The following is a 57,671-nucleotide window of genomic DNA, read 5'->3' as shown; positions in this document are numbered from 1 at the left end:
CGACGCCTTCGAAAGGCTTCTTCACATCATAGGCGCGTGCCCCATCGTCATAGGAGAAGCGGATCTCCTCCTTGCCGGAGCCATGCAGCAGCACGTCGCGCACGGATTGGTCGAGCTTCTCGAACGGCGTGTCCATGCGGAATTTATAGTGACGGCCGAGCGACTCCAACGCTTGCCCATAATAGGGCGAGGAGGATTTCGCCCAAGGCGCGATGGCGCCTTTGCGCAGCGAGAGCTTGGGATCGGGAACCACGAGATCGGGATCGATCACCTGCTCCTGGCCGAGGCCGCTGCAGACGGGGCAGGCGCCGAAGGGATTGTTGAAGGAGAAGAGCCGCGGCTCGATCTCGGAAATGGTGAAGCCGGAGACAGGGCAGGCGAATTTCGACGAGAAGACGATGTGATCCGCCGCATAATGGGTGGAGGCGTAGGCGGCCGGCGTCGCAGCGGCGGGCGCATCGGCGCTCGCAGGCTTGCTGTCCGCGAATTCCACCACCGCGAGGCCATTGGCGAGTTCCAGCGCCGTCTCGAAACTATCGGCGAGGCGCGCCGCAATGTCGGAGCGCACGACGATGCGATCGACGACAATGTCGATATCGTGCTTCAGTTTTTTGTCGAGCGGCGGCGTGTCGGCGATTTCGTAATAGACGCCGTCGATCTTCAAGCGCTGAAAGCCGCGCTTGGTATAATCGGCGATCTCTTTTTTATATTCGCCCTTACGGCCGCGCACGACTGGAGCCAGCAGATAGAGGCGCGTTCCCTGCGGCAGCGCCAGCACGCGATCGACCATTTGCGAGACGGTCTGGCTCTCGATCGGCAGGCCCGTCGCCGGCGAATAGGGAATGCCCGCGCGCGCCCAAAGCAGGCGCATGTAATCGTGAATCTCCGTTACCGTGCCGACGGTGGAGCGCGGGTTTTTCGACGTCGTCTTCTGCTCGATGGAGATGGCGGGCGAGAGGCCGTCGATCTGATCGACGTCCGGCTTCTGCATCATCTCGAGGAATTGCCGCGCATAGGCGGAGAGCGACTCGACATAGCGGCGCTGGCCCTCCGCATAAATCGTGTCGAAGGCGAGCGAGGATTTGCCCGAGCCCGAGAGGCCGGTGAAGACGACGAACTTGTCGCGCGGAATGACGAGATCGACATTCTTGAGATTATGCTCGCGCGCGCCGCGAATGGAGATCACCTTGCCGTCGAACAGCTCGTCGAGAGAGGCTTGGACGGCGGATTTTTTCGAGCTTCGCATGGGCACGACCAGAACTGGAGCGGCGGGTTGGCCCCCTCCCCAACCCTCGCCCGCTGCGCGGGAGAGGGGGCAGATTCGGCGCTTCGTCGAGGTTTCGCGTAGCGTTTGCCGCCTCCCTCTCCCGCAGAGCGGGGGAGGGTGAGGGAGGGGGCAGACGGGCGCGCGATCTTACGCCCTCGCGCCCTTCTTGCCATGCTGCGGCGCAGTAATCCACAGCCTCGAGCAGGGCGCGGCACAAATCATGCCTCCGTTCCCGAAACAACCGGGAAAGGCTCGCGCTTCGATGGCGTTATTCGGACAATTCTGCGCGGCGGAGGCGGCGCGATGAGCGAGCCCATCCGCGCCGTCCTGATCGATCTCGAAGGCGTGGTCCTGCCCATGACCTTCATGAACGACACGCTGCTGCCGCTCGCGGCCACGCGGCTCGGCGGCTATATCGACGAGCACGCCTCCGATGAGGAGGTTGAGGAGGCGCTGGAGGAGACCGGGCGCCTCATGGGCGGTTATGAGCTCGATCCCACCCAGGCTGAATCTCTGCTGCTGCGCTGGATGAAGCAGGGCCGCAAGGCGACGCCGCTGAAGGTCATTCAGGGCCTCATCTGGCAGGAGGCCTATGCGGCCGGCTCCCTCGCGGCGGAACTCTACCCGGATGTCGCCGGCTGTCTCTCGGCCTGGGCCGCCGCCGGGATTCGCCTCTTCGTCTACTCCTCCAATTCGGAATTGGCGCAGAAGCTGCTGCTAAGCCATTCCTCCTCCGAGCAGGTGACGGCCCTGTTCGAGGGCTTTTTCGACACCACGCTCGGCCAGAAGATCGAGCCCGGCTCCTATCGCGATCTCTGCGAAAATCTGGGCCTGTCGCCCGGCTCGGCGCTCGTGCTGTCGGAGAATGAGGAGGAGCTGGACGCCGCCCAGACGGCAGGCCTCGCCACGACCCGCATGGCGCGCGATGGAAATGTGGCGAGCCGCCATCCCGTGAGCGCGGATTTGCTCTCCTTGAAGCTCGGACAGTGACGATGACGAAATTCACGCTCGAAACGCGCGACGGGACACGGTCGGAGATCGCCGGCAAGGATCGCGCGACGATGATGAAGCTGATCCGCAAATCCGGCGTCGAGGAGCTGGTCGCCGAATGCGGCGGCAGCTGCACCTGCGCCACCTGCCAAATCTATGTCGATCTGCCCGAAGGCGTCGCCATGCCTCCCATGGAGCCGGCCGAAGCCATCATGCTGTCCAAGGCCGCCAATCGTCAGATCAATTCGCGTCTCGCCTGCCAGATGAAGTTCGACTCGAGCCTCGACGGCATGCACGTCCGCATCGCCCCGGAAGATTACAGCAACTGCTAATTCGAGCCGGAAGCGGAGCGTTTCGATGGAGCATCGTCGGCTAGGTCGCTCGGGCCTCGCCTGCGCGCCGCTCGTGCTCGGCTGCCACGTCTTCGGCTGGACGGCCGATGCGGCGGCCTCCTGCGCCATTCTGGACGCTTTCGTCGATCGCGGCTTCTCGCTGCTCGACACGGCCGACACTTATTCCACCTGGGTTCCCGGCCATAGCGGCGGCGAGTCCGAGACGATCATCGGCGATTGGCTGAAGGCGACGAGCAAGCGGGAGCGCGTGCTGATCGCCACCAAGCTCGGCGGCGCCATGCCCAATGTGGGCAAGGGCCTCTCCCGCGCGCATATCATCCGCTCGGCCGAGGACTCGCTGCGCCGTCTGCGGACCGATCGCATCGATCTCTATCAGGCGCATTTCGACGATACGGCGACGCCCTTCGAGGAGACGCTGGAAGCCTTCGCGAGGCTCATCCAGAGTGGCAAGGTGCGCGCAATCGGCGCCTCCAATTATTCGGCGCCGCGCCTCGCCGAGGCGCTGGCGGCCGCGCGCGCCCATGGATTGCCGCTCTTCTCCTGCCTGCAGCCGCATTACAATCTCGTCACCCGCGCCTATTACGAGGGCGATCTGCGCCGCCTGTGCCTCGCGGAGGACATTGGCGTCATCCCCTTTCGGGCGCTGGAGGCGGGCTTTCTCACCGGCAAATATCGCTCCATGGAGGACACGGTCGGCGCGGCGCGCGGCGCCGTCGTCGCGGGCGTTCTCGATGAGCGCAGCCTTGACATTTTGCGCGAGCTGGACCGCGCCGCCGCGCAATTTCGCGCCACGCCGGCGCAGATCGCCATCGCCTGGCTGCTGGCCCAGCCCGGCGTCACAGCGCCGATCGTCAGCGTGACGAGCGTCGCTCAGCTCGAGGAGATTTTCGGCGCGCTGACGCTGACGCTCGATGCGCGAACGCTGATGCGGCTCGATATGGTGAGCGCGTGAGCGGCCGGTCTCGGCTTGCCATTGCCGGCTCTCTTCTCCAGGTCTAGGAACAGTCGACCGAAAAGCTGGAGAGAGGGACCAAAATTGACCGCAGCCGCCATTGCCGAGGCGCCGCCGCGCAAAAACGCGCATAGCCTCTACCTCCAGGTGCTCGCGGCGATCGTGCTCGGCGCGCTGCTCGGCGTCTATTTTCCCGACATCGCTCAGAGCCCCTGGATGGAGGCGATGGGCAAGGGCTTCGTCAATCTCATCAAAATGGTGATCGCGCCGATCATCTTCTGCACCATCGTCTCCGGCATCGCTCATCTCGAGAGCGCCGCCAAGGTCGGCCGCGTCGGCATTAAGGCGTTGGTCTATTTCGAGGTGGTCTCGACCGTCGCTCTGGCGCTCGGGCTCCTCGTCGGCAATGTGCTGCGGCCGGGCGAAGGTTTTTCCGGCAAGGCGGACCCTGCCGCCGTCGCCAAATATCTCGAGCCCGCCGCGCAGCGCACGCCGGTCGAATTCGTGCTCGGCGTCATTCCCGACAGCGTCATCGGCGCCTTTGCCAAAGGCGATATTCTGCAGGTGCTGCTGTTCTCCATCCTGTTCGGCTTCGCGCTGATGGCGCTGGGCGAGCGGGGCAGGGCGCTGCGCGGCTTCATCGACGAGGCGGGCCACGCCATGTTCGGCGTCATCGCCATTGTGATGAAGGCTGCGCCGATCGGCGCTTTCGGCGCCATGGGCTACACAGTCGGCAAATATGGCTCCGACGCGCTGTGGAGCCTCGCCTGGCTGGTCGGCTCCTTCTATCTCACCTCCATATTGTTCGTCGTCGTCGCGCTCGGCCTCGTCGCCCGCATCGTCGGCTTCGATATATTGCGCTTCCTCGCCTATATTCGCGACGAATTGCTGATCGTGCTCGGCACGTCATCGTCGGAGAGCGCGCTGCCGCAGCTGATGGAGAAGCTCGAGCGCCTCGGCTGCTCGAAATCGGTCGTCGGCCTCGTGGTGCCGACCGGCTATTCCTTCAATCTCGACGGCACCAACATCTATATGACGCTGACCAGCCTGTTCATCGCTCAGGCGCTGGGCGTGGAGCTGACGGCGGGCCAGCAATTCGTCATTCTCACTGTGGCCATGCTGACATCCAAGGGCGCATCCGGCGTGACAGGGGCGGGCTTCATCACGCTCGGCGCGACGCTCTCCTCCATCGATCCGCGCCTCGCGCCGGGCATAGGCATCGTCATCGGCGTCGATAAATTCATGAGCGAGTGTCGCGCGCTCACCAATATTTGCGGCAATGGCGTCGCCGCCATCGTCGTCGCCTGGTGGGAGAAGGAGCTCGATCACGACAAGCTCGCCGCCGGCCTCTCGCGCCGCGTCGATCCGAGCAATGTGGAAACCGCCATCGCGACGGAATAGCAGTCGCGCGGATTGGCGCGGAAAGCGGCGATCTGCCCGAACTGTGGCCTTGCGACAATGTGTTTCGTCATATAGTTCGGATACTTGATGATTTGAGCTCCGGCCGATCGGCGCGCGCATCATGCTCTGCTGCGCGCAGGGGAGCATGATTTGCCGTGAATTCCGCTGCAAATCACAGGATCGCTCGCACGAGCTATCGGCGCGCGTCCGAGCCATTTTGCGCGAACCAGCGAGGCGCAGCATGTCGCGAATTGGCGTTTCTTCCCGCCGCGGCTTTTTACAGGGATGCGCCGCCGGCGCCTTGTCCGCGCTTCCGGGCGCGGCTTTCGCGGATGAGCGGCGGCCCGTCGTCGTGATGACCAATCACAATGACGACACTCTGTCGCTGTTCGAGAAAGGCTTCGAGAAGGCCTATCCGCAATATCGCGTGCAGATCGTCTGGCTGATGCCGCCGGACGCCATGCGCCATCTTCGCGACGCCTCGGCGCAGAGCCCCGATGTCTGGTGGCAGGCGGCGCCGCATAATCATCTCGCCGATATGGCGAAGGACGGCTTCATGCAGCCGCTCGGCCTCTCCAAGGAGGGGCTGCCCGCGGCGATCGGCGCGCTGCCGCTGGAGGGGGAGGGCGATCTCTTCCACGCCTCGCAGCTCACCGCCTTCGGCTTTTTCGTCAACAGCAAGGCGATCAAAGCGCAAAATCTCCCCTGGCCCGAGGATTGGGCCGTGCTGGCCGGCCCGGCCTATGCCGGCAAGGTCGCTATGTCCGACCCCTGGACCGTGCGCTTCGGCAGCCAATTGCTGAGCGTCGCGACGCAATCCTTCGGCTGGCAGAAGGGCTGGGCGCTGCTCTCCGCCATCGCCGGCAACGCCGTGCTGATGCAAAAGGGCCTGCGCGACGAGGTCATCTCGGGCCGCCAGCCGGTGGCGCTGCATATCGACACCGTGCCCAACGCCGAGCAGCGTTTCCGCCAGCCGATGGAGCGCGTCTATCCGAAGCATGGCGGGATCGTGAACGCCGGATATGTCGGGCTTTTGAACAAGGCGGCCAATGTCGAGGGCGCGCGCGCCTTCGCCGCCTATGTTCTCTCGGCCGAGGGGCAGGCGCTGCTGCCGAGGACCGATTTGCCGCGCCTGCCGGTGCGGCCCGACGTCTACGCTGCGCTGGGCAAGGAGCAGTTCGATCCTTTCGCCGCGCAGGCCGCGGGACAATTCGTCTATCAGCCGACCGACGAAAGCGGCGGCCGCTCCACTGCGATGGCGGCGCTGTTCAACGGCCTCGTGCAGGACAAGGAGCTGCTGTCCGGCCTCTGGCGGCGCGTGCATGCGGCGGAGGCGGCGGGACGCGGCGGCTCCCATGTCGCCGAGGCGCGGCGCGCGCTGGAGGAGATTCCGGTTGCGGCGGATTTCTGGAAGGACGAGACGATCGCCGCCGCCTTTCGCCCGCGGCGCCGGCCGGAGAACGCCGTCGCCCCCGAAGCGAGCCCCGCGCCGCAGGCGAGCGCCAGCCCGCCGGAGCAAGCGCAGGTCATTCCCGGTCAGCCGAACGGCCTCACAATACCCGAGCCCGCCAAGCCGATCATCGAGAAATGGCGCGCCGCCTTTCGCGAGAATCAAGCGCGGGCGAGCCGCCTGCTGGACGAGGCCAAGGCGTGAGGCTCTCTCTTTTTCGCTCTTCGACGCTCGTCGCATCGTTTCTGGCGGTGATTATCGCCGGATCATTCGGCGCGGCGCGGGCCGAGGAGTTTCCGCGCGAAGCCTATAGCTATCCGGTCGCCGGACTCGACGCCGCCGCGGAGGAGGCTTTCTATCGCGGCCGCGTCGAGTTCATGCGCTCCTGGTCCTTTCCGCCGGGCGGCGGCGAGGGGGCCGGGCTCGGGCCGCTGTTCAACCGCATATCTTGCGCCGCCTGCCACCAGAAGAATGGCCGCGGCCAGCCGCCGAGCGGGCCGGACGAGCGCATGCTGTCCATGCTGGTGCGGCTCTCTGTGCCGGGCGACGGCCCGCATGGCGCGCCCAAGCCGCATCCCGCCTATGGCGGACAGCTGAATGAGGAGGGCGCGCCCGGCGTGCCGGGGGAGGGCCGCGCCGCCATCTCTTGGGAGGCGGCGTCGGCGACGCTCGCCGACGGCTCCATCGTGGCGCTCCGCCGTCCGCGCATAGACTTCGTCGGTCTCGCCTATGGGCCGCTCGACGGCGCTCTTTTTTCGCCGCGAGTCGCGCCGGCGGTGTTCGGCGACGGATTGCTCGAATCCGTTCCGATCGAGACCATGAGGCGCATCGCCGCCGAGCAGCCGGCGCAGGGCGTCCATGGCGTCGTCAACGAGGTCTATGACGTCATTTCCGGCCAAATGGTCCCGGGGCGCTTCGGCTGGAAGGCGAACAGCCCCAATCTGAAGCAGCAGATCGCCGAGGCTTTCATCGGCGACCTCGGCGTCACCACGCCGCTGTTTCCCGAGGATCAATGCGCCGAGCGGCAGGAGGCCTGCCGGGCCGCGACAAAGTCGAAAAACCGGCCCGAGCTGGACGCGCTGCGGCTCGACGACATCGACTTCTTCAACGCGCATCTCGCCCCGCCGCCGCGCCGCGACGCGGATAATCCGCAAGTCGCGCGCGGCGAGACGCTCTTCCTCGCTTCGGGGTGCGGCGTATGCCATGTCCCGAGCCTGAAGACGGAGGCGCATCCGAAATTTTCGCAGACGCTGCCGGCGCAGACGATCGCGCCCTATACCGATCTTTTGCTGCATGACATGGGCGAGGCGCTCGCCGATGGCCGGCCCGATTTTTCCGCCAGCGGGCGGCAGTGGCGCACCGCGCCCTTGTGGGGCGTCGGTCTCGTGCCGATCGTCAATGAGCACAGCCTGCTGCTGCACGACGGCCGCGCGCGCACGCTGGAGGAGGCGATCCTCTGGCACGGCGGCGAGGGCGAAGCGGCGAAAGGCGCCTATGCCGCGCTGAAGAAAGACGAACGCGAGGCGCTGATCGCTTTTCTGCGTTCGCTGTGACGACGCGCCGAATGAGATCGTTCATTTCCATCGCGCTCACGCTCGCGGCGCTCGTCCCGGCGCGCGCGGACGAAATTCGCGTGCTGGCGGCGGGAAGCCTCCGCGGCGCCCTGACGGCCGTCGCGACGGAATTCGAGAAGAGCCGCGGCGATCATGTGACGCTGGTTTTCGGCCCCGCCGGCGCGCTGCATGATCGGATCATCGGCGGCGAGGCCTTCGACGTCTACGCCACCGCCGCTTTTCCGCAGGCGCGATCCTTGACCGAGAAGGGGCTGGCGCGGCCGAGCGTCCTGCTGGCGCGCAACAAGCTCTGCGCCGTCGCGCCCGCCAAATCGCCGATAACGCGGGAGACGCTGGTCGATTCCCTGCTCGATCCCGCCGTGCGGCCGGGGACCTCGACGCCGAAGTCCGATCCCGCCGGCGATTACGCCGCGGCCTTCTTCCGTCGCATCGACGAGAAGCGCCCGGGCGCTTTCGAGACGCTGACCGGCAAGGCGAAGATTCTCTTCGGCGGCGGGGAGCCGAAAAGCGCCGAGCCGCGCCCGCAAAATCAGCCGCTGACGCATTGGCTCGATGAGGGCGCGGTCGATCTGCTGCTCGTCTATTGCTCCGGCGCGATCCCCATGGCCGAAAAATCAGCCGGCCGATATCGGGCGTTTCCGCTGCCCGATCTCTATGACGTCGCGATCGAATATGGCGTCGCTCTGTCGCCGCGCGCTTCCGTCGCGGCGTTGGATTTCTATCTGACGCTCCTGTCGCCGACGGGACAAGCGGCCTTGCGCCGCGCCGGCTTCGTCCCGGTCGCGGAGCCCGCCGCCGAACAGTGAGCCGGCCGCCGCCGAGCCGCCTCCTACAGAACGAGGGGCTCCGCGAATGCGTGCGCGACGACCGGCGCGGGGCGAGGCGCCGGCGCGCATGTCGAAGCATGTTGCAAATCCGTCACAGCGAATGGGAATTCGGCTCGCGCCCGAATGTGAGAGCTTGATGAGACTTTCACATGCGAGGGAGAGACGCGCTCGAGGCCGAGCTGCGAGCTCGACGCGGTGGCGGCACAGACCGCGCTCCCAGGGTCTATCGGATGATGCGGTGGTTTCGACGGCGAGGCTGCATCTCGCGCGCTGCTTGGGCGATAGCGGCCGCATGGCTCTTCGCTGCGCTGGCGCTGGGTTCGGCGTTCGCCGTCGCGAAGAGCGAGCCGTCGCGCGTCAGCGCCCGCGTCGCGGATGGCGTGAGCGAGACGAGATGCGCCGCCGATAGCGAGCGGCGCCGGCAGACTCATGATTGCCCTATCGGCTGCCTCTCCTGTCCCGCGAGCGACGGGGGAACGAACGCCGGGAGGCTCGCGAGCGCCGTGTCGCCGCCCCGCGCGCCGATGGGCTCCTGCGGCGTCGCTGCGCGCTTCGCCGAGCTCTTCGTCATTCGTCATCCTGCGCGCATCCATCTCGGGTCGCCGCGCGCTCCTCCTCATGTCTCCTGATCGATAGGCCGCGGCGGCTCGCCGTGGATTTCCGATGTTCCGTCCGGCCCCGATCGTGGGCTCGCCAGGAGACGACTCCTATGATCCGTTCGAATTTGCTGCGCGGCGCTTCCGCCTGCGCGATCACTCTCGCATTCGCTCTGCCTGCCCGAGGGCAGGAGTCTCTCCCGGCCATAGACATCGCGGGACAAACGCTCGGCGGAAGCGGCTCTGGAAAGGCCGGCGCAGCCGATAAATCGGCGCGGTCGGGAGGACGGGAGACGGGCTATAATCAGGTGGGGCCGGCCGCCTCGACAAAGACGAGCATCCCGATTCTGGAAACGCCCTATTCTGTGCAGATCGTTCCGCGCGAGACGATGGACGACCGGCAGGCGGTCAGCATACGCGACGCGCTTTTCACCAATGTCAGCGGCGTCGCCGGCTCCCCGAACTATTATGACGGCGTCATCGTCCGCGGCTTCGACAGCGGCAACCAGACCTATCGCAATGGGCTGCGGCAGCCGAACACGAGCTATCAGGAGACCACCAACCTGCAGTCTATCGAGGTCCTCAAGGGCCCGGCCGCGATGCTCTATGGCCGCGTGGAGCCGGGCGGAGTGATCAACATCGTGACCAAGCGTCCGCAGGAGACGCCCTATTTCTCCGTGCATCAGCAGGTCGGAAGCTTCGGCCTGACGCGCACGGCGATCGACGCCACCGGTCCTCTGCTGGAGGACAAGACGCTGCTCTATCGAATGAATGTGTCCTATCTCGCCAAGAACAGCTTCCAGCCGCATGTCGGCCAGGACAATCTGCTGATTTCGCCGACGATCACATGGCGGCCGACCGAGCAATTCACCGTCAACGTCGAGGGCGAATATCAGCGGAGCTATTTCAGAGATTTGTCGCCGATCCCGGCGCTCGGCTTTCGCCCGGCGGGCATTCCGATCAGCCGCTATCTGCTCGACTCCTATGTCGCCGACAAATACCCGAACTTTCAGGAGCGGTCGCTGTTCGGCTATGATTGGACATATCGGATCGACAATGATTGGAGCGTGACGAACCGCCTGTCACACACGCGCGCCGATTATCGGCAGCGTGGAGATTGGCTCGATTCCTTCTCCAACGAGGCGACCGGCGACGCGCTTCGTGGAATCTGGCTGGTGCCGACTCCGAATGCGGCCGAGCCGATTTTCTACAGAGAGACGGTCTCGACCAATGTCGATCTCCAAGGCAAGGCGGTGACGGGTCCGCTCACGCATCGTGTGCTCGCCGGCTTCGACTATTATAGCCTCGACTCGAAGGCCCATGGCCATTGCTGCGACTATATTTCTCCGATCAACATCTATTATCCGGTCAATATTCCCGCCAAGGTCGATGCGCTGAGCTCCTCCTACCGCACCATCACCAAGGAAAAATGGAAGGGGCTCTATGCGCAGGACCAGATATCCTTTTGGGACGATCGCATTCAGCTGCTTCTCGGCGGGCGCCATGATTGGGCGGAGTCGAGCACGGCGACATTGTGGTCCGACGAATCCTTCGCCGAGGTCGACGCACGACGAGTCGTCGTGCCGGTCAGCGCGAACAGCCCGCGGATCGGCGTGCTGATCCGGCCATTCTCCTGGCTTTCCGTCTATGGCAATTACACGCGCTCCTATGGCTCGAGCAATGGCATAGACCAATACAGCAGACCGCTGCAGCCGCAGATCGGAACGCAGTACGAGGGAGGCGTGAAGGCCGAGCTGCTGGACGGGCGGCTCACCGCGACCGCGGCTTATTTCGACATAGACAAGAAAAACCAGACCACGCCGATCTCCGGCACGCCTTTCGTGCGCGTCATCGACGGACGCAGCAATGGCGTCGAGCTCGATGTGACGGGGCGCATCGACGAGCATTGGAGCGTCATCGCCAATTTCACCCATCTCGATGCGCGCATCGTCAAGGACCGCGATGTCACCAGCGGGAGCGGAACTGCCGGCAAGCGGCTCAATTCCGTGCCGCACAACACCGCCAATCTCTGGGCGAAATACGAGGCCTGGGGCGCGCTCGCCGGCCTCACTCTCGGCGGCGGCGTCTCCTATGTCGACAAGGCGTTCGGCGACGATGACAACAGCTACGAGCTGCCAGCGCATGCGCGCGTCGATGTCATGGCGTCCTACAAGCTCGAGGCCGGCTGGATTCCGCATGCGCCGAAATTGACGTTCCAGCTCAATGTCAACAATCTGCTCGACACGACCTATTACGAGGGCGGCGGCGGGCGGATGGGCGCGGTTCCCGGGGCGCCGCGAACTTTCCTCGGGTCATTGCGCGCGGAGTTCTGACCATGAGCGAGGACATCGATCGAAGAAGCCGAGCGCCGCGGACGAGCAGCGGATCGCGGGGCCTCGTCCATGGCCGCGCGCTCTGGCTCGCCACGCATCGCTACATCGGCTTCGTCGCCGGCGCGGTCTTTGTCGTCATCGGCCTCTCGGGAAGCCTGCTCGCATTCCGCGTCGAGATCGACGAATTTCTGAACAAGGACCTCTTCGTCCCGACGCATTATACGCTCGGCGGCGAGCGCGCGTCGGTGGATCGCATCATCGAGACGAGCCGCTCCGCCGCGCCGGAAGACGCGGCGCCCGTCTGGATGCATTTTCCCAAAGGCGACGGCGGCTATTTCGACGTCATCTATTCGACGCGGGAGCCGGAGGGGCGCGCGAAGGCCTATCAGATCGTCGTCGATCCGGTCACCGCCGCCGTCAAAGGCGCGCGCCTGATCGTCGATGACGGCAATCGCCTCGCCGAGCCTCTAGCCGTGCTGCTGATCCACCTGCACTCGGCGCTTCTGCTCGGTGAGAACGGCGCGACCTTGGTCGGTTTCGTCGGCCTCTTCCTGCTCCTCTCGCTGACGACCGGCGTCTATCTCTGGTGGCCGCGCAATGGCAGATGGCGACAGGCGTTCCAGATCAAGCGTGGCGCGAGCGCCGAGCGCCTGACGCTCGATCTTCACAAGACGACGGGGGTCTATGTCGTCGCCATCTTCGCCGTGATGATATTTTCTGGACTCTATCTGACTTTCGGCGCGCAAGTGACCGCGCTCGTCGACCTCTTTTCCCCGGTTCATACGCATCGTCTCCAGAAGCTGACATCCGCCTCTGCGGATGGCCGCCCGTCGATCGGGGCCGAAGCAGCCGTGGTCGCGGTGGACCAGCTGTTTCCCGACGGCAGGCTGATGAGCCTGTCGCTGTCGGAGGCGCCGGAGAGCGTCTTCGTCGTCGGCAAGCGCGCCGACGACGAGGTCAATGTGAGCGAGCCGCGCCGGCAGGCGGCGGTAGATCGCTACAGCGGCCAAATCCTCGCGATCGAAGACCCTCATCGCTTCACCGCGGGCGAGAAATTCCTGGAATGGCAATATCCCTTGCATTCCGGCGAGGCTTTCGGCGATCTCGGACGCGCCGCCGTCGCTCTGCTCGGCGGCGCGCCGGCGCTGCTCTACATAACCGGCCTCGCGCGCTGGCTGCAGAAACGGCGCGCGCGGGCGAGGGACAATGTGTGAGCGCGGCTCGCGTCGCCAGCGAATGAGGCCGCTCATATACGGAACGAGAAGGCGATCCGTCCTCTGGCGTCCAAATTGCGCTTCCGCCTGGGGCGAGGCGATCGGCGATCCGCTCTCAATCGGATGGGCGATCGGCGCTGGCGTCGGGCGCCGCTCGTGAGGCCGTGGGAAGCGCGCAGGCGGCGCTTCTACCGAACCAGCGGTAGCGATTGCGCGCGACGAGGCGGTAGAGCGCATCGGCGACGAAGCGGGGAAGCAGGCGGACGAGAGGGGCGGCGCGCGCTGGTCCGCGCAATTGCCGGGCGAGCGCGAGCAGCGCCTCGGAATCCTTCAGCAGTCGGCCATTCTCGATGAAGAGGAAGCTCTCGGGCGCGTCCGGGTCGATATCCGCCCTTCGCGCCAGATCGCGTCCCTCCGCGGATTGGATCGCGACGAAGCGGATCGACGGCGTGATCTCATGCGCGACGACATGACGAACGGTCCAGTCGCACAGCGCGCAAACGCCGTCATAGACGAAGACGGGCGCGTCCTCTGGCGCCTCGGCGAGCGATCCATTGTAATGCACGACATGGCCGACGATCGGAAAGCGGACATCTATGTCGAAAGTGAAGCGCTCGCCCTCGGCGCTCTCGAAACATTCGATCTGCGGCTTTGTCATGCGCGGCAGCGGAATTTTCAGCAGGCGCCACTCGTCGAGCGACCAGCGCAGGCCGGCGGATGTGGCTGCGAGCGCGAAATAGAGATCGAATGGCCCGAAATGCTCGATCAAACGCCCATCCGGCGCCGCCTGCATGACGCTCTCATAGCGGCGTCCGGCGAAGTCGCGCCGCCAGAATTCGCGTTTTCCCGAGAGCGGCGTGAAGCGAACATGGGTTTCGACGTTCTCGCCCGTCGCTGGAAGACCGGCGAGGAAGGCGAGCAAGGCGGCGCCGAAGCCGCGGCCCTGCGCGGAGACTGTCGCGCGGCCGCCGGTGAAGAGCTCGCGCTCGAGCGTGTGGAAGCGACGGACCGGCGCGGGCAGGAGATCGAAGCGCTCGGCGAGGAGGTCTTGAAAGAGTGTGGTCATGTCTATCTCCATTTTTTAAAATTGCGGCTTGGCGACCATCAGCCAGAAGATAACGATCATGGCGATGAAGGCTGGCCAGCCGAGCGCGAACCACCAGAGGAAATAGGTTCCATAGACCGGCGGCAACGGCGCGTCTTTGTCGAGACATTGCTCGGCGATGCGCGCCATGCGGATTTGCAGCCAGACGACGGGCAGCCAGCAGGCGCCGACGAAGAGGTAGAGCGCGATGGCCGCGAGCAGCCACGGCGTATCGAGCGGCCAGCCTTGATCCAACGCCAGCAGCACGCCGGTGACGGGCTGCAGGATAACGGCGGGCGTGGTGAACAGCCAATCGGCGAGCACGACATTTTTGTTGGCCGTGATGATAGCGCGCAGATCGCCGCGCAGATTGCTCGCGAGGCCGTGAAAGGCCGTGCCGAGCCCCGTGCCGAACAATATCGTCGAGCTGACGATATGCGCCGTCTTCAGAGTGAGAGGATCGAGCATGGGTCAGGCCTCCAATGCGATCATGACGAGGATCGCCGCGGCGATCGGCAAATTCTTGAGCAGTGGCGCGAAAGGATGCAGCCAATAGTCGGCGGGAAGCCGTGTCGCGATCAGCGTGAAGACGAGCATTGTCGTCAGCTGCGCGACGCCGATGAGGGCGGGGCGCCAGCGCAGCAGCAGCAGCGCGCCGAGCAGAAGATCGACCGCCGCGCCGCAATAGAGCGCCCTGTCGGCGAGGGCGCCGTGAACGCCGATCTCGGCGAGCAGCGCAGCGCTCTTCTCCTGCGGATAGAGGCCGAAGGAGAGGAGGCCCGTCGCGATCCACAGCAGGCCGAGACTCCAGCGCAGAACAGGCGGCAGGAAGAACAGTCGCGCCGCGCGCCTGTCCGCCGCGCACGCCGGCTCCAGCGCCAGAGCGTCTGGAATCCGGCGCGGCGGCCGGCCGAGCGCCGCCGTCATCGGCGCGCAATCGGCGACATTCCCGCGCGAGAGAAGCTTGATCACCTCGCGATTGAGCGGGCCGGTCGAGATGCGTCCGCCGATCGACGCTGCGAGCAGAAACAGCCGATAGGGGACGTGAAAGAAGCGCGTCGGCTTCAGGCCGAGCCATTCGCGCAATAGCGCGAGCAGCGCATCCGTCGTCATCGCCTCCGGGCCGACGACATCGAGGCGGCGTGGCGAGGGCGAGCCTTCCGCGAGGCGCGCCGCGAGCTCGGCGAGATCGCCGACATGCACGGGCTGAAAGCGCCAGGCGCCATCGCCGAAGCTCGGCAGCCATGGCAGGACGGCGGCGGCGAGCAGCCAGCGCGTGCTCGCGCCGCCGCGGCCGACGACGAGCGAGGGGCGCAATATGCGCCAATCGAGCCGCGCGCCTTCAGGGTCGAGCGCCGCGAGCCGTTCCTCGGCGACCGCCTTGCTGCGCTGATAGAGCGTCTCGCCGTCGCTCTCGACGCCGAGCGCCGATATGTGAATGAGCCGCGCGACGCCAGCGGCGAGGCAGGCGCGAAAGAGATCGGAGGCGCCCTCCGCATGGACGGTCGCCATGCTGTTGGCGCCGTTGTCGCGGACGAGCCCGGCGCAATTGACGACGATCTCGAAGCTTGCGACCTTATCGCGAAGCCGCGCTTCGCCGTCGCGCGCGAGATTGATCTCGCGCCGCGAGGCGGCGACGACATTATGGCCGCGATCACGGAGCCGACCGGCGATATGCCGCCCGATGAATCCGCTGCCGCCGATGATGAGAATACGGGCCAATTTCGGTCTCCTCCGAAAGCGGGGCGAAGAGGTTTCGCCTTCGGGGAGCTGAGGGGCAATGACGGCGCCATATCATAAATTATTGTTTCTATGTCTGATTGCTTGGCGTCCTATAAACGTGACACACAGGATTCATTGAGTTGCCTATAAACTCGGGATACAGTCTCGCGATGACGCCGAGCCAGCTGTTCGCCATGTCCCTCTCGACGACTTTCGTCTCGAGCATCGCGCTTTCGGCGTTTCTCCTCGCGCGGGCGAGGGCGGCGCCGGGCGCGAAGCAGCTCGCCGCATTCGTCGGGATCGTCGGGCTTTTCGCTCTCGGCCTCCTCCTTCCCGAGCGCCTCGGCGCGGCTTCGATGGCGCTGGCGCCGCTGGGCTCGGCGATGGCGGTCGATTTCGCGATCCGGCTGACGGGGCGGGGCGCGCGCTCCCTTCCGATCGTCCATGCGCTCGGCGCCGGCGCGACGCTTTTGCTTCTACTGTTCGGTCCAGGCGCCTTTTTCGAAACGGCGGACGGCTTGCGCGGCTTTCGCTATGCGGGCGTCGGCCTCATCGGCGTCGCTGTCGCGATCAGCCTCGCCGCCTATGGCAATGGGCTAATGGCCTTCGCCCTGCGGCGCGCCGAGGGCAAGCGACGACGCGAGCTCGCCATCGTTCTCCTCTCCTCGCTCGTCGGCCTTTCGACGGTCGTCTCCTTTGCGCCGCCTTTGGTCGGCATGGCGGTCGCGCCCTGGTCCATTCTCGCTCTGCCGATCTATCCGGCGCTGCTCGTCTATGGAATATTGCGCTACGAGCTGATGGCCGCCAATGTCTGGGCGCGCCGCGCCGCGGCCTATGCGCTCATTCTTCTGCTCGCCGCCGCCTTGGCCGGATTGCTCGCCGCCGCGCCTTTGAGCGTTATCGCGCCATCCATGGATTTCATTTCTCTATGGCTCGTCGTCGCCGCGGCCATGGCGCTGGCCTTCGCCTTCGGCGAGCCCATTCGCCGAGCGGCGGATCGGCTCGTCTACGCCGGCCCCGAGATTTCCGCCGAGACGATGGCGCAATGGCGCAGCGACCTCGCCGGCGTGGACACGACGACCGAGGCGATCGAGATCGCGCGCGCGCATTTGCGCACGGCCATGCGGCCCGTGGTCGATGTGACGCTCTCTAGCGATGGGCCGGAGCCGGCGCTTCGCTGCGTCGATACGGGCGACAAATGGATCGCGAAGCTCACAGGCTTCGAGGATTCGCCGCCGGGCGCGCGCCGCCTCGCCATCGTCTACGCCGATCTTCTGACGCAGAGTCTCGACGACATAGATCGACGTCGAAGCCGCGCCGAGAGCGAGCGGCTCGCGGAGCTCGGAATGCTCGCCTCGACGATCGCGCATGATCTGCGCAATCCGCTCAACATCGTGAATATGGCGGCAGCCGCCGCGCCGGCGGAAACGCGCGCCGAGATCATAGAGCAGACGCGGCGCATGAATCGGCTCGTCGGTGAATTGCTCGACTATGCCAAGCCCTGGAAGATCGAGCCGGCCGATATCGATCTCGCCGCAGCCTTCGGCGATGTCGAGTCCCATATCGCGAGCGACGCGCATTTGCGCGCCGATCCGTTTCGCTTCGCCCAGGCGATGGACAATCTCATTGCCAATGCGCGCGCCGCCGGCGGCCGCATCGCGATCTTCGTCGAGACGGCGCGGGATGCGACGCTCCTTCATGTCTGCGACGATGGCCCCGGCGTGCCGGAAGAGATCAAGGATCGTCTGTTTCAGCCCTTCGTCTCGCGCAACAGCGAAGGCACGGGGCTCGGCCTCGCCATTGTCGCTAAGATCATGGCGGCGCATGGCGGCTCCGTCGCGCTCGGCGCGCGCGAGGGCTTTTCCACTTGCGTCACTCTGAGGTTCCCGAGATGAGCGCCGAGACCATCCTCATCGTCGATGACGAGCCTGCTTTCGCGCGCGTCGCCGGCGCCTTTCTGACGCGCGAGGGCTATCATGTCGTGACGGCCAAGGACGCGGCCTCTGCGCGCGAAGTCTTTGTCCAGGCGCGGCCCGATCTCGTGCTTCTCGATCTCGTCATGCCGCCGGAGCGCACGCCCGAGGCGGGTCTGTCGCTGCTGCCCGATTTTTCGAGCGCCGTCACCGTGGTGCTGACGGCGCATAGCGAGCATGAGCTGGCGCTGCGCGCCGTGGCGCTCGGCGCATGGGACTTTCTCGCCAAGCCCGTGGAGCCGGAGCTGTTGCGTTTTTGCGTCCAGCGCGCGCTCGCCAAAGCGGCGCTCGAGCGCGAGATCGCGCAGCTGCGCGCGGAAAAGGCGAGCGCCGACGACGGGCTGATCGGCAATGGTCCCGCCATGACGCATGTGAAGGACATGATCCGCCGCATTGGTCCGGCCGAGCTGCCGGTGATGATCCTCGGCGCCACCGGCTCCGGCAAGGAGCTGGTCGCTCAGGCGCTGCACGGGGCCAGCGCGCGTCGCGGGGCTTTCGTCTCCATCCATTGCGGCGCAATTCCCGCCGAGCTGATCGAGAGCGAATTGTTCGGCCATCTCAAAGGCGCTTTCACCGGCGCCCACGCCGATCGCCCCGGCCTCGTCGCCACGGCGCGCGGCGGAACGCTGTTTCTCGATGAGATCGGCGAGACTCCGCCGTCCATGCAGGTAAAGCTGCTGCGCTTCCTGCAAGACGGAACCTTCACCCCCGTGGGCGGGCGCGAGACGCGGCGCGCCGATGTGCGCGTCGTCAGCGCGACGCATCGAGATTTGGAGGCGATGATTGCAGCGGGGAGCTTTCGCGAGGATCTCTATTACCGTCTGCGCGGCGTCGTCATTCGCACGCCCGCGCTGGACGAGCGGCGCGAGGACTTGGGCCTTCTCGCCGCGCATTTCCTCATGCGCGCGGCGAAGAAGCGCAAATTGCGCTTTTCGCAGGAGGCGCTGGCGTGGCTCGTCGCGCAGTCCTGGCCCGGCAATGTCCGCGAGCTGAAAGCGACGATCGACTGCGCCGCCGCGCTCGCCGATCCGCAGTCGTCGACGATTTCCGCCGAGGATTTGATTTTCGCGCGCGGCGGCGGAGCTCCTTCCTCTTCGGACCTCATTGCGGAAACGCTTCCCGAGGCGCAGGAGAAGTTGGAGCGCCGCATGATCGGCGCCGCGCTCGCCGCCGCCGAACACAATCACAGCGCCGCGGCCCGCCGCCTCGGCGTCTCGCGCGTCGGGCTGCTGAAGATGATGGCGCGGCTGGGCCTGCGATAATCCGCGCGATTTCGCTCGGCGCGAGGCGGAGGGCAGGTCCGCCGGAAAGGAGATGGCGTGGCGATCATACTCGGGCTCAACGCTTATCATGGCGACGCATCGGCCTGTCTCGTGCGTGACGGCGCCATCGTCGCGGCGGCGGAGGAGGAGAGATTCCGCCGCGTCAAGCATTGGGCGGGCTTTCCTTCGGAAGCCATTCGCTATTGCCTCGAGGAAGGCGGAGTGACGCTCGCCGATGTCGCGCATGTCGCGGTGAGCTCTGATCCGAAGGCGAGCTTCTTTCGTAAGATCGGCTATGCGCTGAAGACGCGTCCAGATCTTTCGCTCATTGTGGATCGCATCCGCAATCAGACAAAGCGACGGTCGATCGAAGCGGATTTGGCGAGCGCGTTCCCGGGAGGGAATTTCAAGGGCGAGATCCATCGCATCGAGCATCATGTCGCTCATGTCGCGTCGGCGTTTCTGGTGTCGCCTTTCGAGCGCGCGGTGGCTCTGTCGTTGGATGGGTTCGGCGACTTTTCGAGCGCCGCTTGGGGCATGGGCGATCGAAATGGCGTATCGATCGACGGTCGTGTTTACTTCCCGCATTCGCTCGGGATCTTCTATCAGGCGATCACACAATGTCTCGGCTTTCCACACTATGGCGACGAATATAAGGTTATGGGGCTCGCGCCCTATGGACGCCCGCAATTCATGAACGCAATGCGGCGTATTCTTCGGCTCGAGGACAATGGCGCGTTCACGCTCGAGCTCGGCTATTTCCGCCATCATAAGGAAAAAATCGCATATGAATGGACCGGTGGGGCGCCTCATGTCGGCGCGCTCTACAGTCCGGCGCTCGAAGATTTGCTCGGACCTGCACGAGCGAAGGGCGAGCCTCTGGAGGAGCGCCATCTCGATATCGCGCGTTCTGCGCAGGCGATGTATGAAGAAGCGTTCTTTCATCTGTTGAGCGAGCTTCACGAGCGATATCGGCATTCCGATCTCACGCTCGCCGGGGGCTGCGCGATGAATTCTGTCGCCAATGGCAAGATCAAACGCTATTCGCCGTTCGGCCGGGTCTATATTCAGTCTGCGGCGGGTGACGCCGGCGGAGCGATCGGCGCGGCGATGCAGGTCTGGAGCCGGCTCGGGGGGGGCGTCCGAGGCGCATCGTCTGCGACGGCGCTTTCGGGGGATAGGATATCGGGCCGAAGCGTGATGGATCACGCCTATCTCGGTCCTCGCTATGACGACAAGTCGATCGCGGCTCTGCTCGCCGCGCGCCGGGCGGAGCTGGAGGGCCAGAATTGCGTCGTCGAGCATATCGAAGACGAGGCGGCCTTGTGCGCGCGAGCCGCGGAGGCGATAGCGCAGGGCGACGTCGTCGGCTGGTTCCAAGGGCGGATGGAGTGGGGGCCGCGCGCGCTGGGCAATCGATCGATTATTTGCGATCCGCGCCGCGCCGACATGAAGGACATTCTAAATCTGAAAATAAAGCGTCGCGAGAGCTTCCGTCCTTTTGCGCCCTCGATCCAAAGGGAGAGCGTCGCGCAGTGGTTCGAAGAGGATGGCGATGCGCCGTTCATGATGCAAGTGTTTCAAGTTCGGGAGGAGAAGCGCTCGATGATACCTGCGGTCACCCATGTCGACGGTTCGGGACGCCTGCAGACTGTTCACCGCGAGACCAATCCGCGCTATTGGGGATTGATCGAGGCGTTTCGGCGGCGGACCGGCGTGCCCATGGTGCTCAACACGTCGTTCAACGAGAACGAGCCCTTGGTATGCAGGCCCGAGGAGGCGCTCGACTGCTTTTCGAGAACCAAGATGGATGTGCTGGCCTTGGGGAACAGCTTCATTCGGCGTAATAGCTGAGCGCCGGCTTCGAGCGCCGCCGCACTCGGAGTCGCGATGCTGATTTTCGTGAACCGCTATTTCTACCCGGACCATTCGGCGACGAGCCAGATGTTGTCCGATCTTGCGTTCGGACTTCGCGCGCGTGGGCATGATGTCCGCGTCATCACGTCTCGGCAACGATATGATGCGCCGAATGATCTCCTGCCGGCTCATGAGGTCGTCGGTGGGGTCGAGGTTTTTCGGGTGTGGACGTCGCATTTCGGCCGCGGCGATCTCATCGGCCGGGCCGTCGATTACGCAACATTCTATTTCTCCGCGGCGTGGCGGCTCCTGCGATTGGCGCAAGCCGGAGACACGATCATCGCGGAGACCGATCCGCCGATGCTGTCCGGCGTCGTCGCGCCAATTGCGCATTGGAGAGGCGCGCTGCTGGTCAATTGGATACAGGATCTGTTTCCAGAGGTCGCAGAGGCTGTAGGGCTCGGCCGGCGCCAGCTTCCGCGTTTCGTCTATGGCGCGCTTCGCATGCTGCGCGACGCGTCATTGCGCTCGGCGGCGATGAATGTGGCGCTGGGCGAAAAAATGGCGGCGCGGCTATCTTCGCTCGGCGTGGCGTCGGATCGCATCGCCGTTATTCCGAATTGGGCCGACGCCGAGCTGATCCGGCCCATTGCGCCAAAGGACAATCCGGCGCGGACGGAATGGGGCCTCGATGGCGCTTTTGTCGTGGGCTATTCGGGCAATCTCGGGCGTGCGCATGATTATCGCGCTCCGTTGGACGCGATCGAAAGGCTGAGCGGCGCCTCGTCGGCGAATCTGAAAATTCGCTGGCTATTCATAGGGGGAGGCGCGCTCTACGACGCCTTCGCGCGGGAGCTGCGCGCCAAGGGGCTGCAGGACGTTTTATTCGCGCCCTACCAGCCGCGCGAGCGCCTTTCGGAGAGCTTGTCGGCTGCAGATGTGCATCTCGTGTGCTTGCGGCCAGATCTCGAGGGCGCGATCGTGCCGAGCAAATTCTACGGCGTCGCCGCTGCCGGTCGTCCGACCATTTTCATCGGCGATGACGACGGCGAAATCGCGCGGATCGTCAGACGAGAGGATCTCGGCTGCGTGTCGCCGCAGGGCGATGGAGAGCAGCTGGCCGCGCGGATTTTGACGCTCGCGCAGGACCCGGACCGGCGCCGAGACATTGGCGCGAGAGCGCGTCGGCTTTGCATGGAAGAGTTCGACAAGCGCGTGGCTCTCGACCGCTGGGAGCGGCTGCTGGAGCGCCTCTCTGCGAGACGCCGCGGCGCGGCTCGATGTCGGCGCGGCTAATAGAGTGTTCAGCTCGCGACGCTCGATTTCTGCATGCGGGCTTTGCCGAAGATGGAAATTCCATCGATCGCGCGTCGCATCGGCGTCTCGAACAGATGAAATGACAGCAGGCTCGTGGCGAAGATGCACGAATAGCAGAGGAGCGCCAGCGCGGCGATCGTGACTCCGCTTCCCTTCATCAGCTTGTCGCCGACGATATTTATCAAGACCAGAATAAACAGATTGTGCCACATATAGATCGAATAGGTGAGCTGTCCGAACGGAGCGATCCGCATCAGGCTCGGCGTGGCGGTCGCGTGGACGTCGCGCGCGACTGCGCCCGTCACGAGCAAGACGATCAGAGCCAAGATCAGCAATGGCGATTGCCCGGTGAGCATGGCCGCCAGAATCGCCAGCAGGCCTCCGGCGAGAACCGGGAAAGGCGGCGTAATGGGCGCGAGAAGATGCCGGAGCCGGAAGAGCGCCACGCCGACGCCGAAGCTAAAAACGCCGCGCAGAAGCGGATGAAAGCTCTCGGCGTCGATCCAGTCATGAACGCCGAAATCGAGACCGTAGCGACGAACGGCTCCGAAAATGATGGCGGCGCAGGCCGCCGCGATGACGAGAACGCCTCTCTGCCCGGCGCTTCGGGCGAGAATAATGACGATCGGAAATCCGATATACATTATCATCTCGACGCTGATCGACCAGTTGACGCCGTTGAAATACTGATGATTTCCACATTCGATGACCGTGTGCAGCAATAGTGCCGTATCCGCTATGCACAGCGGGCTGAAGGATGGCGTGTGTCGGCTCGGCAGCTGCAGCGCCGAAAAGGCGGCATATAGGAACGCAGATACGACGAGGGTGAGCAGATGAAGCGGGAATAGTCTCGCAACGCGCTTCTTCAAAAAGGCCCCATATGAGGCGATGTCGTCTATGTGGTCGAAATACACATGGGATATGACATATCCAGATATGATAAAAAACATGTCGACGAATAGAGCCAAGCCATCCGAGCGCTCATTGGCGGCGGAAGAGAGCATGAACTCTTTGGAATGGTGAAACACGATGCCGAGAGAGGCGAGGAAGCGAAGCGCGTCGAGGTGCTGCATTTCCCCCGATTTCGCCACGAGCGGCTTCAGCTTCAACCACTTCCGCATTAGCGCCGTCCACCTTTCCGCATCTTTGTTGTCTAGCTCGCACTGAATAATTTACCAAGCGCAAATTCTGCGGGTTCGACTGTTGTTTGTGTGGGCAATGTGGAATGTTTGTTGCTGCTTTGTGTAGTTCTGTACCGAGCCCGCCTCACGCGGAAGTTATCAATTGGCTGCGGACGGCTCTTCCTTTTGCATTTCTTCCAATAATTCGAGATATTTCGTCGCGACGCTGTCCCAGCCGAAGCTCTCGGCGGTGGAGCGGGCGCCGGCCCGCAATGTCGCGAAACGGTTCTCATCCTCGAAGGCGTCGCGCAGCGTCTCGGCTATGTTTTTGGCGTTCCGCTCGATCGTGAAGCCGTTCACGCCGTCTCGCAAATAGTCTTCGATCCCGCCGACGCGGGTCGCGAAGACCGGGAGGCCGGCGGCCATCGCCTCCATGCAGACCAGCGAGAATGTCTCATAGGCGGTCGGAAGCGCGAAGGCGTCGGCCGCGGCGTAGAAGGCGGCGACGTCGCGCCGCGCGCCGCAGAACAAGAGCCGTCCCTCGGCCTGCGCGGCGAGCGTTCTATATCGTGCCGGACTGTCGGAGCCGACCACGGCCAGCCAATAGCGCTCGTCTAGAAGCGCCAGCGCTTCGATCAGCGGCGCGAGGCCCTTGCGCGCAAATTCATGTCCGACGAACAGCAGCAGCCGGGCGTCGGGTGGTATTCTGAATTCGCCGCGAATTTGCGCGCGCGCTTCCTCCGAGGCTTGGAAACGGTGGAGATCGATGCCATTGTATATGATGCGAATGCGCTCGGCGGGAACATTGTAATGCGATTGCAATTCGTCACGCACGCGAGCGGAAACCGCGACATATTTGCGGTAGCGGAGCCCGCCGATCATCCAGCGGTCCCGCAAGGCGACCCAATAATGCATGGGGTTGAGCCTCCAGCGCCAATCGCCGGCCTCGCGCTTTTGCGCGAGACTCTCTGCATTCACGGCGTGGACGACGAGAATGTCGCCACGCAGACAATCGCCATGGCTGATGATCTGCGCCGCCCGCGCGCGGCGCCGAAGGGCCAGCGTCGCGGCGAGCGTGAATATCGGCATGACGACGAGCCGGCCGATATGGCGCATGGCGCCGCGAGTCGGCACGCGCGACAGCCATGGCGCGACGAGCTCTATCTCGGAGGCCGTCTCGCCGTCGTCTGCGACGACCGCGGCGACGACGCTATTGCGCGCTCCGGCGCGCGTGAAGGCTTTTGCGAGCTCGAAGGCGACTGTCTCGACGCCGCCATCTCGGCTGAATTCTTGCACGACCTGAACGATTTCGACTGAATTGCGTGAGCTCATTGGTAAATCCATGACACAAATCTTCGTGAGATTAGCGTGCTCGACTCTGCTTTTCGTCGCATCGGCCGCCTTTTGCGAGGATCGGCTCTTCGAGCCCGATGCGCCGTTGCGGATGCGTATCGGCGGCGGAAATCTCGTGACGCATCTGCATGGAGCGCCTTCTGCGCAAATCTATGCGGCGCTGCGCGGAGTCGGCGCGCCGCTCGGCCGCATGGATTCCTATGGTTGGCGCACGCTCGACCGCAAGCCGACGCCGAGCGATTTCGACGCCGCTATGCGCGAGGCCTATGAGCGCGGAATTACGCCGGTCATTCTGCTGGAATATGAGGGCTCGTATCAGTTTCTCGATCCGCCGCAGCCGATCGGCTCCTATCGAGATTGGTTCATCGCCGGCGTCGCTTATGCGCGGCGCTTTCAGCCCGGCGGCGATTGGGCGAAGGCCAATCATATCACGGGATGGGGCGCGACCATCTTCACCGCGATCAACGAGCCGGACGTGCAGGCGGCCATTCCGCGCGAGGACTATCGGCGGGCGCTGGAAGGGCTGGCCGATGGCGTTCACAGCGTCAATCGAGAACTGAAAGTCGTTCCCGGGGGCTTCGCCACTTGCAACTCGCATGGCGACGCGACGCTGCGCGGCTATGGACCGGCCATTGCGCCATTGCTCGAGGACGGACGCCTCGACGGCGTCGATCTGCATACCTACTATAACTTCCGCTGGTTTCCGCTGACTCGCGGTCGCCAATTCTCGGCGCAGAGCTGCTTCGATCGCGTCAAAAAAGCGATGGGCCTTTCGCGCGACATTAATTTCTACGCGACCGAATATAATATCTCGAAATCGGAAGGCTGGGCGCGGCCGGAGACCGCCGCCAAGCTGTTCCTCACCGCCTTTTGGGACGAGATGGCGGTCGTGGGCGCCGACGGGCGCAGGCCCGCGACGGTTTTCGCCATGCCCTGGAATCTCGGCGACACTGGCGCGATCGAGGGACCGAGCTACGCAATGGCGGCCGGCGCCGCTCCATGGCGGCCGGAGGCGCGCGCCATCGTGCTGCGCAATCTGATCGCGCTCGCCGGCGCGATGCATTTCGTTTCCATCGATCGCGAGAAGGGGCTGCTGACGCTGGAAGGGCCGAATGGGCGATTGCTCGTCTGGCATGATCTCGAGGGCTGGACGGACGCGCCGGGCTCCGCATGGACCGTGCCCTTGCCGGAATGGGCCGCCGCCGCGGAGCTGTGGGGCTGGGACGGACTGCGGCGACGCGTCCCCGTGGCGGGGGCGGAGCATCGCTTCGCAGCGCTGCAGCCGGGCGAGACCTATATGGTGTTTATTCCGCGGCCTAAGCTCTGAGCGACGTTGCATGATAAGCCTCGAGCCAAGCGCGCCGCAGCGTGCGCGCGACCTCTTCATAGGTGAAGCGCGTCGCGACATTCTCCAGCGCGCCGCGTGACTTTGCGCGCACGTCCTCTTTGCCGGCGGCGATGTCATCGAGCAGGCGCGCGAGCGCCGCGCTGTCACGCTCGGGCGCGACCCATCCGCCTTCGCCGATCACATCCGGTATCGCCCCGCCGGTGGAGCCGATTACCGGCACGCCGCAGCTCTGCGCCTCGATGATGACGCGGCCGAATTGCTCGCGGACGCGCGGCGTGGTGCGCGTGAACAAGATCAGCGCATCCAGCCCGCGCATGAATTGCGCGACCTCATGCGGCGGCGCCCAATCGCGAAAGCTCACGCGGTCGTCGAGACCGAGCCGCTCCACACGCGCGCGCAATTTGCCTTCATGCGGGCCGGCGCCGATCAGATAGAGTCTGACACTGGCCTCCGCGCGCGCGATTGCATCCAGCACATCGTCGAGCCCCTTCTCCTCGACGAGACGGCCGACATAGCCGATGCGCAATCCCGCGCCGCGCGGCGGCGCGACGCCATCGGGATGGAAGCAGTCCTGATCCACGCCATAGCCGATCATCGTGACCGGCCCCTCATAGCCGCCGGCCCTCACCACGGCCTCGGCGTCCGGGCTGCGCGCGAGAATATGCGCGCATTTCTTCAGCACGAAGCGGCGAATGGTCTCGAAGGGTGGCGGCAGGGTCTTGAGAATGTTCTGATCGACCTCGAGAACGAGCGCCGCCTCCCGCTTCGTCAGTGCGGCTTGCAGCGCCACTATGCTCCACGGCTCTTCCCATAGATGAAGCACATGCGGCCGCACCTTGCGCAGCAGGCGCGGGAGGCGCGGATAGAAATGCAGATACCAGTTCAGCGGCCCGGCGCTGGGAAACAGGATCGGTAGCACATGCAACTGCATCGCGGGATCGGCTGCGGGCTCGCCGGTGAGCGAGCGGCCGAACTCGCGCCAATTTTTTGGCGCGACGAGATGCAGATCGAGGTCGCTCTGGCGGAGCAGGGGCGTGTAGCGCTGACGTCCGCCCTTCTGGCCGACGGCGGAATGCGCGACGGAGACGACGCGCAGAGGGGAGGGGGCGCTGCGAAGGTCAGACACGGCCGAGCATCCTCGCGACGACGCCGGATACGCCGGTCAGATGCATCTCGGCCATCGCAAGACTTTTCGCGCCGCCATTGAGCGTGTTGCGCGGCAGGCTGAACACATTGCTCCGGCGCCGCATCACACCTTTGCGCGTCGTAGCCGCCGAGGAAAAGCCGGCGCGACGCGCGAGCGCGAAATCACGCTCGCCCGCATCGGCCGCGCGGCCAAAAGGGAAGGCGAAATGTCGAATCTCTCGGCCGAGCCGCTCGCGCAGCCGACGACGGCAGGATTCGAGCTCGGCGAGCGCCTCCGCTTCGCCGAGCGCCGAGACGCGCGGATGATCGACCGTATGCGCGCCGATCTCGACGAGCGGATCGCGCGCCAGCGATTGCAGCATGTCCCAGGAAATGGCGTGCTTGTCACGCAGCCGCGTCTCGTCGAATCCATTTTCCGCGCAAAAGGCCGAATAGAGCGCCCCTGCTCGTGGTCCTTCCCATGCTCTCTCTATCGTCGCATAGGCGGCACGCTTCTCTTGCGCGGTCTCGATCTCGATCGTCCGACCGTCGCGAAGGATATGCTCCTTGCTCAGGATGATGTCCTCGAGGCCGGCGTGCCACAGGGGCATTGTCCCATCGGGAATGCCCGTGGTCACGAAGAGCGTCACCGGCGCTTCATGCGCGCGAAACAGAGGGACGATCTCCTCGAAAGTGTCGCGGTAGCAATCATCGACGGAAAAATTCGCGAAGCGGTCGCCGGGGCGATCGGCGGCCGCGCGCTCTATCGCCTCTTCCATGGTCACGATCGACCAGCGCTGCGCCTTCAGATAAGCGAGCAGACGATCGAGATAGGCGAGATCGAGATAGAAATTGCGATTGGGGAGCCGCTCCCATAGCGCGCTCGGGGCGCCGCGATGAAAGGTGAGCAGACAGCCGCGCGCGCCTCTCGCCCTGTCGAGGAGCGCGCCGATGGGTCGCAGCGCCGCCTCCATCGGCAGAACGTCTGTCAAGCTCGACGCGAGACTCATGGCGCCTCTCCTGTTCCAAGCAATATTCGCAGCTTCGAAAGACTCGCGTCGCGCAGTTGCGGCAGCAGCATGAATGCTCCGGCCGCTGTGCAAAGGGCGCAGGCGACGCCGCCGGCGATGAGGCGTGACGCAAGGGCGCTCATTTGCGCCTCGATCATCCATCCGGTCGCCAGCATGGCGCCGCCGGGCGCCGCCGCCAAGCATGTCAGCGTCAATATCCGCTCACGATTGGGCAAGGCCCAGGTCGTTCCTGTCAGCAATGTGAGGCTGCGCGCGCTCTCGCCGAGGCCGATCAGCAGCATGCCGAGGCCGAGCGGCGGCGCGAGCCATGCGCCGAGCGCATTGATGACGATATTGACGAGATAGGCGCCGACGACGATCAGCGTCGCCCGCGCATTGCGGCCCTCGCTATTGAGATGCCGCAAGAGAATCCATCCGAGCGTCGAGGCCCAGAGGCCGATGGAGACGCCGCGCAGCGTCGCGCTCGCGAGCAGCAGGCCGGTCTCGGAGAATGCGCCGCGGAAAAACACCAGCCGGACGATATCGGATGCGAAGACGAAGACGAAGGCGGAGGCCGGGACGGTGAGCGCGAGAATGAGACGGGCGATGGCTTCGATCTGATGATGGCTCTCGTCCTTCCGATAGCTCGACATATAGGCGAGCCCGACCGGCTGGCTGATGAGCAGTAGCGCCGTGTCCGAGAGCGTGCGCGAGTAGTCGAGCGAGGCCACTGCGCCAGTGACGTTTCGCGAGGCCGCCAAGCGCTCGATCCAGACCTGCGTCTGCTCGGCGAAGGGAAGCGCGAGCAGCGGGCGCAGGCGCCACAGAAACTCGCGTCCGGCCGCAACGATCATTGCGGGATGCGCGCCGCTCGGGTCGAGCGTGCGCTCCCGATAGCGCGACCAGAGGCCGAACAGCGCCAAGGCGTTGAAAGAGAGCGTGAAGGGCCAGGCGAGCGCGCCGAACCAGCCGACGAAGGAATAGAGGGCGAGACCGATGATCATCGACAGATTCAAGAGGCCGGCGCGCAGATTGGAGAGCCGCGTCTTGCCGAGCGCGATCTCGCCCGCCGCAAGCGTGTTCACCAGCACGGAGGCCGGCATGGCGAAGCTCATGATCTCGACATAGCTCAGCGTCAGCGCCTTGCCCTCGGGCGTGAAGCCGCCGAGCATCAGATCGATCCACCATGCGCCGAGCGTCTGCACGCAGAGCATCACCGCAATGGCGGCGAGCGTCAGCGCGCAGCAGAGGGAGGCGAGCACGCGAGGGGCGCGTCCTTCCGCCTGGGCGTGTTGCAACATGGGAATGAGAATGGCCGGCGCGCTCTCATTTTGCAGAAAGCACAAGGGCAGCAGGATCACGGTGACGGCTCCGCGATAGCCGTCGGCGAGCAACGACGCGCCCAGCACTTGCGCCATCAATATCTCGCGCGCGAAGCCGAGAATTTTGCTGGCGAGGGCGCCGAGCATCAGCAGCGCGGCCATTTTGCGCGGCGCGGCGCGCGTCGGCGCGGCGGACGAGATCGGAGCGCTCCGCGGAGGCTCCGAGCCGCGAAGGCGCTGCGTCCAGCTCATCGGCGCCGCCCGAGGTCGAGGCGGCGCCGCGGACCGCGCGTCGGGATAGGGGCGAGAGCGAGCGCCATGAAGGTCCAGAAGAGAAATCCCGCTTCGCCCGAGCCTATGCCGGCGAGCGGCAATTGCACGAGAAAGAAGGCGCCGAAGGCGCCGAGCATGACGCTTTCCGCGCGGCTGTCGCTCAGCGCGCCGACGATCGCCGATACGGCGACCCACACCAGCGCGAAGAGGCAGATGAGGCCGAAGACGATGCCCATCGACTGCCAGCAGGCGATGATCATGCCGTCGACCGGCTGCGAGCCGGCGACGCCCGTGTCGACCGTGGTGAATCCGGCGCCGATCAGTGAGCTGTCGGAAAGATTCCACAATGCGGAATATTGATCGATGCGCTCGCGCGCGCTGCCGTCGCGGCTGCCTTCCGAGAAGGTCGCCAATCGCGCGCTGATCGACTCGCCGAAGGGCGTCGCGACCAGAGCGACGATCGTCGCCGCGCAGACGCCGAACATCATGATGAGGGAGCGTCCGCGCGTCGCGCGGAACAAGGCGCAGAACAGCATGGCGACGACGAGCGAAATCCAGGCGGTGCGGTAGAGCGAGAGAAACAGCGCGAGCGCCGCGGGCGCCGTGGCGATTTGCGACAGCCAGTCGCTCTTGCGAAACCAGACCAGCAAGAGTCCAGCGGCGGTGAAGGTGGCAAAGCCAGCGGGGGCGTTCATCGTGCTGAAGACGCGCACGCTATAGGGGATGGGCTGGCCGATGGAGGTGATCGGCGCATTCTGCATCCAATAGCGATCCCATGCCGGCGGATCGACATATTGCGCGACGCCGTAGACGCCGATGAGCGGCAGCGCGATCACGAAGACATTGGTGAGGGCGGCGAGCATCTCGTCCTTGTCGGCGGTCTCCGCGAGCAGCATGGCGTAGAGCAGGGGAGCGAACCATTTGACGGCGTCGCGCGCGGCGCTCATCCACTCGCCTTTGAACAAGGTGAGGATCACCGCATAGACCACGCAGGCGATGACCATGAGCATGGGCTCCATGCGCCGCATCCGGCCCGGCGATGTCATGAGGCCGAGCATGTGGGAAAGAGGCGCCATGAGGCAGGCCAGCGGCCCCACCAGCATCAGGCTGCTGACGTCATAGCCGAGGCGGACGTCGACCAGCCGCCGCACGAAGGGCGTGAAGAGAAACAAGAGCAGCGCGGCTCCGACATGAGCCGAGGGTCCGCGTCGCCAGCTCCACCATCCGACAGTTGCACAGGCGAGCACATAGAGCGCGCGGGCGGGCGCGCCGAGAAAAGGTCCGACAGCGCCGGCGATGAGCAATGTCGCGAGCGCGGCGGCGCATCCGATCAAATGGTCCCGCGCGCTCGGCGTCGCGTCGCGACGGACGCCGTGGTCGGTTCTGGCGCCAGCGAGAATCGTCATCTCCGCCTCACGCCGTCGCACGCGAAGATCGCTTCGAGAAAGGCGGCTCGTCGCGCTCCGCCATATTGACGACGACGCCGAGCAGCCGCCCGCCGGAGGCGATGAGTCCCTCGCTCGCGGCGAGCGCTTCCTCCGCAGAGCATCGCCCGGCGCGCGCGCAGAGCAGGATCGAATCCGCCCGCCGCGCCAAAAGGCGTGCGTCCAATGCATCGGCAGGCGGGCAGTCGAGCAGCACGAGATCATAGTCGCGCGTCGCTTTCAGCACGGTCTCGATGCGTTTGCCTATCTGCGGCGGCGCTGCTTTGGCGGAGGCGCCGAGCGGCAGGGCGTCGAGCATTCGCCAGTCTGTCGCCGTCACGCAGTCCCGCAGAGGCGCTGTCGAGTCCAGCGCCTCGAGCAGGCCCGGCCCGTGCTCAAGGCCGAGCGCAGACTCGAAGCAGGGATTGGCGCGGTCGCATTCGACGATGAGCACGCGATGCCCCATCGCAGTTACGAAATGCGCCAGGATCAGAGTGAGGAAAGTCTTGCCGTCGCCGCGCGCGGGCGAGGTCACGGCGATGAGCCGCGATCCCTTTTCCTCGCCGAGGCGCGCGCTCGAATAGATCTCGAACAGCGCGCGCTGCGCGGCCTCGTCGCTCTCTGCGAGCTCGATGAGGGCCTTCGAGGGCAGGGCGTGATCTCGACGCGCCGGCATGCCGAAAAGTCTGGCGCGTGCGCTGCGAAAATGCGGCAGCTCCACACATGGCGCGTCGCCGGGGAGATCGGCCAGCTCGGCCGAGCCGCGCAGGCTCTTGTCGAAACGATCGCGCAATATCGCCGCCGTGGCTCCCAGCAGCGTGGCCATCGTCAATCCCGCCGCGAGGAATGGCAGCTTCTTCGGGAAGTAGGGCTGCTTGGGCAGCTCGGCCAAGCCCACGAGGCGCGTGCTTCCATTCAGCACGCGACGATCGGCGTCGAGCTCGCTGGCGCGCTTGTACAGCTCGGAATATTGGCGCCTCTTCATATCGACGCCATGCACCAGCGTCTCTATGGAGCCCTGATCGATCATCGCGTCGCCGACCTCTGTCTTGGCCGCCTCCACCTTGGCTCTCAGCGAGGCGACGAGCGAGTTGGCGGCGTCGTAATTGCGCTTCGCCGCGGCGGCGACGCCGGCGACCTCGGCCGCGAGCCGTCGCTGCGCAATGTCGCGCTCCTGCTCCAGCCCGCGCATGGCCGGGTGCCGATCGCCGAGCGTGCTCTGCGCGGAAGCGATCCGCATCTCGATCATGGTGAGCTGCTGCTTGAGGTCGGAAACGCTGCGGCTCGCCAGCACGGCGGGCGAGTCGGCCAATCCCTTGCCTTTGTTCGCGGTGATCTCCTTGAAGCGCGCCGAGGCCTCCGCCCGCGTGGCCTCGGCGGCGGAGAGCTGCTGCGTGAGGCTGGTCAGGCGTTCGGAATCGATCAGCGCATTGGTTCCGCGCGCCAGACCTTTCTTGCGCTTGTATTCTTGAATCTTGCCGTCGTCGTCGCGCAATTCGGTCTCGAGCCGATGCACCTCGGCCCATAGCCAATCCGCGGCGTGCTGGCGCCCGGACGACAGATTCGCGCGCTGATCCTCGAGGAAGGCGGAGATCAGCGCATTGGCCATCTTCTGCGCGATCTCCGGCCGAGTGGATTGATAGGAAATGCTGATGACGCGCGATCGCCCGACATTGCCGATGGAATAGCGCGGACGGACGAACTCGACGAGCGCGTCGGCGTCCTCGCTCAGCTTGTCGCAGCCGGAGCGGCGGCCGAGCTTTCCCAGCAATGCGCCGATCCCTTTGCCCGCAGCGCAATCCTGCAGCGCCAATTCGAGAACGCCGGGCGAGGCGGTCGCCGCCTTGAGCACGCGCGACGAGCCGATGATGAGAAGCTGACTCTCCATATCGGCGGGATCGCCGGCCTTCTGCGCCCAGACGGCGGATGAATTATTGTCGCCGGGCTCCTGCTCGGCGACGATCACCGATCCCGTCGCCATATATTGAACCGGCAGCAACAGCAGCGCCGCGACGACAGCGCCGAGAATCGCGATGAAAATCACCGAGAATATCGTCTTGCGTCGCCACAGCGCGGCGAGCAAGCCATGTCCCGGGGCGGCGGCGGCGATGGTCGTCGCGCGCCGCGCCTCCAGATCGGAAACGGCTGCGCTTAGATTGTCATAGGCCATGCGGGCGTCCAATCCGTTTCCTTGCCGCGCTCGCGTTCCGCGATCGTTCGCTCCACGAGATCTTTGAACTCTCGGCGAAAGCGCTCTGCTGAAAAATTCTGCGCTCGCCTTCGGCAGGCCGTGCGCGAAAATTGATCCTCTTCCGCGACAAATCTGCGAAGGCAATCGGCGATCTCCGCCGGCGTCGCATTCGCGAAGAACATTCCCGAGCGAGGCTCCCGCGCCGACACCGATTCTCGCGCGCCGCCGCGATCGAGCGCCAGCACCGGCGTTCCTTCGGACATGGCCTCGACGACGACGATGCCGAAATCCTCCTCGGCGGCGAAAACGAAAGCGCGCGCCGAGGCCATCAGATATCGAAGCCGCTCATCGCTGACGAAGCCTTCGAAGGAGACATTGTCGGTCGCTATGCTGCGCAGGCGCGCGCCTTCTGGGCCGTCTCCCGCGACGATCAGCTGAAGATCTTCGAGCTCGGCGAAGGCCCTCACGATCGCATCGACATTCTTGTAAGGCACGAGGCGGCTGGCGGTGAGAAAATAGGGACGACGCGAGACGTCCTGCCCTCCGCCGAGCGCGACCGGCGGGTAGATCACTTTTGCTTTGCGCCCATAGGATTTTTTTATGCGCCGTGCGACGAATTGCGAATTGGCGACGATGACGTCCGGCCCATTCGCCGTGCGCGTATCCCAGATGCGCAGATAATGAAGCAGCATGCGGGCGACCGCTCCCTTGATCCCTTTCTCGAAGCCATTGTCGCGCAAATATTGATGCTGCATGTCCCATGCATATCGCATCGGCGAATGCACATAGGAAATGTGAATTTGATCCGGGCCCGTCAGCACGCCCTTCGCAGCGGCGAAGCTGCTGGAGATGACGAGGTCGTAGGCGGAGAGATCGAACTGCTCGATCGCCAATGGCATCAACGGCAGATACAAGCGGTGATGCGTGCCGACGAAAGGCGCGCTTTGCAGAAAGCTGGTCGTCTCGCGGCCGATGCCGATGACGGCGCGATCTGCAGGCGGGAGAACGTCGAAGAGCGAAAAGACATGCGCTTGCGGATAGCATTGCAAAATTTCGCCGAGGACGCGTTCGGCGCCGCCGAGGACATAGAGCCAATCGTGCACGACCGCGACACGCATACGAGCATTCTTCCCTTGTGGTTCCAGGGCGCTCGTCGGTGCAATCACAATCGACGGGCTAGGGGCTAATTACGTCTTCAAATACAAGCATTATCAGTGATGATGGTCAGATAATCGAGGTGAGGTTCTCTTCTATAGATGTATACATTTTTACGTGTTCGCTTGTGCTCTCGTAAAGTGATTTTTTGACAAGAACAGTTAATGTGAAATTGCTCAACTCGTCTTTATGTGTGTCGGTCATATGCTTTTCGGCAATTCGTTCGATCTCGAAAGAACGAATGAGCTTCGATCGCGTGATCTGCGCGCTCTCACTCCTCTAGCGCCTATGGGACATTATGATACGGCGGTCGATACGATGTCTCTGATCGGGACAAAGGATCGCGCGAAGAATGCGCGTGGACCTTTCAGGCAAAAGCAATGCCGCCACCAATGGGACGATGAACCATTAGAGTCGACGCGCGCGGCGAGATGGTGAGCGCATCTCGATGATGTCATGCAGGACGGGAAGGGCCGGCCCCGTTCCCCTCGCGGATTCGCGCGTGCGCGGGCTCGGCGACAGCGGCCGCGCCTGCGGTTTTGCGCGAGCTCGTGAGAAATCCGCTTTTGGGGTCTAGACAAGGCCGGCGGCACTTTCTATAAGCCCGCTCTCGGCGTCGCGAGGCGCCCAGGCCCAGGTAGCTCAGTTGGTAGAGCATGCGACTGAAAATCGCAGTGTCGGTGGTTCGATTCCGCCCCTGGGCACCATCCCCCTAATCTCCCGGCATCTCAGGACGTCTCAACCGGCGTCATATTGCATTGAGATGATTGTCGTTTTTTGGATTTTGACGCCTTCCGCCGTCTCAATCGGCATCTTCGGATATCACCCGATCTCATGAATTTGTTGGCCTTGATGTTGGCCTCGCCCTGGTATCTGCTGGCCCGAGGCCAACAGCCGGGAGGCGTCAATGCCCCTGACAGATACAGCGTGCCGCGCCGCCAAGGGCCTGGAGTCGGAATACAAGCTCTCCGACGGCGGCGGGCTCTACCTCCTTGTGAAGCCGAGCGGCGCGCGGCTCTGGAACCAGGCGTACCGGTTCAGTGGTAAGCAGAAGAAGCTCTCCCACGGCGCCTATCCCTCCGTTCCCCTCGTCGAGGCGCGGCGGCTGCGCGACGAAGCCAAGAAGCTGTTGGCCTCGGGAGTCGATCCTGGGGCCAACAAGAAGGCTGCGAAACTGACCGCCGTCATCTCGGCGACGAACACCTTCAGGGGCGTTGCAGAAGAATATCTGCAACGCATCGAGGACGAGGGCGCCGCCGCGTCCACCGTTACGAAGAACCGATGGCTGCTCGTCGATCTTGCCGGCCCCGACCTTGGCGCCCGACCAATCGCGGATATCACCCCGGCGGAAATCCTCGCGTTGCTGCAACGGATCGAACGCAGCGGGCGCCGGGAGACGGCGCGGCGGCTGCGTAGCCTGATCGGCACCGTCTTCCGGCTCGCTGTCGCTACACTGCGGGCCAAGGACGATCCGACTCTTCTGCTGCGCGGCGCCCTGATGGCGCCGAAGGTGCAGCATCGGGCCGCAATCACCGACGAGAAGCAACTCGGCGCGCTTCTGGTGGCGATAGACGCCTATGACGGCTGGCCGACGCTCCGGTGCGCTCTTCAGTTCACCGCGCTGACGTTCGCCCGCCCCGGCGAGGTCCGCGGCGCCACATGGGCAGAAATCGACGCGGCGGAGGCAATCTGGCGCATCGACGGCGCCCGCACCAAGGTTCGCCGGCCGCATGACGTGCCGCTCTCGCGACAGGCGCTCGATGTGCTGCGCGAGGTGAAAGAGGTCGCCCGGAGCACGCTCGTGTTCCCCTCTATCCGCTCCAATGCCCGCCCCCTGTCGGAGAACGCCATGAACGCCGCGCTGCGGCGCATGGGCTTTACGCAGGATGAGATGACCGCGCACGGCTTTCGGGCTGCGGCAAGCTCGATATTGAACGAACGGGGTTTCCGGCCCGACGTGATCGAGGCCGCCCTCGGGCATCAAGATCAGAACGAAATCCGGCGCGCCTACAACCGAGCGAGCTATTGGCAAGAGCGGATCGAGCTGATGCAGGCGTGGTCAGACTGCATTGATAAATTCAAACGAACGCCCTGACGAAAGACCTCGCCGATCGTGCACTGATTGTAAGAGCGCGCTGGCCTCACCGACCATCATCGACCTCTGCCACCGGCCGCCACGCAAGGGGGTTGGCGACCCAGCGGTCGATTTCGGATTCATGCCAGCCCGCGCCGTTGGCGCTGATTTTGATCTGTGCGGGGAAGGTGCCCTCGGCGATCTTGCGGTAAATGGTGGACCGCGACAGGCCGGTCCGAGCGAGGACGGTTCTCAGGCGGATGATACGGTCTGGTTGGCGCACGGCTGCGTCGCCTCCTGCTGGCTTTTTTTGACTGCTCCCGAGCCAGACAGGACAAGGATTTATCGCTGTGCAAGAGGGTTTTACGCGCCATCGTAGCGTGGCGCGCTGGCGGCGGAGAATAGGCAGGGTCAAAGTCCGATGTTCCGGCCTCTGCCAAGGTCGATGCCGTGACTGAAGGCGAGTTCCAATCCGAGTCGGCGGCCCGATTCGAACCCGATGCCGAGGTCTCGCTTGCGCCCGGCGAGGATCGATTCGAGCTGCGGATCGCGTTCGAGGCTCATCGCCATGTCGCCCATCGCCGATCGCGTGGCCTTGTAGCCGGACATGTCCGCCGCCTGATACTGGCGCGGGCTGGTCTGGCCGAGCTCGCGCCAGCGTTCCACGAAGCGATCGGCGCGGCGCTGCGGATCGGTGCGCAGTTCGGTTTCGAGCTGTAGGGCGCGGATGGCGCGGGCGGTACGCCCCGTGGCGGCTTCCGAGGCGAGTTCCGGGTTCTTCTTGTAGGCGGCTTCGGCATCGTGCGAGCCATAGGGCCGCACCTCCTCGAAGACCTTGCGGGCCTCCTGCAATTCCTTCACCTGCTCCGGGTTGGCCTTGCCGCCTCTCTCCTGCATCTCGAAGATCGCATCCACAGCGCGCGCATGGCGGATGAGCGCCTTGGTGCGGACGCGACGCAGCGCCGCTTCCGGGTCTTCCGCTGCCTTCCTTTCCGGCCCCTGTCCGCCGGCGGCGGGCAGATGCAGGCCGTCGAACATGCCGCGCACCTTCTCGGACGCCTGCTTGACGATCTCGACGACTCGCTCCATGCGCTCGCGGAAGGTGATGCCGCGCCGTTCGGCATAATCGCGCGCCGGCTCGAGCCGCTCGTAATCCGACGCCATATCCTTGGCCCGGTCGCGCGACATGGCGCCGAGAAGCCGGTCCTGGCTCGTGAAGTCGTCATGGCCATAATGCAACTCCATGCCGTCGCGGTGGCGCGACAGCGCGACATAGGCGCCGTGGGCGTCCAGGCCCGGCGTGGCCAGAACATGGGTGCGGTCCACGGTCATGCCCTGCGCCTTGTGAATGGTTGCGGCATAGCCGTGGTCGATGCGGTCGTAATCCTTCAGGTCAAAGCGAACGGAACGGCCATCATCGGTGCGCACGCTCATGCTCTGCGTGCTGACCTCTTCGATGGCGCCGAGCGTGCCGTTTTTGACGCCGAGGCCGCGCTCGTTCTGAAGGAACATGACGCGATCTCCGCGAGCGAAGCTTCGCTCACCGCGTTCGACCACCAGGCTCACCTCGGCGCCGAGATTTCCGGCTTCCCGCATTCTGCCGCGCGCGGCCTCGTTCAAAGCGCGCACCTCGTCATTGGTGTGGGTGAGGATGATACGGCTGCGGCCGGGCGACGCCTGACGGTCGCGATCCCAGCGGTCGATCAGATCGTCGCGCGCCTGTTCCCGTGTCGCAGCGGCATGGACCATGCCATGTTTGTCATAGGCATGGAGCGCATCTGCGGTTCGGCCGGTCGCCAGATCGCGCGTTGCGTCGCGCTGCCAGTCCTCCCGCTGGCGGCGCACCTCGCCGATCTCCGCCCCACCGTGACGTTGGTGGATAGACCGGAACGCCGCGCCGGCTTCGATGGACTGCAATTGTTGCGGATCGCCGACCAGCACCACCTTGGCGCCGGCCTCGGCGGCATGGAACAGCACGCGCTCCAACTGGCGCGTGCCGACCATGCCCGCCTCGTCGATCACCAGAACATCGCGCGCGGTGAGCACATCGCGCCCCTGTCCCCAACCGTGTTCCAGGCTGGCGATGGTGCGCGACGAGATGCCTGAACCGCTTTCGAGATTCTCGGCGGCGATGCCGGACAGCGCCGCGCCACGAACCTCGTAGCCCGCCGCTTCCCAGGCTTCACGCGCCACACCCAGCATCGCGCTCTTCCCCGTGCCGGCATAACCAACGACGACGCCGAGATCGCGCCCGTCCGTGACGTGCGCCAGCGCGTCGGCCTGCTCTCCGGAAAGCACAAGGCCGCGCTGTTCGGCACGAGCCAGTGCGGCTTCGCGATTCCTGTCGCTCACTTCATGGCGTTCCCGCTCGGCCATCATCTCGGCGGAACGGTACAGGCGCTGCTCCGATTCGATCATATCGCGGGTGGTGAAGCGGTCCTCGCCCCGGCCGTCCTTGCCGAGTTCGACAAGATCGGGCGCGTTGCGCATTGCGCCCATGACCTCGTTGAACTGGTCGATGCCGTCACTGTGGCGATGCGCGAACAGCGCTATGTCGCGTCGCGTGAAGGTGGATTGCTGATGCGTGATCGCGTCTAGTGCGATGGAAGGATCGGCGATGATGCGCACGCCGTTGTTGCGTGCGATCTCGCGGTGCATTTCCGCGCGGTCGGCAACCTCGATGCCTTCGCCTGCGATGCGATGTGCGGGCGCGCCGATCTGGCTTTGCGGCTCCAGCGCGATGCCCTGCGCTTCCAGGCTGCGATGGTCGATGCGCGCGTCGACGTCGAGTTCGGCAAGTCGCTCGTTGGCAAGCTCTGCCCAATGCTCCCGCCAGCGTTCGAGCATCTCGGTGCGGTTCCATTCCCGCACCTTCGGACCGAAGCCATTCTCGTCAACCGAGCGCATGGTCAGCATGACATGCGCGTGGGGCTTCAGCATTCCGTCATCGGCCACATCCCAATGCACATTGAGGTCGGCGATCATGCCCTGGTCCACGAATTCGGACCGCACGAAATCGCGGGCGAGTTCGATCCCCTGGCGCTCCGTCATCTCGCGCGGAAGGGCGAATTCGACTTCGCGGGCGAGCTGCGCATCCTTTCTGATCTCGAGCGCCTCGACATCGTTCCAAATTCGTTCGCGGTCCTTCCACGGCTCCGGCGCATCCTCCGGCAGCAACACCTCGGAATGGACGACGCCGCGCTTGGCCGAGAAATCATGACTGCATCCAAGTCGGTCGTCGCGCAACCGCGAGGCCGAGCGGTAGGCGGCGGACGCCACCGCGCTGGAGCCGCATTTGCGGCCGATGACCTTGACGTGAAGATGATAGATCGCCATCGCGATCCGAACATCATCACAGCGAAGCGCACGTCGGAACGACGTATAAGCGCGCCCTCCCTCGAAAATTTCTCGGGAGGGACCACGCCGTCCCCAACTGTCCCGGCAACCTTACATCATTTCGGTAGCCGCTCGACTATCATCGCTCCATCGACAGCATGTGGAGGACATGATGCGCAAGCCACGGGACTTCGACGCGGAATTGAAGTCGCTCGAACACAAGGCGCGAGACCTCAGAAGCCGCAAGGTGCAACAGCTCGGCGAACTGGTCATTTCGACCGGAGCCGATGCGCTCAGCGCCGACGAATTGGCGGGAGCGTTGATCGTGCTGGCCGAAACCAAGGATGCCGGAAAGAGGGAGGCATGGGCGAAGCGCGGGGCCGCGTACTTTCAGGGCCGGTCGCGACGAACTGCGTCGGCGCCTCGCGGCGACACTGGCGGCGTTGCGGCGCAACCAGGCGGCGCGCAACCGTCATCAGACGGCGCGGGCGCGGCATGACATGCGCGCCTGGCAGGTCGAGCGCCGCAAGCGCACGCGACATCTGATCGAACTCGGCGGCCTCGTCGTCAAGGCCGGCATCGTCGACTTGACCGGCGACGATCGCGCCACCATTCTTGGCGCGCTGCTCTGGATGGCCGACAAGCTTCAAAGCGATCAGGGCGAACACGCGCGGGCGCTTTGGGCCGCAAAGGGGAAACGTGCGTTCGCGGATGACTGAAACGGCGGTCGAACCACACGTTCGACCGCATCACTATTTTCTCGGATTTTCTCCGATCTTAGGTATGATTCGCTAAACGCGACTCACTGCGGACGCATGACCGACGAAATCCTGACAAATCGGGAGGTGGCCGACTTCCTAAAATAAGAAATGTTGAGGTTCAGCAGCGATTTGTGAATGCCTGCAACCGACGCGAAGGCCTCAAGCGAATGCTAACTTCAGCCGCTTCGGCGGCGACCGACTGCATCAATGCCGCCACGCATTCTGGTTTTCTCCCTGGAAGTGCCAAATTGCCGAACATTTCAACGGAGGGTCGGGCAGTATGAGCGCCGCGACTGCGCAATCCGCTCCTTTAACCGAAAAAGCTGCCCTCACAGACCTCGTGACATGGGCGGAGAAACGGGCTGCATGGCAGAGAGATGCCCTTCGTCGCCTGGTCATAGGCGAAACGCTCGACGGTCAGGCGATTGCGGAACTTACGGAGCTTTGCCTCGATCCCACGCGCACCCATGCGCCGATTTCGCAATCGCATATCGTGGCCGAAACCACCGCGGCGGAGCCGATTTCACTTGTTTCTATAAAGAACCCCACCGCTATCAATGCGCTTGCCGCCCAGCAGGAGCTATCGTTTGAGCCCGCCGGGCTGACGGTGATTTACGGCGATAACGGCTCAGGAAAGTCGGGCTATGTCCGCGTCCTGAAACACGCATGTCGGTCGCGGGACGAGAAGTTCGCAATCCACAGGGATTTGGAGGACAAGACCGACACGCCGCAATCTGCCGAGATACGTTTCGCACGGGGCGCGCACATCGAACAATTCAATTGGACGCCTGACGGCGGGCCGCACGGCGACCTCCCATCGGTCAGCATTTTCGATTCCCGAAGCGCAAGCGTCCACGTCGAAAGCACCAACGAGGTCGCCTATATCCCCCGGCCAATGCGATTGCTGGAGGCGCTGGCCGACGCTTCCGACCGCATCAAAACAGCACTCGATGGCAGGATCGCAACGCTCAACGGTCAGGTTCCGCTTGCGATTTCAAACCCCTCGTTGAGTAGGGAAACGGCCGCTGGCAGCTACGTCTTCGGGTTAAGCGCAAAGTCCAACATCCCTCAGCTTGATAAGCTCGCCGCGTTTAGCGATCAGGAAACCGCTCGCCTCGCCACGTTGGAAACCGACTTCGCTCAAGACCCCAAGCGCGCCGTGGCGCGGCTTGAGAACCAGCGTGGCGAGGTCGAGCGCATCCAGACGGCCCTTCAGGCTCTTATTGGCGCTACGAATGAGTCAGCGTTCTCACAGTTGAGTGCGCTGCGTAAGACCTACGGTGACGCCGTCGAGGCCGCGTCGGTGGCGTCGCAACAGCTATTCAGCGCATCGCCATTGCCCGAGGTAGGCCAAGCCGCCTGGCAAAAACTGTGGGAGGCCGCCCGTGCCTACGCGGATACCGTGGCCTATCCCGGCAAGACATTTCCTTCGAGCGAACCGGACACGCTTTGCGTGCTTTGCCAGCAGCCCCTCGGCGCGGACGCAATCGTACGCCAGCAGACATTCGAGTCGTTTGTCAAAAGTTCGACTATGGCTGACGAAGCGGCGGCGCGCGTGAAACTGGACGCTGCGCTTACCCAGTTGAAAGGGCGGGTGCTGCGCCTTGGCGATGTTCTGAAATCCAGCAAGCTTCTCGCGACGGAAATCGGCGATTCGGCGCTCGCGCAGGCGGTCCGCCGGACGTTTGTCGTGGTGCTCTGGCGACTTCGGGCGATGGTCAGGGCATATGACGAACCTAAGCCACTTGGCGCTGATCCGCTCCCGTTGCTCGCGGCCCTCGCAGCCGATCTCAAAATCCGCGCCGCGCAGCTTTCCGCCGATACGCAGAGCGACGACTACAAGAAACTGAAATCCGAATACCTTGAACTCAAGGACCGTGCCGCCCTTGCGCCGCTGCTTCCGGACACCAAGGCGCACATCGCGCGCCTCAAGGAAATAGAGTCGATCAACACCGCGCTGAAGGCGACCGCCAAGAAACCGATCACCGACAAGAACAAGGAACTCTCGGATCGCATGGTGACGGACGCGCTGCGCGGTCGATTTGCGCGCGAAATCGGGAAACTCAAACTGTCCAGAATGCCGGTTGAGCTTCGCAAGGAGAAAGATCGGCAGGCCGTATCGTATTTTCGTGTTGCGTTGGTGGAGAACCCCAACGCCAAGGTCGGCGAGATATTCAGCGAAGGCGAGCACCGCTGCGTCGCGCTCGCCGCATTCCTCGCCGAATTGGTCACGGCACAGCGTTATTCCGGCATCGTTTTCGACGATCCGATGTCATCGCTCGATCACATCCACAGGGGCGCCGTTGCGTCACGGCTGGTGGAGGAAGCGGAACACCGCCAGGTCGTCGTGTTCACGCACGACCTCGTCTTCCTATACGAACTTCGCCGCGAAGCGGAAAAAGCCAACCGGCCAATCGCGTTTCGCAATGTCCGGCGGCAACAGGAAAAGCCCGGCTACATTGAAAACGAGTTGCCAGACAAGGCGAAATCCGGACTTGAGATGTGTAACGCGCTGCGCTCGTCGCTGAAATCGGCAAAACCGGGCTTCGACAAGTTGACAGATACGCAACGCACCATCTTCTGCAAGGGCACTATTGGTCAATTGCGCGATGCCTGGGAGCGGGCGATCTCCGACTATATCCGCCCCGTGCTTGAAAGGTTCGATAACAAGGTCAAGCCCACCTCGATGTTCAAGCTCGGCATTCTCACCGATGACGACGTGAAGCGCGTGATGGCCGCCCAGGGAAGGTTGTCCGAGGATCTTCATTCGTCGGCGCAGGCGTTGAATCCCGAAGCCGTATCGCTTGATGACCTGCTTAATGAGGTCAAGGCGCTGGAAGATTGGATTCAGTCCATCCGTGACCGCCAAAAAAATGCAGTCAAGCCTGCGCTGAGCTAGGACACCGCCTAATTGGACGCCGTGCTTCCGACCATTCTCGACAAGGCGTTCAAGGGGGATTTGTAACGACATGGCTGACGACGAGAAGAATACGAATAGCGAGCCGCCGGTTCCTGAGCCTGTCGAGTCGCATCCGGCATGGTTCCGGCTGATCGATCAGTTGAAATGGTATGACCGCAAGAGCCAGAGCGCGCAGTGGTGGTACAAGCGCTTGAAGATCGCCCAGATGACATCCGCGGCGCTGATACCGGCAACAAGCCTGTTGCCTGCGGATTACGCCAAGTGGGCTGCATCTGCATTTGGCGTCTTGATCGCCGTCCTGGAAGCTGTCCAGCAAATGAATCAGTATTCGACTCTGTGGTTCAGCTACCGGGCGACAGCAGAGCGCCTCAAGCACGAAAAATACCTGTTCCTTTCCGCCGCCGGTCCCTACAAGGGCTTGGCTGAGTCTGAGCGGCTGGTCGCGCTGGCTGAAAGGGTCGAGGAGCACGTCTCGACCGAACACGCCAACTGGTTCAATGAAACGCGCCGCGCCGTCACGGCGCAGAAGCCGGAGGGCACGTGATGCCGGTCGTGCGTCCCGCAGAACTCACCATCGGAGCGCGGTCGTTGCCGTTGCCCGTGTACTTCCCATCCATTTCTTCGGTCAAGACGACGCTGCGCCCGCAAGATTATTTGCAGTTGCTGTCGTCGCTGAGCGGGCTGAACGGCCAGTTTCTTGTATCCGCCTTCGATCTGGCAGGCATCGATCAACCACAGTCGGCGCAACAGGCGCTGGATGCCGCGCGTCAAGCGGGCATTGTTACATTGATGGACTCCGGCAATTATGAAAGTTTCTGGAAGAACGCTAAGGCGGACTGGAAGCAAGCAGACTTCCACAAGATGCTGGCCGACTTCCCCTGCAATCTCGCCTTCGGCTTCGACGAGCAGCAGCCACCGGCCAGCGTCGACGATCATGTCGCCTTGGTCGCGGAACGCTGGCAAGCTGATCAAGCCGCAGCGGGTAGCTGCCAGATCAGCCCCATCATCCACGCCTCGGCCAATGAATTGCCTGTGCTGTGTGCAGCGGTCGCCGCCAAGACCGGCGTCACGATGCTGGCGGTTCCAGAACGCAGTCTGGGCAATGGCGTTCTTGAGCGTGCCCGCGCCGTGAAGGCGATTCGGGCGGCCTTGAACGAACTCGGGCGCTACGTCATTTTGCACCTGCTGGGAACTGGCAACCCCATCTCCATCGCCCTGTACTCGGCGGTCGGCGCTGACAGCTTCGATGGGCTGGAATGGTGCCAGACGGTGGTGGATCATGAGTCCGGCCTGCTTTACCACCTTTCGCAGGCTGACTTCTTTGCCGCTCAGACCGCATGGGGCGACGACGACAAGCTGTCGTTTCAAGCGCGCACGTTGGCCCACAACCTCGAATTCTTCTCCGATTGGATGCGAAGGCTGTGTGATGCGGTGAATCAGAATCGCCTGTCGGAATTCTGCCAATCCAATTTGCCTTCTCGCGCCTTTCGCCACGTCGCGGCCGTTACTGGTTGGGACCAGCCATGACTGTTGATATCATCAACCAAACCATTCGCGCGATGTGTCTCGAGGTCAAGGCGCAAGCATCGGCCACGCAAAACTGGCGGCTGATGGGGGAAGAAGAATTTCTGTACGAAACTGCAATCTGCATCTTCGGCAGCCAGATGGTGTTCGAAATGGCGGTAGCAACGGCGGATCGGCTGCGCGAGAGGGAGCTCCTCCAGCCTGAGCCGCATGGGCGAAGCGTTCAAGCTATTGAAAGAAAGCTTGTTGCGGCCTTGTCTGATCCGTTGCTCGTTCCCGCGTGTGATGGGACGCAGCGGTGGGTTCGACCACGCTTCAAGTACCGGTTGGCGTCCTTGCTTGCCAAGACCATCGTCGAAATTTATGGGCAATCCCGAACGATTCACGGCATCTTGTTCGACGCGCGGACCGCGAGGGAAGCTCGCGAAATCCTAATGCAGCACATTTGGGGCTTCGGCCCCAAGCAGGCCAGTCTCTTTCTGCGCCGTGTGGGTTACTGCGCCGATCTTGCTGTGTTGGATGTTCATGTGTTGGACTATCTGCAACTGGCGCACGGCCTATCTCTGTCGCCCAGCAAGCTGGGCCGCCTCTCGCACTACGAGGAAATCGAGGATACTTTTCGGGAGATTGCGGGTGAATTCGGCCATTCGATAGGCTGCGTCGATTTAGCGACCTGGCTGACGATGCGCGTGGCCAAGAGGGAAGCTTTCCTATGAGTTTCGTGAACTTGGTTTCCGGCGGGCTTGATTCGACGCTCATCGGCGTGATGGCGCAGGAGGAAGGCCTTGAGCACTTCCCACTTTTCATCGATTACGGACAACGGGCGGCCCGCAAGGAGTGGGAAACCTGCAAGCTTGTCCACGACGCCTTGGGCCTTCCAACGCCGTCGCGCATGGACCTGTCGGGATTTGGGCGCGTCATTGCGTCTGGCCTGACCCGTGCCGAACTGGATATCAAGAACGATGCCTTCACGCCGGGACGAAACCTGATTTTTTTGCTGATGGGCAGCGCGTATGCCTATCAGCAAGGCGCGTCGTCGGTGGCCATTGGCCTGCTGGCAGAGGAATCCAGTCTGTTCCCTGACCAGAAGCCGGAGTTTGTAGCGCAGGCGGAAATCAGCATTTCCGCGGCAATGGGACGTCAGATCAAGGTAATCACACCGCTGATCGACTTCCACAAAGCTGACGTGGTCACGCTGGCGCAGACCAAAGGCATCACGGGAACCTACTCGTGCCACACCGGTAATTCAGAGCCATGCGGCCGGTGCATCGCCTGCTTGGAATTTCAATTCGATGAGGAGAAATGACATGGGTGGAAGCGCGGGCGGTGGCCTTTATAGTTCGGATATCAAGCGCCTTGAAGAACAGGCAAAGCAGAAGCTAACCGAGGCAAAAGGCGACATCAGTAGGCATGTTTTCATCAGTTTCAATCATGAAGATTTGGACGAGGTAAATCTGCTTCGTGGTCAAGCGAAGAATGAGAAGGTTGATTTGCAGTTCGACGACCATTCTGTCAAGGAGCCCTTCGACAGCACTAACGCCGACTACATCAAGCGGCAAATCCGCGAAAAGATCGATCGCTGCTCGGTGACAATGGTCTATCTCTCCGACAAAACGGCCTCCAGCAAATGGGTGAACTGGGAGATCGAGGAAAGCATCAAGCGCGGCAAAGGTGTCATCGGCGTTTACAAGGGAGACAAGGCCCCGACCAGCGTTCCCCCGGCGTTCAGGCAGAACGGCTGCAAGTCCGTGAAGTGGGAACACGCCGCGCTGATGAAGGCCATTGAGGACGCGAGCAGGAAGAGATGACTGGGACTTTTCTCACTCGCGGTGTGAGTAACCTGCCCGGCACCTGCGGCGTGACCGCTTGGCTCCCTGAGCGCTGAAGCATGGCTCAGGCACTCACGGAATCTGCCTCCGCCTGCTGATAGTGTTGCTCACATTGGCGGACATCGCCAGCGATGTTGTCCACAGCCGAATAGGCTGTTGGCCTTTTTGTTGGCTGCGGGATTTCCCACACTGACATTTTGTATTAAATACCACGTAGTTATACGACGTTTGTGATGACGCCCCTGGCACCACTCCCGCCTACGAAATTCTGCGCTGAGGCACGGTGGCTCGAGATCGGAGCCGGGCGATTTGCCATAGCGCGACGGGGGCGGGGCGGTTCGCGGGAATTTCGGGTGGCCCGCTTCGCTGGCGTCGGCTCTCGGCCATTTCTGCCCTATATCGAGCGGCGCCGCGAGAATCAGCGGCCCGAGAGGCAATCAGACGAAACTGAAAGCGAACGAGCCGCCCCCTGATCGAGGGGCGGCTGCTTGGTGTGACCTGCTGTCGGACGCGTCAGTCGATGATCGCTTTCACGCCGTCTTCGCCGAGCAGGCGTTTCATGTTCAGCAGAATTTGCGCGGTCACGCCGAACACGGCGAGCGCCATCCAGCCGAAGAACACGAAGCCCCAGTGCAAGGGAGCGACGAACAGCTCCTCCATGAACCAGAAAGTGTGGCCCCATTCGTTCAGTCCGACATTCGGAATGATCATGAACGGGCCGATCGTCAGGATCAGAAAGGCCAGCGAATAGCCCTTGGAGAAATAGGGCAGCCTGGTCTTGGCGTAGAAGAACGAGCCGACGCCGACGATCGAGTAGATCGGATAGCTGAGATAGAACTCGATGATATGGCTGGGCGTGAAGTCGGTGTCGCGGATCACCGTCATATGCCAGGTGCCGTCTTGTTCCGTGAAGAAGCTCGCGCCGAAGTAGATCGCGATGCCATAGACGACGAGCCATTGCGCGAGGCAGACCCAGCGGCGCAATTCTTCGCGCGTGCTCAGGGCGGCCATGTCGCGCGTGCGCGTCTTCCACAGATAGCCGGCGAGGCCGAGGCCGGTGATCAGCTCCAGCGGAATCTCGGTCCAGAGCATCGTCAGCCAATAGGTCTGGAATTCTGGGGCGAAGGAGTCGAGACCGGCGCGCCAGCCATAAATCTGCTCATAGATTCGAATGAACAGATAGAAGGCGACGAGTCCGCCGGCGGCGATCCACATTGGCTTCAGATCGACGATGACGACGTCGGCGCTGTCGGTCGCGCCGGCTTTGCCGGCTGCTGTCGTTAGACTCATGTTTTTCTCCTCGAGCTCGGCTTCGCGTCTCGGTTTTTCGCAAAGCCCGGCTCAAAGGGATAAGAGCCGCGTTCTCAAAGAGAAAGTGCAGATTATTCATTGGGATATGACGGAATTTCAGCGGCGCCCGACATCGAGAAGCGTCTGCGGCGCAATTCGTCGAGGACGAGCCTCAGTGGCTGTCGTCGGGCGGGCCGGGGAGCGGCAGGATTTCTATGCCCTCCTCGAGCAGCGCCTTGGCTTCCTCGAAGCTGGCGCGCCCCCGGATGGGGCGGTTCTCGGCCTCGCCGTCCTGCATCCGTCGCGCCTCGTCGGGGAAGCGGTCGCCGACGTCTTCCGTCGCGGCGACGACATTTTGGCGTAGCTCCTGGATCATCGCCCGCAGCGCCGCATGGCGCTCGTCCAGCAGAGCGGGGAGGCTCGCCTCGCGCTCACGGTCGCGTGACGAGCGTCGGGCGACATGCGGGGCCATGATCGCCTTGGCGACCTGCGTCGAATGACAGAAAGGGCAGCTGACAGCCCCCGCGGCGGCTTGCGCGTCATAGGCTTCGCTGTCGCGAAACCAGCTTTCGAATTCATGTCCTTCCGAGCAGATCAGCCGGTAGAGGATCACGGCGCCGGCTCGCCCGCGGCGAGCAGCGGGTCGAGCTCGCCGGCGCCGTCCAGAGCGTAGAGATCGTCGCAGCCGCCGATCGGCCGGCCGTCGATGAAAATCTGCGGCACTGTTGTCCGGCCTTCGGCCAGCCGGCTCATCTCGGCGCGCTTTTGCGCGTCGCCGTCGACGGAAATCTCTTCATAGGCTGCGCCTTTCACGTCGAGCAGCTGCTTGGCGGCGCGGCAATAGGGGCAGGTTCTCGTGGTGTAGATGACGATCTGCGGCATGACGGTTCCGTGACCTTTCGCGCGCTCTTATAAGCGCTTCCGGCGCATGGCTGCAACGGAGGCCTTCGCTTCAGCTCTGGCCGACGACGCGGGCGTAGACCAGCACGTCGACGCGTGTCGCCCGCGCCCGCAGCAAGACGCGGGCCGCGGCGTTGGCCGTCGCGCCGGAGGTCAGCACATCGTCGACGAGCACGATGTTGCGGCCTTCGATTTCTGGCTTTTTCTCCTCGCGCAGGCGGAAGGCGCCCTGCATGTTCGCCGCGCGCTGGCCGCGCGTCAGCCCCACTTGCGGCGGCGTCGGCTTCACGCGCTCCAGCGCCAGCGCCTCCACCGGAACGGCGTTCTCTCGCGCGATCACATGGGCGAGCGCCGCCGATTGGTTGAAGCGCCGCGACAGCAGCCGCATTCGATGCAGCGGTATTGGGACCAGCAGATCTGCGTCCGAAAGGATCTCGGCGCCGGCGCGCGCCATCCAGCGGCCGAGCGGCTCGGCGAGCTCCAGCCGATCGTAATATTTCAGCCTGTGGGCGAGGCTGCGGGCGCGGTCGCTGTCATAGCGCACGACGGCTCGCGCCCGCGTGAAGACGGGCGGATCGGCGGCGGCCTCCAGCGAGATCATGCCGGGGCCGAAATCGCGCTCGAAGGGCGTGCCCAGCCGCTCGCAATAGGGCTGCTCGATAAAGCCCATCTCGCCCCAGCAGCGCGGGCAGAGCGCGCCATGGCTCGCCACCGCCCGGCGGCAGACGAGGCAGACGGGCGGATACACAATGTCGAGCAGGCGCGCGCCTAGGCTGCCGATGAGGCCGGCGGCGCGCCCCAGCATGGCTCAGACTTCCACTTGGCCGCCGAGCTCGACGACGCGGCCGGAGGGGATTTGGAAAAATTCCGTCGCCGGCAGCGCATTGCGGTGCATGAATTGGAAGATGTGGATGCGCAGCCTCCGCCAGCGCGAGCGCCCGAGCGGCGTCACGGTGAGTCGGCCGACGAAGAAGGAGGTGTTCATCATATTGAAGCTCAGCGGGCTCGATATGGTGTCGAGCATCAAGGCGCAGGGAATGTTCGGCTGCTCCATGAAGCCGTAGTTCAGCTCCATCGCATAGAAATGATCGTCGAGGGACTGGGTCTCGACACGCCGCGCGCGATCGACGCGCGGCGTGTTGGCGGTGGCCACATGCAGCAGCACGATATGCTGATGCAGGACCTTATTGTGCTTGAGATTATGCAGCAGCGCGACCGGCACGACGTCTGTGCGGCTGGTCAGATAGACGGCGACGCCGTCGACGCGCGGCTTGCCGTGGAATTTGGCGACGAAATCGGCGATCGGAAACGTGTCGCGCTCCAGCGCCTTGCGCATGGCCTCGAAGCCCTCGCTCCAGCAGCTCATCAGGAAGAAGAGGATGGCGGCGACGACGAGCGGAATCCAGCCGCCCTCGAAGAATTTGATGAGATTGGCGGCGACGAAGGCGACGTCCACGACGAGAAACAGGCCGCCGACCAAAAGGGCGAGCGGCAGGCTCCAGCGCCAGATGGAGCGCATGGCGATGAACATCAGCGCCGTTGTCAGCAGCATGGTCAGCGAGACTGCGATGCCGAAGGCGGCCGCGAGATTCTCCGAGGAGCGAAAGGCGAGGGTGAGGACCAGAGTGAGCGCCATCAGCGTCCAATTGACGAAGCCGACATAGATCTGGCCGTAGCTCTGCGCCGAGGTCTGCGTGATGGCGAGGCGCGGCGACAGGCCGAGCTGGATCGCCTGTCGCGCCATGGAGAAAGCGCCGGTGACGATGGCTTGGCTCGCGATGACGGTGGCGACGGTGGCCAGAGCGACCAGCGGCAATTGCAGCGGGGCTGGGCAGAGATCGAAGAAAGGATTCTCCGTCACGGAGCCCTCGACCAGCAGCGCCGTTTGGCCGGCGTAGACGAGGACGAGCGACGGCAGCACCAGCCCGTACCAGGCGAGGCGAATGGGGCGCCGCCCGAAATGGCCCATATCCGCATAGAGCGCCTCGGCGCCGGTGGCGCAGAGAAACACGGCGCCGAGCAGCAGAAAGCCCTCGAACCCATGGGTGAAGAGATAAAGCAGCCCGACGCGCGGATCGACGGCGGAAAGAACGCTCGGATGCGCGATCACGCCGCGCGCGCCGAGGATCGCTATCGAGACGAACCAGAGCGCCATCACCGGGCCGAAGAGGCGCGAGATGCGCTCCGTGCCTTGCGGCTGCAGGGCGAACAGGCCGATGAGCACGACGATGGAGAGCGGAACCACATAGGGCGCGAGCACGGGCAAAGGCGCCTTCAGCCCCTCGAGCGCGCTCAGCACCGAGATCGCCGGCGTGATCGCGCCATCGCCGAACAGCAGCGCCGCGCCCAGCATTCCGATCGCGATGATCGCCGGATGGCGCCCGTGCTTCATGCCGAGCAGAGACATCAGCGCGAGAATGCCGCCCTCGCCGTCATTGTCGGCGCGCATGATGACGGCGACATATTTGATCGAGGTGACGATGATCAAGGTCCAGACGATCAGCGACAACATGCCGAGCGCCGTCTCGGCGCTCACATGTCCGCCGGACCAGTCCATCGCCGTCTTGATCGTGTAGAGGGGGCTGGTGCCGATGTCGCCGAAAACGACGCCGAGGGCGCCGAGCGTCAAGGCTTTCACGCCGGTCTCGCCGGCGTGCGTCGCAGTCGCATTCGTCATGTGAGTTTCGCCTCGCGCCTATTCGGCGGCCAGATCTTCGTTCTCGAACAAGCCGGTGGGCAGCCCGTCTATGCTCTGCTGGTTCTTTTCCCGGCGATAGGCGTCGAGCGCCTGCTCGCCTTTCGACGCGGCCCAGCGGTCGAGCCCGTCGCGCTCGCCGGCGTAATCATAGAGCGGCACTGCGAAGCCGCAGGACGTCTGCACGGATTGGACGTCGATCAGGATCATCTGCCGCGCGCCCGGCGGCTCCGTCCCGCCGAAGGCGGAGCGCAGCAGCCGCGCATACTCCGCGCCGCCGCGCGCCAGCGCCCGGCCGCGGCCATAGAGGCGCAGGATCAGCGGCGCGCCGTCGAGCGCGCAGAACATGAAGGTGAGGCGCCCGTCGGCGCGCATATGCGCCGCCGTCTCATTGCCGCTGCCGGTGCGGTCGATATAGACGGCGGTCCGCTCGTCGATGAGGCGCAGCGTATCAGCGCTCTTGGGCGAGACGTTCACGCGCGAGGCGGGCGCGGCGGAGGCGACGAAGAAGAGCTTCTGCTTCTCGATGAAGTCGCGATGCTGCGGCTCGATCGATGCGAAGAATTTGCTCATGACGCGCGATTCCGATGCTTGCCCCGCGTCAGCCTAGCAGGCCGGCGTTTTTGGGGGCAAGCGGATTATCCTGCAGCGCGGCGGCGTCCGGCGTGTCCGGCGCCGGAATTCCCGCGACGGCGGCGTAGAGCTTCTCGACGAAGGACGGGTCCAAATCCTTGACGATGAAGACGAGCCGCGTGCGTCGATCGGCGTCCGGCCAGGCGGCGAGGCGATGCGGCGGATGGAAGACGTGCTGCACGCCATGCACGGCCACGGGCCGCTCGAGATCGTCGGTGAGGCCGACGATTCCCTTCACGCGCAAGAGATGCGGACCATGCGCCTGCCGCAATATCTCGACGAACATGTCGAAAGCCTGGGGGCTGAGCGGCGCGTCGCTCGTGACGCAGAAGGCGCGAATATGCGCGTCGTGGCGATTCACGTCCTGATGCGCATGGCCGTGGTGGTCATGATCGTGGTGGTCATGATCGTGATGATGGTGGTGCGCCTCGTGCGCCGCCGCGACCGCCTCGTCGTTCAGCCATTTGGCGACCTGCGGAATCTTGCCGGAGGCGTCATAGAGCCCGCAGTCGAGCAGAGCGGCGGGGCTCGCCTCTCCCGTCGCGGCGATGAGACGGCGCGCCGCCGGATTGAGCCGAGCGAGGCGCTGGTCGAGCGCCTCGAGACGGGCGGCGCCCTCGGGAAGGTCGGTCTTGGCGATGACCAGCCGATCGGCGACGGCGGCCTGCTTCACCGCCTCCTCATGCGCGTCCAGCGTCGCGGCGCCATTTACGGCGTCGACCAGCGTGACCACGCCGTCCAGCCGATAGCGCAGCGCGAGATAGGGATGCGACATGATGGTGTGGAGAATAGGCGCCGGATCGGCGAGCCCTGTCGTCTCCAGCACGACGCGCCGAAACGGGCGGATGCGGCCATTGTCCAGCTTGCGCAGCGCGTCCTCGAGCGCGGCGACGAGATCGCCGCGGATCGAGCAGCAGATGCAGCCCGAGCTCATGACGATCATGTCGCCTTCGACATTCTCGACCAGCAGATGATCTATGCCGACCTCGCCGAACTCGTTGATGAGCACGAGAGTGTCGGCGAGCTCCGGCGAGGCGAGCAGGCGATTGAGCAGAGACGTCTTGCCGGCGCCCAGAAAGCCGGTGAGGATCGTCAGCGGAATGGGCGGCGGCGGACGACGCGGCTCGGAACGCTCGGTCATTGGCGAATCATTGCTCATTGTCTTGGTGCGGCGGGGCGTGATCGCCGATCGCATGCTTGTCGTTCTTGGCGGAGACGCTCTTGCCCGGAGCCTTCGCCGCAGCCTTGGCGGGAGCCTTCGCCGGAGCTTTGGCGGGAGCCTTCGCCGACGTTTTGGCGGCGACATTCTTGCCCTGCGCCGGCTTGCCCTGCGCTGGTTTGGCGTGCGCGGGCTTCGCCGTCTTCGCCGGCTTTTCCGTCGCCTCCGCCTCGATGGCGGCGTCCTCCTGCGGCGGCGCTTTCGCCTTGGCTGTCTTCTTCTGCGCCGGCGCATGCGCGGCCTTTGCCGCCGCCTTGCGTCCATGACGCATGGAGAGCGCGTCCGGCGCGGGGCGGCTTATCGGTGAGGCGGCGGCGGCCGGCGGCTCATGGGCGTAGGCGGTGACGGTCGAGGGCGAGCCGACCGGCGTGCCGGGATCGCGCACGCCGGCGACCGGCCCCTCATAGCCGGGAGCGCGACCGAGATAAACGGGCGTCGGCTCGAAGCGCGCGCGGGGCAGGGCGGCGATGGTCTTGACGTTCACCTGATCGGTCGAGCCATTCTCGCGCGGAATGGCGACATTCATATCCTCGACCTCGGCCATATATTCGGCGTTGGCCTTGCCGCGATGGCGGCAGACGCTGTCGCGCATGTCCGGCGCCTGGCCGACGCCGAAGGTCGGCAGGGACGTCGCCGAGCCCGAGGGCGAACCGGTCATGAAGGCGCGGTCCAGCAGCGAGGCCGCCTTGGCCGTGCGGGCCGCCGCCGTCGGAGCGCCGAGCACCACGGCGATGAGCTTTTGCCCGCCATGGGTGGCGCTGGCGACGAGATTATAGCCGGCGGGGCAGGTGAAGCCGGTCTTCATGCCGTCCGCGCCCGGATAACGGCCGAGCAGGCCATTGTGCGTCGGATGGATCTGCCGCCCGAGCTGCATTGCGCCTATGTTGAAAAAGCCGGCGGACTCGGGAAATTCCGTCAGCAGCGCGCGGCCGAGAATGGCGAGATCGCGCGCCGAGGTCACTTGCCGGTCGTCCGGCAGGCCGTTGGGATTGGCCCAATAGGATTCGCGCATGCCGAGCTTGGCCGAGGCGCGGTTCATCTCATCGGCGAAAGCCTCCACCGAGCCGGAGACGCCCTCCGCTATGGTGACGGCTATGTCATTGGCGGATTTGACCATCAGCATGACCAGCGCATTGCGCAGCGTCACCTCCGAGCCGACCGGAAAGCCCATTTTCGACGGCGCCATGGAGAGCGCGCGGGGCGAGACGATCATCGGCGTGTCATATTGAATGCGGCCGGAGCGCACCGCGTCCAGCGCCACATAGACGGTCATCAGCTTGGTCAGCGAGGCGGGATACCAGCTCTGGGTCGCCTGCTCCTGCTCGAGGACCTGGCCGCTGGCGACGTCGATGACGACGGAAGGGGCCGCCGACGCCCCCGACGCCGCGACAATGGCGGCGACGGCGAGAAAGCTGCGTAGGGTCGGTTTCGCGCTCATGTTCATCCGATCGGCCTCGACCTCGGCCGTTTTGGCGGCCGCGCGTTCGATTCGAGACATAGTCTCGCTCCAAGGACGGCCCGAATATGGGCCGAATGTGGCGTAAACGCGCTCTGCGCCTCTCCCGTACGCCGAAAAGCGCCGTTATGGACAACGGTTGTTACGCCTTTCGCGATCAAATTTCATTCCAACTGCGGCGAGCCGGCGCAGACTCGGCGTTGGCCGCCTCCCGCTCGGCATTGTGGCCGCCAATTCTGATCGGGCGGTCGGGGGCGGCTCGCCAACGGCGCCCGCCGCAGCGGTCAATGGAAGCGGAAGGTCTGCTCGAAGTCGCGGCAGTCGGTTTCCATGTCGAATGGGGGCGGCGGCAGCTTCAGCGATGTGATCATGCCCGCCGCGACCAGCGCGCGGGCGTTATTGTCGTAGTTCGCGAAAGAGGCTCTGGTGACATGGCCTCTGAAATCGACGTGGAACTTGATGGTCACTGTTCCGCGTCCCAGATTGAGCTTCGGCGCGCGTTCGCGGAGCTGCTGGGTGACGGTCTGTATCCAGGCCTTGTTCTCCGGGGTCGCCATGCAGGCGGCCAGAGTGGGCCGCTCCGATGGGCCGAAGAGGGATTGCGCCAAGGCCGCCGGCGACGCGCCGATCAGACAAAATACGATGATCGCTCGATACATGATGCGTGGCCTCCCGTCCGCCGGGCTCAAGGATAGAAAAAGCTCTGCGAGAATAAGTGGCATTTGCCGCCGGCCGCCTTGCGGGACGAGGCCGGGGGAGGCGGCAATTTGAGCGAGGAAATCGTGCTCAAGGCGAGGAGCGCCTGCTCGTTACGGCTGGCTTTCACGACATTCGCATCGGCCACTCGGCCGGCGGCGTCGACGCAGAAATGCACGGTCACAGACCCATGTCCGAGCCAGAGGCGCGAGGTGTGCTCTTTGGCCTGACGGGCGATCGTCCTCTTCCATTGCTCATATTCCGCCGAGGCGGCGTCCCGCGCAGGATCTCCTGTTCCGCCGAGCCCGTCGAAGATCGATTGGGCTGTCGCCGGTTGGACGAGAACGAGCAGAAAGGTCGAAAAAACTGCCGCCGCTTTCATAAATTCGGTCCTCGAACGAAACATAGCGCCTGGAAATTCGCCGCCCGCGCCTTGTGATCTATGAATATCCGAACGCGTAGCGCGGTCAATAAGGTGAGTGATTTCGTCGAGCGCTGGCCGGTTTTCCCGTCATTCGTTTCGGTCATTTCTCGCGGCGCCGAGCGCGCCTCGCGGCGGGGCGACGCGATTGAGGGCGGTGATCGACAAAAACCCGCCGATCCAGGCGCCGAGCGCGGCGAACAGCACATAGGCCCAGTTGGATGTGTAGCTGATGACCGCAAAAGCGGAGAGCAGATACCAGACGCTGCTCCAGCTCGCAGCGGCGACGCGACGGCGTTCGGAAACCGCGGCGTTGAAGAACACATAGACGGCGTCGGTCACGGCGGTCGAGAGGGCGACTCCCGCGGCGATGGCGGGATCGAAACGGGGATGTCCATTGGCGTGGCCTCCGATCGGTCGGTCTGGTGCGAGCTTTGCCGCGGGAGAGGTTTTGCTGTGAGACCGAGTGAAGGGACTGAATTTTCTATTTTGTGGAAAATTCCAACGCGACGATTGGCACAAAAGTTAGATTCAAAGGATTCTACAGCTCGACACGGGAAAAGTGGGGGAAGATTCTGTAGAACTTCTTGAACACGAGGAATGGGTCCTCGCCCATATCAGATTTCGGCAGGGCAAAGCCCATCCTTGCTTGGGCGCCTTCGTCGGATTCCATTGTTAGCCGTTCCAATGTCGACAATGCGGGTAGGTCGATGCGATGCGGCGCGTCGGGAGTAGAATGGAACTCCCACCCTCGAATGATTTCTTCAATGACGTTGTCGGCCGTAGGGCATACTACCAGTGTAGCAGTCACCATGGCTTGTCCATCTGCGTAGTGGGTGCTTAGTGCCCATATAATCTTACGGTCTCGAAAGCTCAGAGCCTCCTTCTCGACCGCCAGTTGTACTACACGAAGCAAACTTGGTCCATAAGTCTTGAAGTTCATACCTTCGGGGCTTAGGCCGCTAGGAAAAAGCGATCCCAGCCGCTCACGAAAGCGAGCGAGCCGCCACTCCTGAATAGTTGGCTTTGTGCCTCGATCTATCGAGGCATCGCCGTCGACCTGAACAGAAAGCTCGCTGGAGTCGGGTTTACCTAATGAGGTTGGATTCGCATTGAGGGTGACACGGAGGATACTTCCAATCGGGACGGTTCCGATGGTCTGAGAAAAACGTTCGATCTGTGATGTTATCGCCTTTGGATTAACGTAGTCAAACCAGATAATTGCAGGCGATGCAAAATCATGGCTATCAAGATAGTCCTCAAGCGTCTCATGAAGACATTCGATGGATTTAATAGGGCGATTAAAAAGCTGACGCTTATGGACTTCTGCTTCTGTTTCTACGCAAGTGACGTGCCCCCGAAGTTTCATCCAGCGGCGAGTTGAGTCCCGGCGGTTGATACGCCCGCGGGCGTGGGGTGAGCA

General features: G+C 64.0%; 49 protein-coding genes and 1 tRNA gene (1 of these 50 running past the window's edge). 24 read left to right on the top strand and 26 right to left on the bottom strand.

Annotated elements, in window-relative coordinates:
- Window positions 1–1,246, bottom strand: partial view of an excinuclease ABC subunit UvrA gene (gene uvrA, locus ACT53T_RS17965; RefSeq protein ID WP_476162263.1) — the 5' portion only. Its footprint begins 1,787 nt before the window's first position; the window shows 1,246 of its 3,033 coding nt (coding positions 1–1,246); the start codon lies at window positions 1,244–1,246; the stop codon falls past the left edge of the window.
- A gap of 324 nt (window positions 1,247–1,570) precedes the next feature.
- Here uvrA and mtnC point away from each other — a divergent pair, with 324 nt between their 5' ends.
- The 9 genes from mtnC (at window position 1,571) to ACT53T_RS17920 (ending at window position 12,957) form a co-directional block, all read left to right on the top strand.
- Window positions 1,571–2,257: an acireductone synthase gene (gene mtnC, locus ACT53T_RS17960; RefSeq protein ID WP_476162262.1), complete on the top strand. Its 687-nt coding sequence runs from the start codon at window positions 1,571–1,573 to the stop codon at window positions 2,255–2,257.
- Window positions 2,258–2,259: 2 nt separating this feature from the next.
- The gene (locus ACT53T_RS17955; RefSeq protein WP_018265658.1) at window positions 2,260–2,589 is read left to right on the top strand and encodes a 2Fe-2S iron-sulfur cluster-binding family protein; all 330 of its coding nucleotides are present in this window, start codon (window positions 2,260–2,262) and stop codon (window positions 2,587–2,589) included.
- Between the two features lie 25 nt (window positions 2,590–2,614).
- On the top strand, window positions 2,615–3,562 hold the full coding sequence (locus ACT53T_RS17950; protein ID WP_476162261.1) for an aldo/keto reductase: 948 nt from the start codon (window positions 2,615–2,617) through the stop codon (window positions 3,560–3,562).
- Between the two features lie 84 nt (window positions 3,563–3,646).
- Entirely contained in the window at window positions 3,647–4,963 is a 1,317-nt protein-coding gene (dctA, locus tag ACT53T_RS17945; protein ID WP_476162260.1) for a C4-dicarboxylate transporter DctA, read from the top strand.
- 121 nt (window positions 4,964–5,084) lie between these two features.
- Window positions 5,085–6,617 carry an ABC transporter substrate-binding protein gene (locus ACT53T_RS17940; RefSeq protein ID WP_476162259.1) on the top strand — a complete coding sequence of 511 codons (1,533 nt, stop codon included), beginning with the start codon at window positions 5,085–5,087 and terminating at the stop codon, window positions 6,615–6,617.
- Window positions 6,614–7,966, top strand: a complete 1,353-nt coding sequence (locus ACT53T_RS17935; RefSeq protein ID WP_476162258.1) for a di-heme oxidoreductase family protein — start codon at window positions 6,614–6,616, stop codon at window positions 7,964–7,966. The genes ACT53T_RS17940 and ACT53T_RS17935 overlap by 4 nt, the downstream gene beginning before the upstream one ends.
- An 11-nt stretch (window positions 7,967–7,977) precedes the next feature.
- Entirely contained in the window at window positions 7,978–8,793 is an 816-nt protein-coding gene (locus ACT53T_RS17930; RefSeq protein WP_476162257.1) for a substrate-binding domain-containing protein, read from the top strand.
- Window positions 8,794–9,523: 730 nt separating this feature from the next.
- Complete coding sequence (locus ACT53T_RS17925; protein WP_476162256.1) at window positions 9,524–11,743, top strand: TonB-dependent siderophore receptor; 2,220 nt, start codon at window positions 9,524–9,526, stop codon at window positions 11,741–11,743.
- Between the two features lie 2 nt (window positions 11,744–11,745).
- Complete coding sequence (locus tag ACT53T_RS17920) at window positions 11,746–12,957, top strand: PepSY-associated TM helix domain-containing protein (protein WP_476162255.1); 1,212 nt, start codon at window positions 11,746–11,748, stop codon at window positions 12,955–12,957.
- Window positions 12,958–13,072: 115 nt separating this feature from the next.
- Here ACT53T_RS17920 and ACT53T_RS17915 read toward each other — a convergent pair whose 3' ends face one another.
- The 3 genes from ACT53T_RS17915 to ACT53T_RS17905 are packed head-to-tail and all read right to left on the bottom strand — an operon-like array spanning window position 13,073 to window position 15,763.
- Window positions 13,073–14,023 carry a DCC1-like thiol-disulfide oxidoreductase family protein gene (locus tag ACT53T_RS17915; RefSeq protein ID WP_476162254.1) on the bottom strand — a complete coding sequence of 317 codons (951 nt, stop codon included), beginning with the start codon at window positions 14,021–14,023 and terminating at the stop codon, window positions 13,073–13,075.
- 15 nt (window positions 14,024–14,038) lie between these two features.
- Window positions 14,039–14,509: a DUF2269 family protein gene (locus ACT53T_RS17910; protein ID WP_476162253.1), complete on the bottom strand. Its 471-nt coding sequence runs from the start codon at window positions 14,507–14,509 to the stop codon at window positions 14,039–14,041.
- Window positions 14,510–14,512: 3 nt separating this feature from the next.
- The gene (locus tag ACT53T_RS17905; RefSeq protein WP_476162252.1) at window positions 14,513–15,763 is read right to left on the bottom strand and encodes an NAD(P)H-binding protein; all 1,251 of its coding nucleotides are present in this window, start codon (window positions 15,761–15,763) and stop codon (window positions 14,513–14,515) included.
- 170 nt (window positions 15,764–15,933) lie between these two features.
- Between ACT53T_RS17905 and ACT53T_RS17900 the strand changes: the two genes are divergently transcribed.
- From ACT53T_RS17900 to ACT53T_RS17885, 4 genes are read left to right on the top strand one after another with little or no spacing between them, the layout of a single operon-like run.
- Window positions 15,934–17,658: a sensor histidine kinase gene (locus tag ACT53T_RS17900; RefSeq protein WP_476162251.1), complete on the top strand. Its 1,725-nt coding sequence runs from the start codon at window positions 15,934–15,936 to the stop codon at window positions 17,656–17,658.
- The gene (locus ACT53T_RS17895; protein ID WP_476162250.1) at window positions 17,655–18,998 is read left to right on the top strand and encodes a sigma-54-dependent transcriptional regulator; all 1,344 of its coding nucleotides are present in this window, start codon (window positions 17,655–17,657) and stop codon (window positions 18,996–18,998) included. Before ACT53T_RS17900 ends, ACT53T_RS17895 begins: the two co-directional genes overlap by 4 nt.
- A 57-nt stretch (window positions 18,999–19,055) precedes the next feature.
- Window positions 19,056–20,852, top strand: coding sequence for a carbamoyltransferase family protein (locus tag ACT53T_RS17890; protein WP_476162249.1), 1,797 nt, complete (start codon window positions 19,056–19,058; stop codon window positions 20,850–20,852).
- Between the two features lie 36 nt (window positions 20,853–20,888).
- On the top strand, window positions 20,889–22,151 hold the full coding sequence (locus ACT53T_RS17885) for a glycosyltransferase family 4 protein (RefSeq protein ID WP_476162248.1): 1,263 nt from the start codon (window positions 20,889–20,891) through the stop codon (window positions 22,149–22,151).
- Window positions 22,152–22,159: 8 nt separating this feature from the next.
- Here the strand turns inward: ACT53T_RS17885 and ACT53T_RS17880 are convergent, their stop codons facing one another.
- Both ACT53T_RS17880 and ACT53T_RS17875 read right to left on the bottom strand, forming a co-directional pair.
- On the bottom strand, window positions 22,160–23,293 hold the full coding sequence (locus tag ACT53T_RS17880; RefSeq protein WP_476162247.1) for an acyltransferase family protein: 1,134 nt from the start codon (window positions 23,291–23,293) through the stop codon (window positions 22,160–22,162).
- Between the two features lie 159 nt (window positions 23,294–23,452).
- Window positions 23,453–24,625 carry a glycosyltransferase family 4 protein gene (locus tag ACT53T_RS17875; RefSeq protein WP_476162246.1) on the bottom strand — a complete coding sequence of 391 codons (1,173 nt, stop codon included), beginning with the start codon at window positions 24,623–24,625 and terminating at the stop codon, window positions 23,453–23,455.
- A 10-nt stretch (window positions 24,626–24,635) separates the two neighbouring features.
- Between ACT53T_RS17875 and ACT53T_RS17870 the strand changes: the two genes are divergently transcribed.
- On the top strand, window positions 24,636–25,973 hold the full coding sequence (locus ACT53T_RS17870) for a hypothetical protein (protein WP_476162245.1): 1,338 nt from the start codon (window positions 24,636–24,638) through the stop codon (window positions 25,971–25,973).
- Here the strand turns inward: ACT53T_RS17870 and ACT53T_RS17865 are convergent.
- From ACT53T_RS17865 to ACT53T_RS17840, 6 genes are read right to left on the bottom strand one after another with little or no spacing between them, the layout of a single operon-like run.
- Window positions 25,963–27,120 (bottom strand): glycosyltransferase, encoded by a 1,158-nt coding sequence (locus tag ACT53T_RS17865; RefSeq protein WP_476162244.1) that lies wholly within the window; start codon window positions 27,118–27,120, stop codon window positions 25,963–25,965. The two genes, ACT53T_RS17870 and ACT53T_RS17865, sit on opposite strands and share 11 nt — an antisense overlap.
- On the bottom strand, window positions 27,113–28,129 hold the full coding sequence (locus ACT53T_RS17860; RefSeq protein WP_476162243.1) for a polysaccharide deacetylase family protein: 1,017 nt from the start codon (window positions 28,127–28,129) through the stop codon (window positions 27,113–27,115). Before ACT53T_RS17860 ends, ACT53T_RS17865 begins: the two co-directional genes overlap by 8 nt.
- Window positions 28,126–29,703: a lipid II flippase MurJ gene (locus ACT53T_RS17855; protein ID WP_476162242.1), complete on the bottom strand. Its 1,578-nt coding sequence runs from the start codon at window positions 29,701–29,703 to the stop codon at window positions 28,126–28,128. Before ACT53T_RS17855 ends, ACT53T_RS17860 begins: the two co-directional genes overlap by 4 nt.
- Window positions 29,700–31,130 carry an O-antigen ligase family protein gene (locus tag ACT53T_RS17850; protein WP_476162241.1) on the bottom strand — a complete coding sequence of 477 codons (1,431 nt, stop codon included), beginning with the start codon at window positions 31,128–31,130 and terminating at the stop codon, window positions 29,700–29,702. Before ACT53T_RS17850 ends, ACT53T_RS17855 begins: the two co-directional genes overlap by 4 nt.
- Before the next feature lie 7 nt (window positions 31,131–31,137).
- Window positions 31,138–33,330, bottom strand: coding sequence for a GumC family protein (locus tag ACT53T_RS17845; RefSeq protein ID WP_476162240.1), 2,193 nt, complete (start codon window positions 33,328–33,330; stop codon window positions 31,138–31,140).
- Window positions 33,300–34,457 (bottom strand): glycosyltransferase, encoded by a 1,158-nt coding sequence (locus tag ACT53T_RS17840; RefSeq protein ID WP_476162239.1) that lies wholly within the window; start codon window positions 34,455–34,457, stop codon window positions 33,300–33,302. The genes ACT53T_RS17845 and ACT53T_RS17840 overlap by 31 nt, the downstream gene beginning before the upstream one ends.
- A gap of 668 nt (window positions 34,458–35,125) precedes the next feature.
- Between ACT53T_RS17840 and ACT53T_RS17835 the strand changes: the two genes are divergently transcribed.
- A tRNA-Phe gene (locus ACT53T_RS17835) sits at window positions 35,126–35,201 on the top strand.
- A gap of 200 nt (window positions 35,202–35,401) precedes the next feature.
- A complete protein-coding gene (locus ACT53T_RS17830) occupies window positions 35,402–36,589 on the top strand; it encodes a tyrosine-type recombinase/integrase (RefSeq protein ID WP_476162238.1) in 1,188 nt (395 codons plus the stop codon).
- Between the two features lie 46 nt (window positions 36,590–36,635).
- Here the strand turns inward: ACT53T_RS17830 and ACT53T_RS17825 are convergent, their stop codons facing one another.
- Together ACT53T_RS17825 and traA are read right to left on the bottom strand one after the other, a co-directional pair.
- A complete protein-coding gene (locus ACT53T_RS17825; protein WP_142862123.1) occupies window positions 36,636–36,851 on the bottom strand; it encodes a helix-turn-helix transcriptional regulator in 216 nt (71 codons plus the stop codon).
- Between the two features lie 128 nt (window positions 36,852–36,979).
- Window positions 36,980–39,904 carry a Ti-type conjugative transfer relaxase TraA gene (traA, locus tag ACT53T_RS17820; RefSeq protein ID WP_476162237.1) on the bottom strand — a complete coding sequence of 975 codons (2,925 nt, stop codon included), beginning with the start codon at window positions 39,902–39,904 and terminating at the stop codon, window positions 36,980–36,982.
- Window positions 39,905–40,076: 172 nt separating this feature from the next.
- Between traA and ACT53T_RS17815 the strand changes: the two genes are divergently transcribed.
- The 8 genes from ACT53T_RS17815 (at window position 40,077) to ACT53T_RS17780 (ending at window position 46,917) form a co-directional block, all read left to right on the top strand.
- On the top strand, window positions 40,077–40,403 hold the full coding sequence (locus tag ACT53T_RS17815; protein ID WP_216281445.1) for a conjugal transfer protein TraD: 327 nt from the start codon (window positions 40,077–40,079) through the stop codon (window positions 40,401–40,403).
- Between the two features lies 1 nt (window position 40,404).
- Complete coding sequence (locus tag ACT53T_RS17810) at window positions 40,405–40,623, top strand: conjugal transfer protein TraD (RefSeq protein WP_216280354.1); 219 nt, start codon at window positions 40,405–40,407, stop codon at window positions 40,621–40,623.
- A gap of 322 nt (window positions 40,624–40,945) precedes the next feature.
- Window positions 40,946–43,564 (top strand): AAA family ATPase, encoded by a 2,619-nt coding sequence (locus ACT53T_RS17805; protein ID WP_476162236.1) that lies wholly within the window; start codon window positions 40,946–40,948, stop codon window positions 43,562–43,564.
- A gap of 70 nt (window positions 43,565–43,634) precedes the next feature.
- Entirely contained in the window at window positions 43,635–44,129 is a 495-nt protein-coding gene (locus ACT53T_RS17800; protein ID WP_476162235.1) for a DUF4231 domain-containing protein, read from the top strand.
- Window positions 44,129–45,112 carry a hypothetical protein gene (locus tag ACT53T_RS17795; RefSeq protein ID WP_216280358.1) on the top strand — a complete coding sequence of 328 codons (984 nt, stop codon included), beginning with the start codon at window positions 44,129–44,131 and terminating at the stop codon, window positions 45,110–45,112. Before ACT53T_RS17800 ends, ACT53T_RS17795 begins: the two co-directional genes overlap by 1 nt.
- The gene (locus tag ACT53T_RS17790) at window positions 45,109–45,825 is read left to right on the top strand and encodes an 8-oxoguanine DNA glycosylase (protein ID WP_476162234.1); all 717 of its coding nucleotides are present in this window, start codon (window positions 45,109–45,111) and stop codon (window positions 45,823–45,825) included. The genes ACT53T_RS17795 and ACT53T_RS17790 overlap by 4 nt, the downstream gene beginning before the upstream one ends.
- Window positions 45,822–46,415, top strand: coding sequence for a 7-cyano-7-deazaguanine synthase (locus ACT53T_RS17785; protein WP_216280360.1), 594 nt, complete (start codon window positions 45,822–45,824; stop codon window positions 46,413–46,415). Before ACT53T_RS17790 ends, ACT53T_RS17785 begins: the two co-directional genes overlap by 4 nt.
- Before the next feature lies 1 nt (window position 46,416).
- Window positions 46,417–46,917 carry a TIR domain-containing protein gene (locus ACT53T_RS17780; RefSeq protein WP_216280361.1) on the top strand — a complete coding sequence of 167 codons (501 nt, stop codon included), beginning with the start codon at window positions 46,417–46,419 and terminating at the stop codon, window positions 46,915–46,917.
- A gap of 534 nt (window positions 46,918–47,451) precedes the next feature.
- Here the strand turns inward: ACT53T_RS17780 and amoC are convergent.
- The 12 genes from amoC to ACT53T_RS17720 all read right to left on the bottom strand — a co-directional run.
- Entirely contained in the window at window positions 47,452–48,228 is a 777-nt protein-coding gene (gene amoC / locus ACT53T_RS17775; RefSeq protein WP_476162233.1) for a bacterial ammonia monooxygenase, subunit AmoC, read from the bottom strand.
- Between the two features lie 172 nt (window positions 48,229–48,400).
- On the bottom strand, window positions 48,401–48,841 hold the full coding sequence (locus ACT53T_RS17770) for a DUF1178 family protein (RefSeq protein WP_400768048.1): 441 nt from the start codon (window positions 48,839–48,841) through the stop codon (window positions 48,401–48,403).
- The gene (gene grxC, locus ACT53T_RS17765; RefSeq protein WP_018265630.1) at window positions 48,838–49,110 is read right to left on the bottom strand and encodes a glutaredoxin 3; all 273 of its coding nucleotides are present in this window, start codon (window positions 49,108–49,110) and stop codon (window positions 48,838–48,840) included. Before grxC ends, ACT53T_RS17770 begins: the two co-directional genes overlap by 4 nt.
- 70 nt (window positions 49,111–49,180) lie before the next feature.
- On the bottom strand, window positions 49,181–49,933 hold the full coding sequence (locus tag ACT53T_RS17760; RefSeq protein ID WP_476162232.1) for a ComF family protein: 753 nt from the start codon (window positions 49,931–49,933) through the stop codon (window positions 49,181–49,183).
- A 3-nt stretch (window positions 49,934–49,936) separates the two neighbouring features.
- Window positions 49,937–51,805: a potassium transporter Kup gene (locus tag ACT53T_RS17755; RefSeq protein ID WP_476162231.1), complete on the bottom strand. Its 1,869-nt coding sequence runs from the start codon at window positions 51,803–51,805 to the stop codon at window positions 49,937–49,939.
- Window positions 51,806–51,823: 18 nt separating this feature from the next.
- Window positions 51,824–52,396, bottom strand: coding sequence for a pyridoxamine 5'-phosphate oxidase family protein (locus ACT53T_RS17750; protein ID WP_400768044.1), 573 nt, complete (start codon window positions 52,394–52,396; stop codon window positions 51,824–51,826).
- 28 nt (window positions 52,397–52,424) lie between these two features.
- Window positions 52,425–53,597, bottom strand: coding sequence for a CobW family GTP-binding protein (locus ACT53T_RS17745; protein WP_476162230.1), 1,173 nt, complete (start codon window positions 53,595–53,597; stop codon window positions 52,425–52,427).
- A 7-nt stretch (window positions 53,598–53,604) separates the two neighbouring features.
- Entirely contained in the window at window positions 53,605–55,173 is a 1,569-nt protein-coding gene (locus tag ACT53T_RS17740; protein ID WP_476162229.1) for a D-alanyl-D-alanine carboxypeptidase family protein, read from the bottom strand.
- Window positions 55,174–55,415: 242 nt separating this feature from the next.
- On the bottom strand, window positions 55,416–55,790 hold the full coding sequence (locus tag ACT53T_RS17735) for a hypothetical protein (protein WP_018265624.1): 375 nt from the start codon (window positions 55,788–55,790) through the stop codon (window positions 55,416–55,418).
- A gap of 26 nt (window positions 55,791–55,816) precedes the next feature.
- Complete coding sequence (locus ACT53T_RS17730; protein WP_476162228.1) at window positions 55,817–56,209, bottom strand: energy transducer TonB; 393 nt, start codon at window positions 56,207–56,209, stop codon at window positions 55,817–55,819.
- Window positions 56,210–56,338: 129 nt separating this feature from the next.
- The gene (locus ACT53T_RS17725; protein ID WP_476162227.1) at window positions 56,339–56,590 is read right to left on the bottom strand and encodes a hypothetical protein; all 252 of its coding nucleotides are present in this window, start codon (window positions 56,588–56,590) and stop codon (window positions 56,339–56,341) included.
- Window positions 56,591–56,789: 199 nt separating this feature from the next.
- Window positions 56,790–57,671 (bottom strand): O-methyltransferase (locus ACT53T_RS17720; RefSeq protein ID WP_476162226.1); only part of this gene is annotated, 882 nt, incomplete at its 5' end.

This window comes from Methylosinus sp. DMC45, from assembly GCF_056313885.1.
The sequence above is the reverse complement of the archived record's forward strand: the minus strand, read 5'-3'. Positions and strand labels throughout refer to the sequence as shown.

Excerpts from the sequence above, each read along its gene's own strand:
- mtnC (WP_476162262.1), top strand. The coding sequence starts at position 1,571 with ATGAGCGAGCCCATCCGCGCCGTCCTGATCGATCTCGAAGGCGTGGTC.
- ACT53T_RS17955 (WP_018265658.1), top strand. The coding sequence starts at position 2,260 with ATGACGAAATTCACGCTCGAAACGCGCGACGGGACACGGTCGGAGATC.
- ACT53T_RS17950 (WP_476162261.1), top strand. The coding sequence starts at position 2,615 with ATGGAGCATCGTCGGCTAGGTCGCTCGGGCCTCGCCTGCGCGCCGCTC.
- ACT53T_RS17940 (WP_476162259.1), top strand. The coding sequence starts at position 5,085 with ATGCTCTGCTGCGCGCAGGGGAGCATGATTTGCCGTGAATTCCGCTGC.
- ACT53T_RS17930 (WP_476162257.1), top strand. The coding sequence starts at position 7,978 with ATGAGATCGTTCATTTCCATCGCGCTCACGCTCGCGGCGCTCGTCCCG.
- ACT53T_RS17925 (WP_476162256.1), top strand. The coding sequence starts at position 9,524 with ATGATCCGTTCGAATTTGCTGCGCGGCGCTTCCGCCTGCGCGATCACT.
- ACT53T_RS17920 (WP_476162255.1), top strand. The coding sequence starts at position 11,746 with ATGAGCGAGGACATCGATCGAAGAAGCCGAGCGCCGCGGACGAGCAGC.
- ACT53T_RS17915 (WP_476162254.1), bottom strand. The coding sequence starts at position 14,023 with ATGACCACACTCTTTCAAGACCTCCTCGCCGAGCGCTTCGATCTCCTG.
- ACT53T_RS17910 (WP_476162253.1), bottom strand. The coding sequence starts at position 14,509 with ATGCTCGATCCTCTCACTCTGAAGACGGCGCATATCGTCAGCTCGACG.
- ACT53T_RS17900 (WP_476162251.1), top strand. The coding sequence starts at position 15,934 with ATGACGCCGAGCCAGCTGTTCGCCATGTCCCTCTCGACGACTTTCGTC.
- ACT53T_RS17895 (WP_476162250.1), top strand. The coding sequence starts at position 17,655 with ATGAGCGCCGAGACCATCCTCATCGTCGATGACGAGCCTGCTTTCGCG.
- ACT53T_RS17885 (WP_476162248.1), top strand. The coding sequence starts at position 20,889 with ATGCTGATTTTCGTGAACCGCTATTTCTACCCGGACCATTCGGCGACG.
- ACT53T_RS17880 (WP_476162247.1), bottom strand. The coding sequence starts at position 23,293 with ATGCGGAAGTGGTTGAAGCTGAAGCCGCTCGTGGCGAAATCGGGGGAA.
- ACT53T_RS17875 (WP_476162246.1), bottom strand. The coding sequence starts at position 24,625 with ATGAGCTCACGCAATTCAGTCGAAATCGTTCAGGTCGTGCAAGAATTC.
- ACT53T_RS17870 (WP_476162245.1), top strand. The coding sequence starts at position 24,636 with ATGACACAAATCTTCGTGAGATTAGCGTGCTCGACTCTGCTTTTCGTC.
- ACT53T_RS17860 (WP_476162243.1), bottom strand. The coding sequence starts at position 28,129 with ATGAGTCTCGCGTCGAGCTTGACAGACGTTCTGCCGATGGAGGCGGCG.
- ACT53T_RS17855 (WP_476162242.1), bottom strand. The coding sequence starts at position 29,703 with ATGAGCTGGACGCAGCGCCTTCGCGGCTCGGAGCCTCCGCGGAGCGCT.
- ACT53T_RS17850 (WP_476162241.1), bottom strand. The coding sequence starts at position 31,130 with ATGACGATTCTCGCTGGCGCCAGAACCGACCACGGCGTCCGTCGCGAC.
- ACT53T_RS17840 (WP_476162239.1), bottom strand. The coding sequence starts at position 34,457 with ATGCGTGTCGCGGTCGTGCACGATTGGCTCTATGTCCTCGGCGGCGCC.
- ACT53T_RS17830 (WP_476162238.1), top strand. The coding sequence starts at position 35,402 with ATGCCCCTGACAGATACAGCGTGCCGCGCCGCCAAGGGCCTGGAGTCG.
- traA (WP_476162237.1), bottom strand. The coding sequence starts at position 39,904 with ATGGCGATCTATCATCTTCACGTCAAGGTCATCGGCCGCAAATGCGGC.
- ACT53T_RS17815 (WP_216281445.1), top strand. The coding sequence starts at position 40,077 with ATGCGCAAGCCACGGGACTTCGACGCGGAATTGAAGTCGCTCGAACAC.
- ACT53T_RS17810 (WP_216280354.1), top strand. The coding sequence starts at position 40,405 with ATGCGCGCCTGGCAGGTCGAGCGCCGCAAGCGCACGCGACATCTGATC.
- ACT53T_RS17805 (WP_476162236.1), top strand. The coding sequence starts at position 40,946 with ATGAGCGCCGCGACTGCGCAATCCGCTCCTTTAACCGAAAAAGCTGCC.
- ACT53T_RS17800 (WP_476162235.1), top strand. The coding sequence starts at position 43,635 with ATGGCTGACGACGAGAAGAATACGAATAGCGAGCCGCCGGTTCCTGAG.
- ACT53T_RS17795 (WP_216280358.1), top strand. The coding sequence starts at position 44,129 with ATGCCGGTCGTGCGTCCCGCAGAACTCACCATCGGAGCGCGGTCGTTG.
- ACT53T_RS17790 (WP_476162234.1), top strand. The coding sequence starts at position 45,109 with ATGACTGTTGATATCATCAACCAAACCATTCGCGCGATGTGTCTCGAG.
- ACT53T_RS17785 (WP_216280360.1), top strand. The coding sequence starts at position 45,822 with ATGAGTTTCGTGAACTTGGTTTCCGGCGGGCTTGATTCGACGCTCATC.
- ACT53T_RS17780 (WP_216280361.1), top strand. The coding sequence starts at position 46,417 with ATGGGTGGAAGCGCGGGCGGTGGCCTTTATAGTTCGGATATCAAGCGC.
- amoC (WP_476162233.1), bottom strand. The coding sequence starts at position 48,228 with ATGAGTCTAACGACAGCAGCCGGCAAAGCCGGCGCGACCGACAGCGCC.
- grxC (WP_018265630.1), bottom strand. The coding sequence starts at position 49,110 with ATGCCGCAGATCGTCATCTACACCACGAGAACCTGCCCCTATTGCCGC.
- ACT53T_RS17760 (WP_476162232.1), bottom strand. The coding sequence starts at position 49,933 with ATGCTGGGGCGCGCCGCCGGCCTCATCGGCAGCCTAGGCGCGCGCCTG.
- ACT53T_RS17755 (WP_476162231.1), bottom strand. The coding sequence starts at position 51,805 with ATGACGAATGCGACTGCGACGCACGCCGGCGAGACCGGCGTGAAAGCC.
- ACT53T_RS17750 (WP_400768044.1), bottom strand. The coding sequence starts at position 52,396 with ATGAGCAAATTCTTCGCATCGATCGAGCCGCAGCATCGCGACTTCATC.
- ACT53T_RS17745 (WP_476162230.1), bottom strand. The coding sequence starts at position 53,597 with ATGACCGAGCGTTCCGAGCCGCGTCGTCCGCCGCCGCCCATTCCGCTG.
- ACT53T_RS17740 (WP_476162229.1), bottom strand. The coding sequence starts at position 55,173 with ATGTCTCGAATCGAACGCGCGGCCGCCAAAACGGCCGAGGTCGAGGCC.
- ACT53T_RS17735 (WP_018265624.1), bottom strand. The coding sequence starts at position 55,790 with ATGTATCGAGCGATCATCGTATTTTGTCTGATCGGCGCGTCGCCGGCG.
- ACT53T_RS17730 (WP_476162228.1), bottom strand. The coding sequence starts at position 56,209 with ATGAAAGCGGCGGCAGTTTTTTCGACCTTTCTGCTCGTTCTCGTCCAA.